This is a genomic window from Promicromonospora sp. NPDC050249 (assembly GCF_040656015.1).
GTDB lineage: Bacteria > Actinomycetota > Actinomycetes > Actinomycetales > Cellulomonadaceae > Promicromonospora.
Genome location: NZ_JBFAKY010000027.1, coordinates 1 through 53999 on the forward strand (window position 1 = coordinate 1; position 53999 = coordinate 53999).

The 53999-nt window shown below is 70.9% G+C and carries 58 protein-coding genes and 1 pseudogene (1 of these 59 running past the window's edge); 25 read left to right on the forward strand and 34 right to left on the reverse strand.

The genetic code is table 11. The features are described from left to right. The 6 genes from AB0I32_RS20260 to AB0I32_RS20285 all read right to left on the reverse strand — a co-directional run. A partial coding sequence (locus AB0I32_RS20260) for an ABC transporter permease (protein WP_357509269.1) occupies positions 1-474 on the reverse strand: 474 nt, incomplete at its 3' end. Between the two features lie 11 nt (positions 475-485). After that, positions 486-1325 (reverse strand): ATP-binding cassette domain-containing protein, encoded by an 840-nt coding sequence (locus AB0I32_RS20265; RefSeq protein WP_357509271.1) that lies wholly within the window; start codon positions 1323-1325, stop codon positions 486-488. Positions 1326-1470: 145 nt separating this feature from the next. Then, the gene (locus AB0I32_RS20270; RefSeq protein ID WP_357509273.1) at positions 1471-2313 is read right to left on the reverse strand and encodes a DUF4097 family beta strand repeat-containing protein; all 843 of its coding nucleotides are present in this window, start codon (positions 2311-2313) and stop codon (positions 1471-1473) included. 92 nt (positions 2314-2405) lie between these two features. Continuing rightward, positions 2406-2966, reverse strand: a complete 561-nt coding sequence (locus AB0I32_RS20275) for a histidine kinase (protein WP_357509275.1) — start codon at positions 2964-2966, stop codon at positions 2406-2408. Between the two features lie 119 nt (positions 2967-3085). Next, on the reverse strand, positions 3086-3760 hold the full coding sequence (locus AB0I32_RS20280; RefSeq protein WP_357509423.1) for a response regulator transcription factor: 675 nt from the start codon (positions 3758-3760) through the stop codon (positions 3086-3088). 5 nt (positions 3761-3765) lie between these two features. Beyond that, positions 3766-4932: a histidine kinase gene (locus tag AB0I32_RS20285; protein ID WP_357509277.1), complete on the reverse strand. Its 1167-nt coding sequence runs from the start codon at positions 4930-4932 to the stop codon at positions 3766-3768. Positions 4933-5141: 209 nt separating this feature from the next. On the opposite strand from AB0I32_RS20285, the gene AB0I32_RS20290 reads away from it, so the two are divergent. The 9 genes from AB0I32_RS20290 to AB0I32_RS20330 all read left to right on the forward strand — a co-directional run bounded on the left by AB0I32_RS20290 (position 5142) and on the right by AB0I32_RS20330 (position 17676). Further along, on the forward strand, positions 5142-5837 hold the full coding sequence (locus AB0I32_RS20290) for an ABC transporter ATP-binding protein (protein WP_357509279.1): 696 nt from the start codon (positions 5142-5144) through the stop codon (positions 5835-5837). Then, complete coding sequence (locus AB0I32_RS20295) at positions 5834-7117, forward strand: ABC transporter permease (protein WP_357509281.1); 1284 nt, start codon at positions 5834-5836, stop codon at positions 7115-7117. The genes AB0I32_RS20290 and AB0I32_RS20295 overlap by 4 nt, the downstream gene beginning before the upstream one ends. Before the next feature lie 208 nt (positions 7118-7325). Then, the gene (locus tag AB0I32_RS20300; protein WP_357509283.1) at positions 7326-7700 is read left to right on the forward strand and encodes an SHOCT domain-containing protein; all 375 of its coding nucleotides are present in this window, start codon (positions 7326-7328) and stop codon (positions 7698-7700) included. 350 nt (positions 7701-8050) lie between these two features. Continuing rightward, the gene (locus AB0I32_RS20305) at positions 8051-9241 is read left to right on the forward strand and encodes a zinc-dependent alcohol dehydrogenase (RefSeq protein ID WP_357509285.1); all 1191 of its coding nucleotides are present in this window, start codon (positions 8051-8053) and stop codon (positions 9239-9241) included. Between the two features lie 174 nt (positions 9242-9415). Further along, complete coding sequence (locus tag AB0I32_RS20310; RefSeq protein ID WP_357509287.1) at positions 9416-10837, forward strand: BadF/BadG/BcrA/BcrD ATPase family protein; 1422 nt, start codon at positions 9416-9418, stop codon at positions 10835-10837. 81 nt (positions 10838-10918) lie between these two features. Further along, on the forward strand, positions 10919-11971 hold the full coding sequence (locus tag AB0I32_RS20315; protein ID WP_357509289.1) for a DUF4037 domain-containing protein: 1053 nt from the start codon (positions 10919-10921) through the stop codon (positions 11969-11971). Between the two features lie 74 nt (positions 11972-12045). Continuing rightward, a complete protein-coding gene (locus tag AB0I32_RS20320; RefSeq protein ID WP_357509291.1) occupies positions 12046-13608 on the forward strand; it encodes a DUF3375 domain-containing protein in 1563 nt (520 codons plus the stop codon). Then, entirely contained in the window at positions 13601-14290 is a 690-nt protein-coding gene (locus AB0I32_RS20325; protein ID WP_357509292.1) for a DUF4194 domain-containing protein, read from the forward strand. Before AB0I32_RS20320 ends, AB0I32_RS20325 begins: the two co-directional genes overlap by 8 nt. Then, a complete protein-coding gene (locus AB0I32_RS20330) occupies positions 14287-17676 on the forward strand; it encodes an SbcC/MukB-like Walker B domain-containing protein (protein ID WP_357509294.1) in 3390 nt (1129 codons plus the stop codon). The genes AB0I32_RS20325 and AB0I32_RS20330 overlap by 4 nt, the downstream gene beginning before the upstream one ends. A gap of 23 nt (positions 17677-17699) precedes the next feature. Here AB0I32_RS20330 and AB0I32_RS20335 read toward each other — a convergent pair whose 3' ends face one another. The 5 genes from AB0I32_RS20335 to AB0I32_RS20355 all read right to left on the reverse strand — a co-directional run bounded on the left by AB0I32_RS20335 (position 17700) and on the right by AB0I32_RS20355 (position 22395). After that, entirely contained in the window at positions 17700-18350 is a 651-nt protein-coding gene (locus AB0I32_RS20335) for a M15 family metallopeptidase (protein ID WP_357509297.1), read from the reverse strand. Between the two features lie 132 nt (positions 18351-18482). Then, complete coding sequence (locus tag AB0I32_RS20340) at positions 18483-19607, reverse strand: HAMP domain-containing sensor histidine kinase (RefSeq protein ID WP_357509299.1); 1125 nt, start codon at positions 19605-19607, stop codon at positions 18483-18485. A 22-nt stretch (positions 19608-19629) separates the two neighbouring features. Beyond that, positions 19630-20310 carry a response regulator transcription factor gene (locus tag AB0I32_RS20345; RefSeq protein ID WP_357509301.1) on the reverse strand — a complete coding sequence of 227 codons (681 nt, stop codon included), beginning with the start codon at positions 20308-20310 and terminating at the stop codon, positions 19630-19632. A 103-nt stretch (positions 20311-20413) separates the two neighbouring features. Next, entirely contained in the window at positions 20414-21121 is a 708-nt protein-coding gene (locus AB0I32_RS20350; protein WP_357509303.1) for an SDR family oxidoreductase, read from the reverse strand. Beyond that, positions 21118-22395, reverse strand: a complete 1278-nt coding sequence (locus tag AB0I32_RS20355; protein WP_357509305.1) for an MFS transporter — start codon at positions 22393-22395, stop codon at positions 21118-21120. The genes AB0I32_RS20350 and AB0I32_RS20355 overlap by 4 nt, the downstream gene beginning before the upstream one ends. An 80-nt stretch (positions 22396-22475) precedes the next feature. Here AB0I32_RS20355 and AB0I32_RS20360 point away from each other — a divergent pair, with 80 nt between their 5' ends. Further along, positions 22476-22949 (forward strand): helix-turn-helix domain-containing protein, encoded by a 474-nt coding sequence (locus AB0I32_RS20360; RefSeq protein ID WP_357509307.1) that lies wholly within the window; start codon positions 22476-22478, stop codon positions 22947-22949. 35 nt (positions 22950-22984) lie between these two features. Here AB0I32_RS20360 and AB0I32_RS20365 read toward each other — a convergent pair whose 3' ends face one another. From AB0I32_RS20365 to AB0I32_RS20400, 8 genes are all read right to left on the reverse strand, one after another. After that, positions 22985-24754 carry an ABC transporter ATP-binding protein gene (locus tag AB0I32_RS20365; protein ID WP_357509309.1) on the reverse strand — a complete coding sequence of 590 codons (1770 nt, stop codon included), beginning with the start codon at positions 24752-24754 and terminating at the stop codon, positions 22985-22987. A 135-nt stretch (positions 24755-24889) separates the two neighbouring features. Continuing rightward, positions 24890-27241 carry a PQQ-dependent sugar dehydrogenase gene (locus tag AB0I32_RS20370; RefSeq protein ID WP_357509311.1) on the reverse strand — a complete coding sequence of 784 codons (2352 nt, stop codon included), beginning with the start codon at positions 27239-27241 and terminating at the stop codon, positions 24890-24892. Positions 27242-27305: 64 nt separating this feature from the next. After that, positions 27306-28310, reverse strand: coding sequence for a ThuA domain-containing protein (locus AB0I32_RS20375; protein ID WP_357509313.1), 1005 nt, complete (start codon positions 28308-28310; stop codon positions 27306-27308). Positions 28311-28359: 49 nt separating this feature from the next. Beyond that, positions 28360-29154 (reverse strand): ABC transporter ATP-binding protein, encoded by a 795-nt coding sequence (locus AB0I32_RS20380; RefSeq protein ID WP_357509315.1) that lies wholly within the window; start codon positions 29152-29154, stop codon positions 28360-28362. After that, the gene (locus AB0I32_RS20385) at positions 29144-29887 is read right to left on the reverse strand and encodes an ABC transporter ATP-binding protein (protein WP_357509317.1); all 744 of its coding nucleotides are present in this window, start codon (positions 29885-29887) and stop codon (positions 29144-29146) included. Before AB0I32_RS20385 ends, AB0I32_RS20380 begins: the two co-directional genes overlap by 11 nt. Continuing rightward, a complete protein-coding gene (locus AB0I32_RS20390) occupies positions 29884-30939 on the reverse strand; it encodes a branched-chain amino acid ABC transporter permease (RefSeq protein ID WP_357509319.1) in 1056 nt (351 codons plus the stop codon). Before AB0I32_RS20390 ends, AB0I32_RS20385 begins: the two co-directional genes overlap by 4 nt. Beyond that, positions 30923-31807 carry a branched-chain amino acid ABC transporter permease gene (locus AB0I32_RS20395; protein ID WP_357509321.1) on the reverse strand — a complete coding sequence of 295 codons (885 nt, stop codon included), beginning with the start codon at positions 31805-31807 and terminating at the stop codon, positions 30923-30925. The genes AB0I32_RS20390 and AB0I32_RS20395 overlap by 17 nt, the downstream gene beginning before the upstream one ends. Positions 31808-31811: 4 nt before the next feature. Then, positions 31812-33053 carry an amino acid ABC transporter substrate-binding protein gene (locus AB0I32_RS20400; RefSeq protein ID WP_357509323.1) on the reverse strand — a complete coding sequence of 414 codons (1242 nt, stop codon included), beginning with the start codon at positions 33051-33053 and terminating at the stop codon, positions 31812-31814. A gap of 126 nt (positions 33054-33179) precedes the next feature. On the opposite strand from AB0I32_RS20400, the gene AB0I32_RS20405 reads away from it, so the two are divergent. Then, the gene (locus AB0I32_RS20405) at positions 33180-34214 is read left to right on the forward strand and encodes a LacI family DNA-binding transcriptional regulator (protein WP_357509325.1); all 1035 of its coding nucleotides are present in this window, start codon (positions 33180-33182) and stop codon (positions 34212-34214) included. Positions 34215-34299: 85 nt separating this feature from the next. Here AB0I32_RS20405 and AB0I32_RS20410 read toward each other — a convergent pair whose 3' ends face one another. From AB0I32_RS20410 to AB0I32_RS20420, 3 genes are all read right to left on the reverse strand, one after another. After that, on the reverse strand, positions 34300-35100 hold the full coding sequence (locus AB0I32_RS20410; protein WP_357509327.1) for an alpha/beta hydrolase: 801 nt from the start codon (positions 35098-35100) through the stop codon (positions 34300-34302). Further along, a complete protein-coding gene (locus AB0I32_RS20415) occupies positions 35097-35609 on the reverse strand; it encodes a PadR family transcriptional regulator (RefSeq protein WP_357509329.1) in 513 nt (170 codons plus the stop codon). Before AB0I32_RS20415 ends, AB0I32_RS20410 begins: the two co-directional genes overlap by 4 nt. 77 nt (positions 35610-35686) lie before the next feature. Continuing rightward, the gene (locus tag AB0I32_RS20420; protein ID WP_357509331.1) at positions 35687-37063 is read right to left on the reverse strand and encodes a serine hydrolase domain-containing protein; all 1377 of its coding nucleotides are present in this window, start codon (positions 37061-37063) and stop codon (positions 35687-35689) included. 132 nt (positions 37064-37195) lie between these two features. Here AB0I32_RS20420 and AB0I32_RS20425 point away from each other — a divergent pair, with 132 nt between their 5' ends. Next, entirely contained in the window at positions 37196-37921 is a 726-nt protein-coding gene (locus tag AB0I32_RS20425; protein WP_357509333.1) for a TetR/AcrR family transcriptional regulator, read from the forward strand. 141 nt (positions 37922-38062) lie between these two features. After that, positions 38063-39334: an ATP-grasp domain-containing protein gene (locus tag AB0I32_RS20430; RefSeq protein WP_357509335.1), complete on the forward strand. Its 1272-nt coding sequence runs from the start codon at positions 38063-38065 to the stop codon at positions 39332-39334. A 65-nt stretch (positions 39335-39399) separates the two neighbouring features. Here the strand turns inward: AB0I32_RS20430 and rpmF are convergent, their stop codons facing one another. From rpmF to rpmB, 6 genes are all read right to left on the reverse strand, one after another. Beyond that, positions 39400-39570 carry a 50S ribosomal protein L32 gene (gene rpmF, locus AB0I32_RS20435; protein WP_189671493.1) on the reverse strand — a complete coding sequence of 57 codons (171 nt, stop codon included), beginning with the start codon at positions 39568-39570 and terminating at the stop codon, positions 39400-39402. Between the two features lie 16 nt (positions 39571-39586). Then, on the reverse strand, positions 39587-39754 hold the full coding sequence (rpmG, locus tag AB0I32_RS20440; protein WP_357509338.1) for a 50S ribosomal protein L33: 168 nt from the start codon (positions 39752-39754) through the stop codon (positions 39587-39589). After that, positions 39754-40071 (reverse strand): type B 50S ribosomal protein L31, encoded by a 318-nt coding sequence (locus tag AB0I32_RS20445; RefSeq protein ID WP_357509340.1) that lies wholly within the window; start codon positions 40069-40071, stop codon positions 39754-39756. Before AB0I32_RS20445 ends, rpmG begins: the two co-directional genes overlap by 1 nt. A 16-nt stretch (positions 40072-40087) precedes the next feature. Next, a complete protein-coding gene (gene ykgO / locus AB0I32_RS20450) occupies positions 40088-40210 on the reverse strand; it encodes a type B 50S ribosomal protein L36 (RefSeq protein WP_189671490.1) in 123 nt (40 codons plus the stop codon). Positions 40211-40277: 67 nt separating this feature from the next. After that, positions 40278-40583 carry a 30S ribosomal protein S14 gene (gene rpsN, locus AB0I32_RS20455; RefSeq protein ID WP_357509342.1) on the reverse strand — a complete coding sequence of 102 codons (306 nt, stop codon included), beginning with the start codon at positions 40581-40583 and terminating at the stop codon, positions 40278-40280. Beyond that, the gene (gene rpmB, locus AB0I32_RS20460) at positions 40583-40819 is read right to left on the reverse strand and encodes a 50S ribosomal protein L28 (RefSeq protein ID WP_116674872.1); all 237 of its coding nucleotides are present in this window, start codon (positions 40817-40819) and stop codon (positions 40583-40585) included. The genes rpsN and rpmB overlap by 1 nt, the downstream gene beginning before the upstream one ends. 129 nt (positions 40820-40948) lie before the next feature. Between rpmB and AB0I32_RS20465 the strand changes: the two genes are divergently transcribed. Beyond that, positions 40949-42151: a GTP-binding protein gene (locus AB0I32_RS20465; RefSeq protein WP_357509344.1), complete on the forward strand. Its 1203-nt coding sequence runs from the start codon at positions 40949-40951 to the stop codon at positions 42149-42151. Between the two features lie 14 nt (positions 42152-42165). Here AB0I32_RS20465 and AB0I32_RS20470 read toward each other — a convergent pair whose 3' ends face one another. Next, positions 42166-42681 carry a GNAT family N-acetyltransferase gene (locus AB0I32_RS20470; RefSeq protein ID WP_357509346.1) on the reverse strand — a complete coding sequence of 172 codons (516 nt, stop codon included), beginning with the start codon at positions 42679-42681 and terminating at the stop codon, positions 42166-42168. A gap of 310 nt (positions 42682-42991) precedes the next feature. On the opposite strand from AB0I32_RS20470, the gene AB0I32_RS20475 reads away from it, so the two are divergent. After that, the gene (locus AB0I32_RS20475) at positions 42992-44302 is read left to right on the forward strand and encodes a ricin-type beta-trefoil lectin domain protein (protein WP_357509348.1); all 1311 of its coding nucleotides are present in this window, start codon (positions 42992-42994) and stop codon (positions 44300-44302) included. 91 nt (positions 44303-44393) lie between these two features. On the opposite strand, the gene AB0I32_RS20480 is transcribed toward AB0I32_RS20475, so the two are convergent. Continuing rightward, a complete protein-coding gene (locus tag AB0I32_RS20480; protein ID WP_357509351.1) occupies positions 44394-44855 on the reverse strand; it encodes an NUDIX domain-containing protein in 462 nt (153 codons plus the stop codon). Positions 44856-44946: 91 nt separating this feature from the next. Here AB0I32_RS20480 and AB0I32_RS20485 point away from each other — a divergent pair, with 91 nt between their 5' ends. The 4 genes from AB0I32_RS20485 to AB0I32_RS20500 all read left to right on the forward strand — a co-directional run bounded on the left by AB0I32_RS20485 (position 44947) and on the right by AB0I32_RS20500 (position 47177). Next, positions 44947-45561, forward strand: coding sequence for a DUF4291 domain-containing protein (locus AB0I32_RS20485; RefSeq protein WP_357509353.1), 615 nt, complete (start codon positions 44947-44949; stop codon positions 45559-45561). A 28-nt stretch (positions 45562-45589) separates the two neighbouring features. Further along, positions 45590-45931, forward strand: coding sequence for a hypothetical protein (locus AB0I32_RS20490; protein WP_357509355.1), 342 nt, complete (start codon positions 45590-45592; stop codon positions 45929-45931). Between the two features lie 90 nt (positions 45932-46021). Then, complete coding sequence (locus AB0I32_RS20495) at positions 46022-46753, forward strand: ASCH domain-containing protein (protein ID WP_357509357.1); 732 nt, start codon at positions 46022-46024, stop codon at positions 46751-46753. Positions 46754-46838: 85 nt separating this feature from the next. Beyond that, entirely contained in the window at positions 46839-47177 is a 339-nt protein-coding gene (locus AB0I32_RS20500; RefSeq protein ID WP_357509359.1) for a YciI family protein, read from the forward strand. 9 nt (positions 47178-47186) lie between these two features. Here the strand turns inward: AB0I32_RS20500 and AB0I32_RS20505 are convergent. After that, positions 47187-47593: pseudogene (locus AB0I32_RS20505) on the reverse strand (VOC family protein). A 92-nt stretch (positions 47594-47685) separates the two neighbouring features. Further along, entirely contained in the window at positions 47686-48291 is a 606-nt protein-coding gene (locus AB0I32_RS20510) for a TetR family transcriptional regulator (protein ID WP_357509361.1), read from the reverse strand. Positions 48292-48383: 92 nt separating this feature from the next. On the opposite strand from AB0I32_RS20510, the gene AB0I32_RS20515 reads away from it, so the two are divergent. Beyond that, on the forward strand, positions 48384-49322 hold the full coding sequence (locus AB0I32_RS20515) for an aldo/keto reductase (protein WP_357509363.1): 939 nt from the start codon (positions 48384-48386) through the stop codon (positions 49320-49322). Between the two features lie 728 nt (positions 49323-50050). Next, positions 50051-50599, forward strand: a complete 549-nt coding sequence (locus AB0I32_RS20520; RefSeq protein WP_357509365.1) for a DUF1062 domain-containing protein — start codon at positions 50051-50053, stop codon at positions 50597-50599. A 63-nt stretch (positions 50600-50662) separates the two neighbouring features. On the opposite strand, the gene AB0I32_RS20525 is transcribed toward AB0I32_RS20520, so the two are convergent. After that, positions 50663-51253: a helix-turn-helix domain-containing protein gene (locus tag AB0I32_RS20525; RefSeq protein ID WP_357509367.1), complete on the reverse strand. Its 591-nt coding sequence runs from the start codon at positions 51251-51253 to the stop codon at positions 50663-50665. Positions 51254-51364: 111 nt separating this feature from the next. Here AB0I32_RS20525 and AB0I32_RS20530 point away from each other — a divergent pair, with 111 nt between their 5' ends. After that, complete coding sequence (locus AB0I32_RS20530; RefSeq protein WP_357509369.1) at positions 51365-51991, forward strand: NAD(P)H-dependent oxidoreductase; 627 nt, start codon at positions 51365-51367, stop codon at positions 51989-51991. Positions 51992-51998: 7 nt separating this feature from the next. Here AB0I32_RS20530 and AB0I32_RS20535 read toward each other — a convergent pair whose 3' ends face one another. Beyond that, the gene (locus AB0I32_RS20535; protein ID WP_357509371.1) at positions 51999-52403 is read right to left on the reverse strand and encodes a DUF6234 family protein; all 405 of its coding nucleotides are present in this window, start codon (positions 52401-52403) and stop codon (positions 51999-52001) included. A gap of 208 nt (positions 52404-52611) precedes the next feature. Between AB0I32_RS20535 and AB0I32_RS20540 the strand changes: the two genes are divergently transcribed. The 3 genes from AB0I32_RS20540 to AB0I32_RS20550 all read left to right on the forward strand — a co-directional run. After that, positions 52612-52845 carry a hypothetical protein gene (locus tag AB0I32_RS20540; protein ID WP_357509373.1) on the forward strand — a complete coding sequence of 78 codons (234 nt, stop codon included), beginning with the start codon at positions 52612-52614 and terminating at the stop codon, positions 52843-52845. A gap of 6 nt (positions 52846-52851) precedes the next feature. Then, positions 52852-53658 carry a hypothetical protein gene (locus AB0I32_RS20545; protein ID WP_357509375.1) on the forward strand — a complete coding sequence of 269 codons (807 nt, stop codon included), beginning with the start codon at positions 52852-52854 and terminating at the stop codon, positions 53656-53658. A gap of 212 nt (positions 53659-53870) precedes the next feature. Then, on the forward strand, positions 53871-53999 hold the 5' portion of the coding sequence (locus AB0I32_RS20550) for a DUF1330 domain-containing protein (RefSeq protein WP_357509377.1). 159 nt of this gene lie beyond the right edge of the window; 129 of the gene's 288 nt are visible here — the first part of the coding sequence; the start codon lies at positions 53871-53873; the stop codon falls past the right edge of the window.

The following is a 53999-nucleotide window of genomic DNA, read 5'->3' on the forward strand; positions in this document are numbered from 1 at the left end:
GACCGCGAGCCAGGTCAGGGCCAGGGTGAACAGGACCAGGATGCCCGCGACCCCCAGCCAGGCCAGCACACCCGCGCCGGAGCGGAAGCCCATCAGGAGGCCGACCAGGACGACGACCAGCACCGAGACGATGTTGGCGACCAGCGAGGTCAGCACGTGCGCCCACAGGACCGAGGACCGGGCGATGGGCATGGACTGGAAGCGTTCGAAGATGCCGCCCTGGAGGTCCAGGAACAGCCGGTAGGCGGTGTACGCGATGCCCGAGGCGATGGTGATGAGCAGGATGCCGGGCAGCAGGTAGTTGACGTAGTTGTCGGTACCGGTCTCGATCGCGCCCCCGAAGACGAAGACGAACAGCAGCATCATGGCGATCGGGGTGACCGCGGTGGTGATGATGGTGTTGGGGCTGCGGAGGATGTGACTCAGGGACCGGCCGGTCAGGACGGCGGTGTCGCCGAAGAAGTGCTTGCTCATGGTCTCGTTCCTCACTTGTCCGTGCTGACGGGGCTGCTGACGGGGCTGCTGGCCGGGTCGCCGGCGCTGGTGTCGCGAGTGCTGTCGCCGACGACGGCGAAGAACACGTCCTCGAGGGTCGGCTGCTTCTCGACGTACTCGACCTTGGCCGGCGGCAGCAGCGCCTTGAGCTCGGCGAGCGTTCCGTCGACGATGATGCGGCCCTGGTGCAGGATCGCGATCCGGTCGGCGAGCTGCTCCGCCTCGTCGAGGTACTGCGTGGTCAGCAGCACCGTCGTACCGTTCCGGGCGAGCTCCTTGACGGCTTCCCACACCTCGATGCGGGCCTGCGGGTCGAGCCCGGTGGTGGGCTCGTCGAGGAAGATGATCGGCGGGTTGCCGATCAGGCTCATCGAGATGTCCAGCCGGCGCCGCATCCCGCCCGAGTAGGTGGCGGCCTTGCGCCCACCGGCCTCCGTGAGCGAGAACCGGGCCAGGAGGTCGTCGGCGATCTTGCCGGGGTTGGCCAGGTGCCGCAGCTTGGCGACCAGGACCAGGTTCTCCCGCCCGGTGAGGACCTCGTCGACGGCGGCGAACTGACCGGTCAGGCTGATCGACTCGCGCACGTCGGCGGCCTGCGTGGCGACGTCGAACCCGTTCACGCTCGCGGTGCCGGAGTCGGCCTTGAGCAGGGTCGACAGGATCTTGACGACCGTGGTCTTGCCGGCGCCGTTGGAGCCGAGCAGGGCGAAGATGCTGCCGCGCTCGACCTGGAGGTCCACGCCCTTCAGGACATGCAGTTCCTTGTACGACTTCTCGACGTTCTGCACTCGGATCGCGGGCTCGCGGCTCCGCTCGGTGTGCGTGCTCATGTTCTTCCCTTTCTGGGGAACGGTTCTTGGGTAGGGGGTAGCCAGGAAGGTGGTTCGGGTTCTTTCTCGGGCCGACGACGCTGGTCCGGGCTTCAGGTCAGGCGGGGCTCACGCCTGGCCGGTTCGCAGAGAAGTTCGGGGAGCCTCAGGGCCTCCGGACGATGACGTCGCCCCAGCCCGTGCTGGCGTGGATCTCCGCCGTGGCCTCGTTCTCGACGGGGCCGTCCGTGGGGGTGAGCTGGTTGCGGACGGTGCCGTGCTCCGAGGCGATGTCGAGCCAGGCGGCGGTGCCCTCTGGCACGTCGACCTCGATCGAGCCGTAGGACGTGGTGAGCGTGACGCTGCCCGACTCGACCCGGTCGACGCGGATGCCGGCATGTGCCGACTTCACGCAGAGAGTGCCGTGGACGCGGCCCACCGTGATCTCGGCGTGCGCCCCGACGACGTCCAGCGTTCCCGTCACGGAGCCGACGGTCGTCGTCCCGTTGCTGGCGCGGACGGTGCCCTCGCCGGAGAACTCCGTGATGCGGACGCCCCCGGCGCCCACCTTCATGGAGGTGGGTCCCGTGGCGCGGCCGACGACGACGGACCCGGCGGAGACCTTGAGGTCGATGCGGGCTGCCTCGTCGATCCGGACGTCGCCGCCGTTCAGGCTGAGGTCGACGTGGCCGAGCCGGCCCTCGGAGTAGAGCGAGCCGGCCTTGCCGCTGAGGTGCGAGCCGATCGGCAGCTCGATGTTGACCTGCGCGCCGCCGGCTGCGAACGGAAGGACGTACTGCTTCCAGGAAGACGGGTAGATGATCGTGACGGCGTCGCCGTCACGCTGGACGCGGGTCTCCTCGGCGGCGCGCACCGAGCCCGACTTGGCGGGGTCGGCGGGCAGGACGGTCACGACGACGTCGTCGCGCTCGGAGGCGACCACGTGCAGGTTGCCGAAGGGCACGTCCACGACGACCGGGACGGGGCTGGGGGCGGGGAAAGTGGGCATGACGGCTCCAGGTGAGGACAAGGGCGGCAAGGTGAGGGGGCAGCGGGCGGGCTGCGAGAGAAGTGGTGTCGGAGTGGTGTCGCGAGGGTGGGTCAGCGCACCCAGCCGGTGAGGCGGTTCCCGCTCGGCAGCCCGGGGCCGGGCTGCGGGGCAGGGCGCCCGGTGGGCTGGTCGAGCGCGGCGGCGACCGCGCGCACCAGCCAGGTGTTGACCGAGACGCCGTCACGGGCGGCGGCCGCCTCGGCCTGCGTCTTGAGGTGGTCGGGCAGGCGCAGGGTGGTGCGCGTGGTGGCGCCCGCGTCGGCGTCGGCAGCAGCAGTGCCCGCCAGACTGGCGGAGGCGGGTGACGTCGCAGCGTGCTCGGCGACGGCCGGGGTGACGGAGGTGGGCACGGAGGAGGGCACGGTCGCCGCGGGTGCTGCCACGACGAACTCGGGCTCGCCGCCGCGCAACCGGACGTCGACCGAGCCGGGTGCAAGCTCCGCGGAGATCTCGCCGGCCGCGGCGGACAGGGCCTCGAGCAGGACGAGCCGTGCGGCGGCGTCGAGCGGGGCGGTCAGCCGGCCGGCGATCTCGCGCACCTCTTCCCCGCCCGCGGCGGCCGCGGTGGAGAGCTGGCGCTGCAGCTCGTCGACATATCTCGTGAGGTCCATGACCCCACTATGACACCACTGGTGGTGTCAGTGCAAGAGCTATGGCGTCATCCGCGACACCAAAGCGGTGTCACATGGTGTCACGGGGGTAAAGCCGCAGGCCAGGACGGTGTGACGCCTCAGCGACCGCCCGGCTGGACCAGCCCGTTCTCATACGCTGCGATGACGAGCTGCGCGCGGTCGTGCGCATTCAGCTTCGTCATGACCCGGTTCACGTGGGTCTTGGCGGTGTGCGGCGAGATCGCCAGCAGCTCCGCGATGTCGGCGTTGGAGCGGCCGGTGCCGACGAGCGCCAGGACCTCCGACTCGCGTTCGGTCAGGTCGTGCAACGCTCGCGACGGCTCGCTGGTGTGCAGCCGTTCGGACCGCACGTACCTGTCGATCAGCGTCCGGGTGGCGACGGGGGACAGCAGGGCATCACCCCGGTGGACCGCCCGGATCGCGGCAGCGATGTCGTCCCGCTCCGCTCCCTTGCCGATGAAGCCGCTCGCACCGGCGCGCAGTGCGCCGACGATGTACTCGTCCTCCTCGAACGTGGTCAGCACGAGCACCCGGACCGCCACGAGGTCCGGGTCCGCGCAGATCTCGCGCGTCGCGGCGATACCGTCCAGGCCGGGCATCCGGATGTCCATCAGCACGAGGTCCGGACGGCGCTCACGGGCCAGCGCGATCGCCTCGTACCCGTCTGCTGCCTCCCCGGCGGTGGTCAGGCCGTCGCTGTGCGTGATCAGGTCGGCGATCGCCGAGCGGATCAACGCCTGGTCGTCGGCGATGAGCACGGAGATCTCAGGCATGGAGATCACGGGTGGCTCCCTGGTACGGGGGTGGGCAGGTCCGCGTCCAGCGCCCACGAGCCGACGCCGGCCCTGCCGTGCGTGAGCGTGCCGCGGACGGCCTCGACGCGCTCGCGCGCACCGACGAGGCCGTGCCCTGCGGCGGCGCCCGTGACCCGCGCGGGGACGGGGTTGACCACCGTGACGTGCAGCCGGTCCGGCAGGTACTCGAGCACGACGTGCGCGCGGTGCTCGACGCCGTGCTTGTGGGCGTTGGTGAGCGCCTCCTGGATGACCCGCAGCGCGACGACGTCGACCGCGGCGGGCAGCTCGCGCGCCTCGCCGAGCCTGCGCACCGTGACGTCGAGACCGTGCCCGCGGAACTGCCGCAGGATGTCGTCGAGCTGGGCCAGGCCGACCGGTACAGCGCCTGGCCCAGCGCCCGGCGAGCCGGGGTCACGCAGCGTGGCGAGCAGGTCGCCGATCTGGGTGAGCACGGTCCGCGAGGCCTGGCGGATGACGGCGAGCGAGTGCTCGGCGTCGTCGGGCCGCTCGCGCAGGGCGGAGCCCGCGACGCCCGCGTGCAGGTTGATGACCGCGATCTGGTGCGCGACGGCGTCGTGCAGGTCGCGGGCGATCGCGAGCCGGTCCTCGGCGACGCGCTGGTTAGCGAGGGCCTCCCGTGTCGCCTCCGCGCGCTCCGCGCGTTCCGTGATCGCCATGAACTGCTCGTGCTGCACGCGGACCAGGTCGCCCAGCGCGCCGAACAGCAGGATGAACAGCAGGTACTGCATGCCGCCGCGGCCGACGGCCACGGCGCCCGCGATCGCGACGACGACGGCGGTGGGAAGGGTCAGCCACAGGGCCTGCCGCCGGGTCAGCGCGCGGCTCGCGGTGAACGTCGCGATCGCGGCGGCGAGGACGACGCCGGGGTTGAACAGACCGCTCGGCACGCTGAGCCACACGAGGGCCACCGTCGTCGCGACGGTCAGGACCGGCCGCCGTCGGCGCAGCAGGAGCAGCACGGCCGCCACCAGTGCGATGGCGAACAGGCCGGCCTGCCACTCCGGCATCCGGTCCTCCTCGACCGGGAGCGGGCTCGCCAGCAGTACCGCGAAGGACGCCGCGACGTGACCGGCCCACGCGGGGATCCGGTGGGTGTGGCCGAGCTGCACGTCGTCGTCTCGCAGCATCCCGTCCCCCTGTCCGCCGTCCGCCGCTCGCCGGCGGCGCTCCGCCAAGCATCCCGTACCCGGCGGGTGCGCGCGTCCCGCCCAGGGGGTACGGGGGAGTACTACCAGCGCGGTACTCAAGAGTCATCGTCAGGGCGATTCGCACGGGGGCGCCGTCGCCGAGAGTTGGTCCCGTCAACAACTCCGGCACCACGAGAGAGGCGGCCGACGTGGTCTCCCCACTGCTCTCCGTCAGCAACCTGCACAAGACCTACGGCTCCGGCCCCAGCGCCTTCGAGGCGCTCAGGGGCCTGGACCTGGACATCGCCGAGGGTGAGTCCCTGGCGATCATCGGCAAGAGCGGCTCGGGTAAGTCGACGCTCATGCATCTGCTGGCGCTGCTCGACCGGCCGACGTCGGGCAGCATCACGCTCGACGGGACGGACACGTCGAAGCTCTCCGCCAAGCAGCTCAACCAGACCCGCAACAGCGCCTTCGGGTTCGTGTTCCAGCAGTTCTTCCTCAACGCCCAGGCGAGCGTGCTCGACAACGTGACCCTGCCGCTGAAGATCGCCGGCGTGGCCCGCCGCGAGCGCCTCGCCCGCGGGATGGCGGCACTGGCGCAGCTCGAGCTCGACGACAAGGCCGACAACAAGGCGAACGACCTGTCCGGCGGTCAGAAGCAGCGCGTGGTCATCGCGCGGGCGCTGATCAACGAGCCGCGCGTGATCTTCGCCGACGAGCCGACCGGGAACCTGGACACCGCGACGGGCGCCGTCGTCGAGGACATCCTCTTCGACCTCAACCGCAGGCGGGGCATCAACCTGGTGGTCGTCACGCACGACGAGGACCTGGCCTCCCGCTGCGACCGCAGCATCTTCATCCGTGACGGCCTGATCGCCGCGCGCGAGGCGGTGGCGGCATGAGGGGCGTCGACATAGTCTCCACCGCGTTCCGGAACGCTTTCCGATCCAGGCTGCGCACCAGCCTCACCGTCCTGGCGATCTTCATCGGGGCGTTCACGCTGTCCCTGACCAACGGCCTGGGCACCGGCATCAACCAGTACATCGACGACACGGTCGCCTCGGTCGGCGTCGACGACGTCATGACGGTGACCAAGGCAAGCGACGAGGAGCCCGCAGAGGGCCCCGCCGAGTACGACCCGAACCAGATCGAGGTGGAGAACGGCCCGCCAGGCCAGACGGCCAGCGCCCTGACCGACGCCGACATCGACACGATCGCCGGCATCGACGGGGTGGAGAGCGTCGAGCCGAGCAAGAGTGTGTTCGTGGACTACGTCCAGCACGACGACGGGACGAAGTACCAGCTGTCCGTCGCCGAGTTCGTGCCGGGCATGCGCCTCGAGCTCGCGGCCGGCGACCAGGTCGACCTCGACGCCGCCGAACCCGAGCTCGTGCTGCCCGAGAGCTATCTGGAGCCGCTGGACCTGGGCTCCGCGGCCGACGCCGTCGGGCAGACCGTCGTCCTTGCCGTCACGGATGCCACGGGCGCACAGGTGACCACCGAGACGACGGTCGTCGGCATCGCCGAGCCGGGCGTGATCACCATGGGCGGCGCGATCCCGAACGACGTCCTCACGCAGGAGCTCTACGACCTGCAGACGACCGGGGCGCCCGAGGCGGAGACCACCCGCTACGCGCAGGCCTCGGTCTCGTTCGACACCTCCGGGGGCGCGACGGAGACGGAGGCCCTCCAGGACCGCCTGGCCGACGCCGGCTTCACGGGCAGCACGCTGGAGGACCAGCTCGGCACGATCACCGCCGTCATCGACGGCATCGTGCTCGTGCTCAACGGGTTCGCGGTGATCGCGCTGGTCGCAGCCGGTATCGGCATCATCAACACGCTGTTCATGGCGGTGCAGGAGCGGACCCGCGAGGTCGGGCTCATGAAGGCCATGGGGCTCTCCAGCGGCCGCGTCTTCTCCCTCTTCAGCATCGAGGCGGTCGTGATCGGGCTGGTGGGCAGCGCGCTGGGGGTCCTCGGCGCGGTCGGCGCCGGGCAACTCGTGAACGGTGTGGCGGGAGACCTCCTGGCGGACCTGCCGGGGCTGACCCTCATCGCCTTCGATCCGGTGAGCATCGCGACGGTGGTGCTGGGGGTCATGGCCATCGCGTTCCTGGCGGGCACCCTGCCGGCCCTGCGCGCGGCACGCCAGGACCCGATCTCGTCCCTCCGCTACGAGTAGCCGCTCACGCTGTGTGCCGGCTGTTTGTCGATCCCAGCTCCTCGGATCGACAGACAGCCGGCACTTGGCGGCGGGAATGGGGCCGGGTCACCCGATTTGTGCGAGGCGGGTGCATTGGACAACTGCTTACTTTCGGGATCTCGGTCCGTGCTCATGAGCACAGTCAAGGACCGGGCCTCTTCGAGGAACATCGAGAGTAGGGCGGATCATGGACTTCTGGGATTTCTTCTGGTTGATGATCTACAGCTTCTTCTTCCTGGCATACCTCATGGTGCTCTTCCAGATCGTCGGGGACCTGTTCCGCGACCGGGAGCTCTCCGGGTGGTGGAAGGCACTGTGGATGCTCTTCCTCATCTTCCTGCCCGTGCTGACCGCCCTCGTCTACCTGATCGCGCGTGGCCGCGGCATGGCCCGCCGACAGGGCGAAGCGGTCACCGAGGCACGTCGCGACACCGAGAACTACATCCGCGATGTGGCCTCCGCCGCGCCCGCCGACCAGATCGCGAGCGCCAAGACCCTCCTCGACGCCGGCACCATCACGCCGGCGGAGTTCGAGCGGCTCAAGACGAAGGCGCTGGCCTGACCGGCCCGGCTCACCACGCTGCGCACCGTCGGGGTGCTCGGCCGAAGAGGAACGCGGCGATCGCGCGAGAAGCGCCGGCATTCCCCGAAGCCTCCGCTGCCCATGTCACCCGATCACGATGATTCGGTGCTGGTTGCCGCAGTGGGGATCTGGCACATCATCCGTTCCGGGTGATGTGCCTCGGGTATGGCCGCAACAGCTTCAGACCGACGTGCACCGGCGCAGCATCCGGTGTGGCGGTTGCCGCAGGCCCGCCCGCCGGCACGGGCAGGGATGCGGGTGGGGCCGGGCGGTGCCAGCGTGGACGGACTGACGACACGGACCCACGACACAGACCTGAGGAGCGGACGATGAGAGCACTCACGTGGCAAGGCCGGGAGCACGTCAGCGTCGAGACGGTCCCGGACCCGCGGATCGAGGAGCCGAACGATGCGATCGTCCGCGTGACGTCGACCGCCATCTGCGGCTCCGACCTGCACCTGTACAGCGTGCTGGGCGTCTTCCTCGACTCCGGTGACGTGCTCGGGCACGAGGCCATGGGCGTCGTCGAGGAGGTCGGCCCGCTGGCGGGGAACCTCCGTGTCGGCGACCGCGTGGTGGTCCCGTTCGGGATCGCCTGCGGGCAGTGCTGGATGTGCGCGCACGGTCTGCAGTCGCAGTGCGAGACCACGCAGGTCACCACCGAGGACAGCGGGGCAGCGCTGTTCGGCTACACCAAGCTCTACGGGCAGGTACCGGGCGGCCAGGCGGAGTACCTGCGGGTGCCGCAGGCGCAGTACGGTCCCGTCGTCGTGCCGGACGACGGCGCGCCCGACGAGCGGTACCTGTACCTCTCGGACGTGCTGCCCACCGCGTGGCAGGCGGTCGAGTACGCACAGGTGCCCGACGGCGGGTCGGTGGTCGTGCTTGGCCTCGGGCCGATCGGCCAGATGGCGGCCCGCGTGGCCGCCCACCGCGGTGCCGGGCTCGTCGTCGGTGTTGACCTGGTACCGGAGCGGCTGGCGATGGCGGCCAGGCACGGCGTCAGGGTCCTCGACTCCGAGCGCGACGACGTCCTGGCCGCCGTCCGCGACCTCACCGAGGGACGCGGGCCGGACGCGGTGATCGACGCCGTCGGTATGGAGGCGCACGGCTCGCCGGTCGCCGAGACGATGCAGAAGGCCGCGAGCTTCCTGCCGGACGCCGTCGGCAAGCCGCTGATGGAGCGCGCGGGCACGGACCGGCTCGCCGCGCTGTACGCGGCGATCGACCTGGTGCGCAGGGGCGGCGTCATCTCCCTCTCCGGCGTGTACGGCGGCGTGCGGGACCCGCTGCCGATGCTGCGGCTGTTCGACAAGCAGGTGACGATCCGGCAGGGACAGGCGAACGTCCGGCGCTGGACCGACGAGCTGCTGCGGCTCGTGGCCGACCCCGCCGACCCCCTCGGTGCGCTCGACCTGCGGACCCACCGCTGGCCGCTCGAACGCGCCGCCGAGGCCTACGCCATGTTCCAGCGCAAGGACGACGGCTGCGTGAAGGTGGTGCTCGACCCGGTGGCCTGAGCGGCCCGGGCGAGGGGACCGTCAGGCATGTCCTTACCCTGGTCCGCTCGCTCTGCGTATGACACTCCACGCATAGCGGACCGGGTGATATCGAGGCACTATGACCCGGTGCCGATGGTCACTGGACAACAACATAGAGCTGAGATCCCCGGAGCAGACGCCGGGGTAGCTGGTGTGGACATCGGCGGGACGGGGTCGCGCCTGCGGGTCGACAACGGACGGCCCGGCGGGGTCTACGAGCTCACGGGCCCGCCCGCGACCATCGTGAACGGGCGCTCGACGGTGCCTGACGTGGTGCGAGGCCTCTGCCGCGACTTCGCGGCCGAGTTCGGCGGGCGGCCCCGGGTCGCTGCCGCCGCCGTCGGGATGCGGGGGTTCCGGTCGCAGACGCAGTCGGGGAGCCTTGACCCGAACCGCGTGCACGACATCCTGGCCGAGGAGCTGCGCACCGACTCGACAGCGGTGTCGAGCGATGCGGTGACGGCCCACCTGGGCGCCCTCGGTCCCGGACCGGGTGCCACGCTCGCCGTCGGGACCGGCGCCGTGGCCGTGGCCTGCGACGACGTCGGCAGGTGGCACCTCGCGGACGGCATGGGGCCGCACGTGGGCGACAACGGCGGCGGCGCCTGGATCGGCCGGCGCGGGCTCGACGCCGCGGCGCGGTCGATGGACGGTCGCAAGATGGGCGCGTCGCCCGGCCTGGTCCAGTCCGCCGAGCGGCACTTCGGCCGGCGCGAGCAGTGGACGACGGTCACTGACGTCTCCCTGTTCGCCGGGTTCGCGCCGCAGGTCATCCAGGCGGCCAGCCGCGGCGACGTGGCGTGCCGCGAGATCCTCGACGAGGCGGCCCGGTCCCTGGCGGACGGGCTGTGCGCGGTGCTGAGCCACCCCGGCGTCGAGCCGGTCGCGGTCACCACGGGGAAGCTCCTGATGCATGCGCCGTCGTTCCGGTCGATGGTGCTCCAGCAGCTCCTGGAGAAGCGCGACGACGTCCGCGTGCAGCCGAGCGCCGGGCTGCCGCTCGACGGCGCGCTGAGCCTGGCAAGGATGCTGGCCGCCCACCCAGCCGTCGTCCGGGAGCACGTGCCCCTGCTGGCGGTCCGGATCGGTGCCTCGGACTGGCTGGAAGACTCCATCACCATGCCGCGCGTGGCGCTCCCGGTCGTCCGGCCGCCGCGCGCGGAGAGCGAGCCCGCCGCCTGGGCCGTCGAGATCCGGTCCGACTTCGAATGGTCCGCCGACCAGCTGCTGGAAGACGTCGTGGGACCGGCGACACCCACCGCCGCCGTCGTGCCGCTGACCGGAGCGCGCCTCGTGGTCGGCCGGGCGTCGCGCAGCCGCGGCGTCGTGCCGGACATCGTGTGCGAGGACACCGGCGTGTCCCGCAGGCACTGCGAGATCAGCTGGGTCGACGGCGGCTGGAGCGTGATCGACCTCGGCTCGGCCAACGGAACCTACGTCGCTCCGCGCGGCGAACCCGTCCCGGCGGAACCGCTGCGGTCGGGGGAGCGGCGCTGGCTGTCCGACGGCGACCGCATCTACGTCGGCGGCTGGACCTGCCTGACGGCGCGGATGGTCACGGCGAACGTGCACTGAGCCGGAACGCTGACGGTAGATCCGGCCCTTCGTCGGCGGATTCACCTGGACCGCTCCTGGCACCGCTCCTAGGTTGGCGGCATGTCCGGAACCGAGCTCGCCCGCGCCTACTGGGCCGACGTCGTCCGCCCGATCCTCGACCGCAAGCTGCCCGACGTGCCGCGCGCGGCCGGGCGGCTCGGCACCGGCTCGGACGTGCTGGGGCTCGACGACGAGACGTCCCGCGACCACGACTGGGGGTTGCGGCTGACCCTGCTGGTCCCGGCGGACCGGATCGACGAGGTCGACCAGGTGCTGACCGCGTCGCTCCCGGCATCCTTTCGGGGATTGCCGACGGCCTTCCCGCTCACCTGGGACATGACCGTCCGGCACCGGGTCGAGACCGCTGCGCCGGCGCAGTTCGTGCGGTCGCGTACCGGCCTCGACCTTGTCGGCGGCGAGAACAGAGACGAAGGCAGCGGCGAGATCAGCGCGCTGCGCATCGCCGACTGGCTGTCGCTCACCGGCCAGTCGGTGCTGGAGGTCACTGCCGGGCCGGTGTTCGAGGACACGTCCGGCGAGATCACCGCGCTGCGCGAGCGGCTCACCTGGTACCCCCACGACGTGTGGCTGCACGTCCTCGCGGCGGACTGGACGCGGATCGCGCAGGAGCTGCCGTTCGTGGGCCGCACCGGGCAGCGCGGGGACGACCTCGGCTCACGGTTGATCGCGGCGCGGCTGGTCACGGCGCTCGTCCGGCTCGGCTTCCTGCTGGAGCGGCGCTGGCCGCCCTACCCCAAGTGGGCGGGGACGCTGTTCGCGCGGCTGCCCGTCGCGCCGTCCGCGGGCGGACCCCTGGCGGGGGCGCTCGCGGCGGCGACCTGGCAGGAGCGGGAAGCGGCCCTGCACGCGGCGTGCGAGGTGCTGCACGAGCGGCAGCGCGCCGTCGGCCTGCCCGCGCTGGACGGGGCGGCCTGCGAGCCTTTCTACGACAGGCCCTTCACCGGCCTGCGGGACGTCGCGGGGGTGCTGCGCGCGGCGGTCACGGACCCGGAGGTGCGGGCGCTGGCGCAGCGCGGGGGAGTCGAGCAGTGGGTGGACGACGTCGGGACGCTCACCGACCCCGGCGCGCGGCGGCGGCTCGCCTCGTCCTGAGCAGCCGACCGCGGACGACGGCCTGTGGATGGCGGGACGGTAAATGTCACCGGTCCGACGTACTCTGACCGGCGATGATTACTCGTGCAGAGAGTGCGTACCTTGGCGCGCTCCGGGCCTTCCAGGAGCCGATGCTCGACCTGCTCCACCGCAGGTACGCGCCGCTCGTCGTGTCGCTGCTGTCCCTGGTGTTCACGCCCGAGCGTCCGACGGTCCCGGTCGCGGAGGCGCACACCGAGATCGGCGACGCGCTCGATCAGCTGCGGGCGCAGGGCTATGAGCTCAATGCCGACGGCACGCGCGCCATCCCGCTCGGCAGCGCGCGGGAGCTGTGCAGGCAGTGGTCCGACGTCGGCTGGCTGAAGCGCCAGATCGTCGACGGGGACGTCGAGGTCTACCAGCTCTCGGCACATGCGGTCGGCGCGCTCGAGGTGGCCGGCCGGGCCGGTGGCGCCCGGGCGCGGGTCTCGGAGTCGCGGGTCCGGACCCTCCTGGACGCCGTGGAGCGGCTGGCGCAGGACGCCGACCCCGACGTGGCGGTCCGGATGGCCCGCCTCCAGACGCAGATAGACCGGCTGCAGGCGGAGCTGCTGCGGCTCGACCGGGGCGGGGAGGTCGACGAGGTCGGTGACGAGGAGCTGCTGGAGGAGGCGGAGAACGTCCTGCACCTGGTGCGCGAGCTGCCGGCGGACTTCGCGCGCGTGGCGGAGTCGATCAAGGCGATGCAGCGGGACGTGGTGACCGCGCTGCGCCAGGACGAGCGGCCCTCCGGCGACGTGCTGCGCGAGTACCTGGAGCGCGGCGAGCAGGTGATGACGACCACGCCGGAGGGCAGGGCCTTCGCCGGGGCGCTGCGGCTGATCGGCGACCCGCAGCGGATCGACGAGCTGTCGCTGCAGCTCGACACGGTGCTGCGCCACCGCTTCACGGGGCGGCTGCCGGGACAGCAGCGCACCGAGCTGCGCGACGTCGGGCGGCGGATCGAGCAGGGCGTCGCCGAGGTGATCAAGGCCCAGCGTCAGGCCTCCCACGTCATCACCACGCAGGTGCGCAACCACGACCCGCTGCGCGACCGGCAGGTCGACGAGCTGCTGCGCGAGGTCATGATCAGCTTCCAGGCGTGGATGCCGACGACGCGTCGCGGCCAGGAGGTCGACCCGTTGCGCAGGCTGCCGGTGGCGGACGTCGCGCACCTGCGCCAGTCGACGAGCGACCTGAGCCCGCCGCAACCCCCGGTCCCGCTGCAGGCACCGGACGACGGCGCGGACACCGACCTGGAGGACGGCGCCCGCGAGTGGGGCGGGCCCCACTACGCCGAGCTGCGCGAGCACCTCGCCTCGTTCGCGGGCGGGGCCGGTGCCGACGGCGACACCGAACACCGCGCCGACCTCGCCGAGGTGTTCAGCGCCGCACCCGCGGCGATCCGGCGGCCGGTGGACCTGCTGGGGCTGCTGGAGCTCGCGGACCACCAGGGCATGACCGAGACCGACCAGGTGGCGGTCGTCGAGGCGATCCGGCCCGACGGCACACGGCGGCGGTTCGCCTTCGGCGGCGTCACGGTGCGGACGGGGCCGGACGCGAAGTCAGACATCCAGCAGGACACCGAACGACGCACGAAGGAATATGAAGATGAGTGAGACCGCCGTCGAGGAGCACGTTGCAGAGACCGACGGCGGGTTCATCGAGCCGGTGCCGATGGAGGAGGACCCGGAAGGGCTGTTCGCCGGCGACTCCGGCACGCTGGACGCCGCGGTGCGCCGGGTGCTGGTGCGGCTGCTGCGGGGCAGGTTCCTCGTCGCGGACCGGAACCGGGCCCAGTGGAAGGTCCTCCTGGAGAACCAGCAGCTGATCGAGTCCCGGCTGCACGACCTGTTCATCCACCTCGTCGTGGACCACGACCGGGGGATCGCGTACAAGAAGCAGGTCCGCCCCGCCGAGCTGGACGTCCCGATCCTGCTGAAGGACGACCCGTACACGCGCGCCGAGACGCTGGTCCTGGTCCACCTGCGCACGGTCTTCCAGCGAGAGCAGGGTGCGGGGGAGTCCTCGGCCCGGGTGGACGTCGAGGAGGTCGAGCAGACGGTGCTGACGTTCTTCGACCCCGACGACAAGAACCTGGCCGCGCGGCAGACGGAGATCCGCACCGCCGTCCGGCGGCTGGAGAAGGAAGGGCTCATCGAGGAGGAGTCAGAGGGTCGGTTCCGCGTCACGCCGCTGGTCGAGATCGTGCTCAGCAACGAGCGGCTCGGCGAGCTCCGGGAGTGGCTGCGTACGCAGAACCAGCAGAACCAGCAGCAGAACCAGGAGAACCAGCGATGACGATGATCGACACCCTGTTCGGGATGATCCCCGCGGCGTCGACCGGGCAGCAGTGGGTCGCACGTGATCTCCAGCTGGTCAACTGGGGTGGCTACGACGGTTACCACCAGGTGCGCCTGGCCACGACGGCGACCCTGCTCTCCGGCGGCTCCGGCTCCGGCAAGTCGACGCTGATGGACGCCTACATCGCGCTCCTCATGCCGCACACCACGCCGTTCAACGGCGCGTCCAACGGCAGCGTCGTCGGGCGGCCGCGCGGCAAGGACCAGCGCAACATCCTGTCCTACGCGCGCGGCAAGATCGACGAGTCCCGGACCGACGACGGCACCCGTCAGCGGGTGCTGCGGGGCGACGGCCGGGACACCTGGTCAGCGATCGCGATGACGTGGGTGGACCAGTCCGGCACGAGCTTCACCGCCGTCCGCGCCTGGTACGTCCCGTCCGCCGCGCGCACCCTCGAAGAGGTGGTCCCGCTGCGCGCCACGTGCGACGGCGCCTTCGACCTGCGCGGCCTGGAGCGGGCGGCCGCCCAGCGGCTCGCCCGTACGGAGGTCACCGAGGCGGGGCTGACCTGCTTCGACACCGACCGGGAGTTCACGGCTCGCCTGCACTCGACGCTCGGCATCGGTGCGTCCGGCGACGGCAACAAGGCGGTGGCGCTGCTCGGCCGCATCCAGGCAGGCCAGCAGATCACCACCGTTGACGCCCTCTACAAGGCGATGGTCCTCGAGGAGCCCGAGACCCTGGCCAAGGCGGACGAGGTGGTCGAGCACTTCGACAAGCTCGCCGGCACCCGTGAGCAGATGATCACGGCCCGCCAGCAGGTCAACGCGCTCTCTCCGATCCGCGGCTACCACGCGGCCATCGAGGGTGCGGTCGAGCGGCTGCGGGTCATCGACGAGATCGGTTCCTTCGCCGACGCCGCGTCACCCGCGGCGCTGTGGCGCAACGGACGGCGGCTCGGGCTGCTGCGCGCCGTCGAGCACGACCTGCAGGCCGAGCACCGCGCGGCGCTGGGGCGCGCCGAGGAGACCAAGGTCCGGATCACCGCGGCGAAGTCCGAGCTGGACGGCGTGCTGGAGACCCTCCGCGCGTCGGGCGGCGACCGGCTGGCCACCGCGCAGCGCGAGCTGAAGGGCGTCGACTCACGGCTGGCCGAGGTCGAGCGCGCCCGCGGACGGCTGGACGACGCCCTGGGCGTGCTGGAAGCGGAGGCGGGTTCGGAGGCCGAGTTCTCGGCGGTGGCGGCGCGCGCCGGTGCGGCCCTGGCCGACGTCGGCACGAAGAAGGCCGCGCGCGACACGTTCGGTGAGGCGATGTCGGCGCGGAACGCCGCGCGGGCCGAGCTGGCGGAGCTCGAGGCCGAACGGTCGGCGACCGCCGAACGGCGCGGCAACATCCCCGACCACCTGCACCGGGCGCGCGCCACGCTGGCCGAGGCCGCTGGGCTCACCCCCGAGGACCTGCCCTTCGTGGGCGAGCTGCTGGAGGTCCGCACCGAGTTCGAGCCCTGGCGCGGGGCGTTCAACCTCGCGCTGGGCGGCTTCGCGACCAAGATGCTCATCGACTCGGCGCGCATCCAGGCCTTCCGCAAGGCGATCGACGCCGTCCCGACGTCCACCCGGATCCGGTTCGAGGGCGTGCCGACCGGCATGCGCGACGAGCTGGGCCTCGACAAGCGGACCCTCCCCGGCCGGCTCGACGTCCGTGGCGGACCTTTCGCCGGCTGGCTCAAGCACGAGCTGGCGCAGCGCTTCGCCTACGTCTGCGTGGACACCCCCGGGCAGCTGGGGCAGCACAAGATGGCGCTCACCCGGTCGGGCCAGCAGTCCGAGGGCCACCGCGGTGCGCACGGCGGCAACCTCAGGTCCAACGTGCTGGGCTTCACCAACGGCCGCGCGCTGGCCGACCTCGACGAACGCATCGGCAAGGCCCGCGAACGGCTCGCCGAGGCCGAACGCCGCGTGGCGGACGCCGACGCGCGTCTCAACCGGCACGACGACGAGCTCGCCGCGTACCGGACGGTCAGCGGCCTGACCTGGGACCAGGTGGACGTCGCCGCGGTCCAGGACGAACGGTCCCGCTGGACGCAGGTCATCCACGAGGTCACCGCGGGGAACCCCGAGATCACGCGCCTGCGGGACCAGTCAGGCACGCTCGAGAAGCAGATCGATGTCCTCAACCAGGACCTCGGCAGGACGACGGCCCGCGCCGACGCGTTGGAGGCGCGCTGGACGGCCGTCACCGACGACGTCGACGCCGCCCAGCAGGCGCTCGACGACGCCGAGGCGGCCGAGGTCGCCGTCGGCCCGGAGCAGGGTGAGTACCTCGACGCGCTGTTCCGGGCCGCCGACCTCGACGCCACGAGCGGTGGTGCGGCCGCCGCCGCGGCGCTCGAGGCGTTCGACGGCGCGCTGCGGCAGGCCACCGAACGGCTCAAGGCGGACCGGGAGGCCGCGCAGACCGCGCTCGGCACCGCCCGGGACGCGCTGCGCCGGACCTTCGAGAACTTCCACGAGCGCTGGCACGACCCGAACCTGGGGACCGACCCTGAGGAGTCCTTCGGCGACTACGACCGGATCCTGACGGACCTGGAGACCAGCGGGCTCCACGAGCTCGAGACGGACTGGCGCAACAGCCTCCTGCGCCTGTCCGGGAACGACCTCACCGACCTGTACCGGGCGCTGGCCGGCTCGGTCCGCGAGATCAAGGAGCGGATCGGCCCGGTCAACGACATCCTCGCGAACCTCCCGTTCGCCGACGACGAGCACCGCCTGCGGATCGACGCGCGCGACAACCAGTCCACGGTCGTCGGCGCGTTCCGCAAGGAGCTGCGCAACCTGCGCGAGTCGCTGACCCGCGAGGCGACGGACGCCGAACGTGAGCGGCGGTACCTGCGGATGGCCAAGGTGATCGACCGGATCCGGCGGAACGCGCCCGACTTCGCCGACCTTGTCGACGTCCGGCGGCACGTGCGGCTCAGCGCCGAGAAGGTCGACCTGGACGGCAACCACGTGGCGCACTACGACGGCATCGGTGAGAAGTCGGGCGGTGAGTCCCAGGAGCTCGTCGCGTTCATCGTCGGCGCGGCCCTGCGCTACCAGCTCGGCGACGCCGGGGCGGAGCGGCCGCGGTACGCGCCGGTCTTCCTCGACGAGGCGCTCATCAAGGCCGACGCACGGTTCACGGGGCGGGCCGTCGGCGCCTGGCGCGGGCTCGGCTTCCAGCTCATCATCGGTGCGCCCAACGACAAGTACAGCGCACTGGAACCGCACGTCGACATGAAGTATGTGGTCCTCAAGGACGCCTCGGGCCGGTCCAGGACGAAGGCGGTGGCGGGCGTGGCCGAGCCGGCTGGTCAGGTGATGACCGCCGGCGCCGACTGACCGGGTTCAGCAGGGGGCAGCGGTCAGCCTGCCGCATCCTTCAGCATCGGCGGGCAGGTGCCGCCCGGTTCGGTCAGCAGCTCGTAGTGCCAGATCTCGTTCTCGTACACCTGGCACAGCCCGTAGTCGGTGCTGTGCTGGATCATCCAGTAGTCGGCCTCGGTCGGCCCGATGTCGACGGCCTTGCCGCCGATGTGCCTGGACTCCTCGGGCGTGGCGACCTCGCGGCGGGCGGCCTCCAGGCTGCCGTGCTTCCGGACCGCCGCGTCCAGCAGCTCCTGCTGGTAGGCGGGGCTGCGCCAGCCGCTCGTGATCCAGAAGTCGATGTCGTCGGCCGCCGCGTCGGCAGCGGCCTGGCGGACGGCGTCGGCGAGCGCCGGGTCGAGGCCCGTGATCGCGGGAAGGTCATCGTCGAGCGTCGCCGCGCCGTCGGGGATCTCGCCCCCGTCCACGCCGGTGGGGCCGGACGCCGACGTGCCCTGGTCCAGCGCGTCGTCGACCGCCTGGATGACCGGCGAGTCGACGCGGTCGAGCAGGGGATAGACGCCGAAGAGGGCGGCCAGCAGCACTGCCGCGACCATGAGCACTGCCGGCGTCCGGCGGACGCCGGAGCGGCTGCGGGCGGGGGCGCCCGCGTGCGCCGGAGGGAGCTGGGTGAGGTCCTGTCGAGTCATGTCCCCAGCCCATCGCGGACGGCGTTGCCAGGGTGTCTCCGTTTTTCGATATGCGCGCGATACACCGGGCGAGGACACGCACAGGAAAGGGCCCGGGACCGGGCACAGGAGCGGGCACAGAAACGGGCGCCGTCACACCCGAAGGGCGGCTCCGGGTGTCTGCATGACGGGCAGCTGGACCGTGACCCGGAGCCCGCCGTCCGCCCGGGCGGCGAGGGCTAGCGTGCCGCCGTGCGCGGTGGCGATGCTCCGGACGATCGCCAGCCCCAGGCCGACCCCGGCATGGTCGCCGCGCACTCGTCCGGTGCCGCGCTGGAACGGTTCGGTGAGGGTCGAGACCAGCTGCGGTGGGAGCTGCTCCCCGGTGTTCTCGACGGTGAGCGCCACCGTTCCGGCACGGACGCTCGTGGTGACCCATATGCTGCCGTGCTCGGGAAGGTTGTGGACTATCGCGTTGTGCACGAGGTTGGTGGTCAGCTGCAGCAGGAGCGCGTACGAGCCGAGGGTGGGGGCGACGTCGCCGGAGGTCTCGATGGTGAGGCCGTGCTTCTCCGCCAGGGGCAGAAGGGTCTCCGTGGCTTCCTCCGCGACGAGGGACAGGTCCACGGGCTCGCGGGTGAAGGACCCCTGGTCGGCGCGGCTGAGCACGAGCAGCGCCTCCGTGAGGTCGATCGCCCGCGTGTTGACGTACCGGAGGCGGTCGATCAGCTCGTCGGCGTCGTGCGCCGGATCGTTGCGGGCGACCTCGAGGAGGGTCTGGGTGATCGCGAGCGGGGTGCGCAGCTCGTGGGAGGCGTTGGCGGCGAATCTCTGCTGTTCGGCGATGTGCGCCTCGAGCCGCGCCAGCATGGCGTCGAACGTGTCGGCCAGCTCGCGGAACTCGTCCCGGCGGCCCTCGAGCCGGATCGGGTGGGGCAGCGAACCGGTCGTGCGGCGGGCGGCGTGGGTGATGCGCCGCAGCGGGCTGAGCATGCGGCCGGCGAGGACCCACCCGCCCAGGAGCCCGAGCACCAGCAGCAACGCGAGCGCCACGATCGCCCGGGGGAAGAAGGCGCGCGCCAGGTCGCCCTGGTTGGGGATGAACACCGATCCGAGTCCGCCAGGTGCCGAGCTCCCGGGGGCGTAGGTCTGCTCGGGCACGTAGCGCAGCAGGAACACCCACACGACCGCGAGCAGCAGGACGCCGGTGACCATGAGGAACCCGGCGTAGCTGAGGGTGAGCTTGAGGCGGACGCTCATCCCGGGCGCCCTGTTCATGGGCTGCGCATCCACGGGCCGCTCATCCATGGTCAGCGCCAGGTCCGGTGTCGATGCGGTAGCCGACCCCGGGCACCGTGGCGATGATCCAGGGTTCGCCGAGCCGCTTGCGCAGCGCCGAGACGGTGATGCGCACCGCGTTGGTGAACGGGTCGGCGTTCTCGTCCCAGGCCCGCTCCAACAGCTCCTCGGCGCTGACGACGCCGCCCTCCGCGGCGACGAGCACCTCGAGGACGGCGAACTGCTTCCTGGTCAGTGCGACGTAGCGGCCGTCCCGGTAGACCTCCCGGCGGAACGGGTCCAGCCGGAGCCCCGCGAGCTCGCTGACCGGGGGCCTGGTGTGCCCGCGCCTGCGGTCGAGCGCCCGCAGCCGCAGCACGAGCTCGCGGAGCTCGAACGGCTTGGTGAGGTAGTCGTCGGCGCCGAGCTCGAACCCCGAGGCCTTGTCGTCGATCCGGTCGGCGGCGGTCAGCATCAGGATCGGGATGCCGCTGCCGGAGGCGACGATGTGCCTGGCGACCTCGTCACCGGACGGGCCGGGGATGTCGCGGTCGAGGACCGCGAGGTCGTAGGAGTTGACGCCGAGCAGCTCCAGTGCGGAGTCCCCGTCTCCGGCGATGTCGGCGGCGATGGCCTCCAGCCGCAGTCCGTCCCGGACGGCCTCGGCGAGGTAGGGCTCGTCCTCCACGATCAGCACGCGCATACCGGCACCTTAGGCCGTGGGCGCCGGACGCGGCCGGACGCCCGACGCCGTCGCACCGAGGGCGCGGCGACGGCGTCGGGCGAGAGCCTCCCCGCCGTGCGCGTCAGCCGGCGGCCTGCAGCTGCGGGTACAGCGCCGACAGCGGGCCGGACAGCGCCTGCTTGACCTGGCGGCTCGTGTCGTCCGCCAGGACCTCGGGCTCACCGGCCTCCAGCCCGTCGTAGATCGCCGCGACGATGTCGCGCGGGTCCTCCTTCGGCACGTCGAGGGCGGCGATCATCGGCGTGTCCGTGTAGCCGAGGTGGGCGCCCAGCAGGTGGGTCTTCTGGTCCAGCAGCTCCACGCGCAGCGCGTTGCTGAAGGACCAGAAGGCGGCCTTCGTCGCCGAGTAGGTGCCGACGCCGAGCCAGCTGAGCGCGGAGTGCACGTTGATGACGCCGCCGCCGTCGTTCCGGGCCAGGACCGGCGCGAACGCCTGGGTGACCGCGAGCTGCGCGAACACGTTGGTCTCGAACACCGAGCGGACGGCGTCCAGCGGCGTGCTCAGGACCGGCTGCCCGGAGTCGGAGATCCCCGCGTTGTTGATCAGGACGGTCGTGTCGGCGGCCTGCTCGGCCACGGCGGCCACCGACTCGGGGGAGTTGATGTCGAGGGCCAGCGCTACCACGCGGGGGTCGGTCCACTCCTGCGGCGTGCGGGCGGTGGCGTAGACCTTGGTGGCACCGCGCTGAAGAGCCTCGGCGACGAACGCGCGGCCGAGGCCGCCGTTCGCACCGGTGACCAGGACCACTGCGTTCTTGAGGGTAGTCATCGTGACGAGCTCGCTTTCATGAGGTTGTCGTGCGAGGTGATGGCTTGCGAGGGGATGGGCAGGGCAGGGACCGCACCGGGCGCGGACGCCCGGGAGCGGACAGCGAGGAGGGCGGCGAGCGTGAGCGCGACGACGGTCGCGCTGCCCGCGACCAGCGCGGTCTGCAGGTCGACGGCGGTGCCAAGGGCCCCCACCCCGAGCGCGACCACGGCCTGGACGAGGTAGGCGACCAGGTAGGCCGACGACGTCGTCGCGGCCCGGTGCTCGGGCAGCGCGCTCTGGGTGACGAGCGTGACGCCGCCGGAGAAGAGGAGGCTGTAGCCGGCGCCGCCGACCAGTGAGTACAGGACGAGGAACGGCATCGAGTGGGTGGCTCCCGCGGCGATCATCAGCGCCTGCCCGACGACCGCGGCGAGCGCGCCGAGGCGGAGGGCCGTCGCGGCCCTGAGCCGCCCCGCGAGGAGTGCGACGACGCCGATCGCCGCGGCGGAGATCGCCAGCACCACGCCGTTGACGAAGGCGTCGTCGGAGCGCACGGTGTCGCGCGCGAACTGGGCGCCGACGCCGAGGAAGATCGCGCCGAGCGCATAGGCGGCAGAGACACCGAACGTTCCCGCCAGGAACGGCATCCGGCGCTGGGGCACGGCCAGCCGGCGCGGGCGCCACCGGCCCGCGGCGGTACGTGCGGGGCCGGGGGAGCGAAGCAGGGCGGCGCGGGGCAGGAACCAGACGGCGAGCACCGCGACGACGACGCCCGCGAGCAGGACGCCGTAGGCGGAGTGCAGCGGGCTGGGCCCGAACTGCACCGTCGCACCGCCGACGAGCAGGGCCGTGATGATGCCTACCGAGCTCGCCCCGGCGGTGACGGCGCCGGTGCGGTCGCGGACGCCGTCGCGCCCCGCGGACGCGATGACGCTCGTCGCCGGGCCCAGGCTGAGCCCCACCCCGACGCCCATGAGCGCGCGGCCGGTGAGCAGGAGCGCCAGGTTGGGCGCGAGCAGGAAGGTGACGGCGCCCAGCCCCAGGAACCCGAGGCCGGCGAGGATCGCGTTCCGGCTGCCCACCGTCTCCGCGAACCCACCGAGCAGGAGCAGCGTGCCGATCAGCGCGACGGGGTAGGCGGCGAACACGGTGGTCGTGACGGCGGTCGTCAGGTGCCACTCGGCCGCGTACGCCGGGTAGACGAGCGTCGGCGCGGCCGAGGCCCAGAGTGCGAGTGCCACGGCAGAGGCCGCGGCCCAGCGGCTGCCCCGCGGCGCCCAGGTGAAGGCCATCAGAACTCCGATCTGAGTTGGAAATGCCAACCTAGCAACCCTAAGTTTGAATTGACAACTCAGATTGGTAGGATGTGGGCATGAGCACAACGCCCCGCGAACGAAATGCCCGCTGCTCTATCGCCAGGAGTCTGGACGTGCTGGGGGAGAAGTGGACGCTGCTCGTCGTCCGGGAGGCCTTCTTCGGGGTGACGCGGTTCGCGGACTTCCGCGCGCGCCTGGGCATCGCCCCCGACGTGCTGACCGCCCGGCTGGAGACCCTCGTCGAGGGCGGGGTGCTGGCGCGCCGGCCGTACCGGGACGAGGGGCAGCGGCAGCGCGAGGAGTACGTGCTCACCGAGGCGGGGGCGGAGCTCAAGACGATCCTGGCGGCGTTCGTCGCGTGGGGCGACGTGCACCGGCCCTCGGGTTTCGGGCCCTCGACGGTCTACGTCGACCGCGACACGGAGGAGCCGGTGCGCGTCGTCTTCCTGACCGACGACGGGCGGGAGCTGGCACCCGAGGACGTGACCGTGGTGAAGGGCCCGGGGGCGCTCACCGCCGCCGCTGGTTGAGCCCGCCTTCGCTGGTTGAGCTTGTCGAAACCCAGTCAGCCCGCCTGGGTGGCGTGCAGGGTCGCGTAGCGGCCGCCACATGCGACGAGCTGGTCGTGCGTGCCCTGCTCCACGATCCGGCCGTGCTCCAGCACGACTATCCGGTCGGCCTGGCGGATGGTCGACAGGCGGTGGGCGACCACCAGCGTCGTCCGACCGCGCATGAGGCGGCCGAGCGCCTCCTTGACCAGCAGCTCCGACTCGGTGTCCAGGGCGCTGGTCGCCTCGTCGAGCAGGAGGATGCGCGGGTCGCGCACCAGCGCGCGGGCGATCGCTATGCGCTGCCGCTGCCCGCCCGAGAGCCGGGCGCCGCGCTCGCCGACGACGGTGTCCCACCCCTGCGGCTGGGCCTGCACGAAGTCGAGCGCGTTGGCGTCCCGCAGCGCGGCGCGGACGACGTCGTCGGACGCGTCTGGGAGGCCGTAGGTGACGTTCTCGCGGATCGTGCCCTCGAACAGCACCGACTCCTGCGGCACCACCGAGACGTGGCGGCGCACCGTGCGCAGGTCCAGCTCCTGCGCGTCGGCGCCGTCGACCAGCACCCGGCCCGATGTCGGGCGGATGAAGCCCAGCACCAGGTTGAGCAGCGTGGACTTGCCCGACCCGGACGAGCCGACGAACGCGACGGTCTCGCCCGCCGGGACCGTGAGCGTGACGTCGTGCAGGGCGTCGTCGTCGGAGCCGGGGTAGCGGTGGTGCACGTGGTCCAGCGCCAGCTCGCCGGCGACGGTGTCGACGGTCCGGCGGCCGGCGTTCTCCTCGAGGTCGGGCTCCTCCAGCACCTCGGCGATCGAGCGCACGGACTCCATGCCGCGCGCCGTGACCGGGATCAGCATGAGCAGCTGGGTGAGCCCTTGCGTCAGCAGCGTGAAGTAGCTCGACAGCAGCACCACCTCGCCGGGCGTGACCGGCAGGAAGCCCGTGAGCGAGAAGATCGCGGCCAGGGCGAGGCACGTCACGCCGAGCAGCTGCATGGTGACCCACGAGAGCGACGCGACGCGGCCGTTGAGCATGTCGAGGTGCAGGCCGGCCCTGCGGACGCCGTCGGCGCCGTCGGCCAGGCGGTTGACCGCCGTCTGCTCCAGGCCGTGGGCGCGGGTGATCGGGATGAGCGAGGCCATCTCGCCCACGCGTGAGGCGAAGCCCTCGACCTCGCGGCGGAAGTGCTCGTTGCGGTCCCGGGACCGGCGCGCCGTCGCCCAGCGCATGCCGAGCGCGAGCGGCACGGCCAGCAGGTAGACGGGCAGGAACTCGGGGACCTTGACGGCGGTCATGGTCAGGGCGCCCGCGAGCACCATGAGCGACGAGAGGAGCGGGTGCGTGACCTGCTGGAGCATCACCTCGATGTTCTCGACGTCGCGCACCACCTTGGACTGCACCACCGACGAGCTGGCGCGCGTGTGATACCCGATCGACAGGCTCTGCAAACGGGCGGCGAGCGCGTTGCGCAGGCCCGCGCCGGTGTCCCTGACCACCGTCATGAAGTTACGGGTGTAGACGAGGTGGTTCGGGAAGTTCTGCAGGAGCAGCGCTGCGGCGATCGTGAACCAGACGAGCACGTCGCGCACCGGTCCGCCCGTGGCCACGATGTCGATGACGGACGCCGTGACGACCGGCAGGAACCACATCGGGACCTCTTTGAGCGTGAACGCCCCGATGGCCACCGACATGCGCCCCGGACGCCGGGCGAGCAGCCGGAGGACCGACCGGGCGGGCCGTGAGCTGTCGATGCGGATCGGAGAGGTAAGCGCTTTCTCGGCTGCCATGCACCACATGCTATGGCTCCCCGGCACCCGGCCGTAGGTGGGAGCAGCGAGAAGTCCGCCTCGACCAAGCGGTTGCGCATGCTCCGGGGCGGAAACCATGGGCAACCGCTTGGTCGAGGCGGACCTTCACTGCGGTCAGCGGGTCATCAGGTTGTACTGGGCCGCCACCTCGCGAGGGGTGATCGCGCGGTCCAGCAGCTGGATCGTGTCCATGCTGCAGTTGCAGGGGTTTCGCTCCTGCGTGTCCTGCGGGAAGCTGCCGCCGATCTTGATCCCGCGGGGCGTCGTCGCCGAGGCGCCGGAACCGTCCACCTGCCACGGGTCGCCGTCGACCACGTAGAAGCCCGGGACGCGCTCGCCGTCGCGGTACAGGGCCATCCGCCCGGTCGTGTAGTCGAACGTCGCGGCCAGGTGCACCCACTCGTCCTGCGGCAGCAGGGTGCGCCAGTCCTCGTGCGCGGCGAAGATCTGCGACTCGCCGCCGTCGATCCGCCGGCCGAGCGCGACGAGCCGCAGCTCGCCGTCCACCTCGATGATCTCCAGGAGGGCGCGCACGGCGTGCCCGTCGGAGTCCCCGCTGAGCACGCCCGCCAGGCCGACCGCGCCGTAGCGGTCGTCAGGGTCGGCCGTCGTCGTGTCGAGGCTCGGGTTCTGGCCGGTCATCCGGACCCAGCCCATGACCGTCATCCCGTCCACGCCGCTCAGGGCGGACAGGGTGTCCACCCCGTCGGGGTCGTACACGCCCGCCTTCCAGTCGTCGTTGCCCGCCGCCAGCGGGTCCACCTGCCCGAGCTGTATCGAGTTGTTGCTGCCGGGGTAGGCGCCGTCGGCGACGCGCATGTCCTCGCCGCCGTTGATCAGGTTCAGGTAGGTGCGGGACGCGCCCCGGTCGATCTCTACCGCGCCGTCCTGCTGGAACGGGTGCTCGAAGTCGTAGAAGCTCACCACGTTCTGCCGCATCGAGCGGGGGACCTCCTGCGGCACCGGCGTGCGCACCGTGTCGATGACCTTCCAGATCTTCCCGTTCGCCTTGGCGATCAGGTACAGGTCGCCCGCCCGGTCGCGGCCCATCCGCAGGTCGGCCCGCTCGTCGCCCGTGAAGTCGGGCATTCGCTTGCGGGTGCCGTCGGTGTCGTAGAGCGCGAGCTCGTACATCTGCGCCTCCGGACCGCCGCGCCGCATGCGCGACTCCTCGGCGTAGAACACCCGCCCCTCGACCAGGTCCGTGAACAGGTACTTGCCGCTCAGCGCGGGCAGGTCGCGCCCGCGATAGACGAACCCGCCGCTGATCGCGTAGCCGCTGTCCGACGTGCACGGCCAGCCGGGCGGCGGGTCGTGGTCGTACGCCACCACGGGATACGTGAAGCCGAGGTCGGCGTCGTTCTCCGGCAGCGGGTAGAGGTTGCAGCGGTCGGCCGGGTCGAAGACGTATCTGCCCTCCCGGTCACCCCAGCCGAAGTTGTCGCCGGCCCGGACGTCGTAGACCGCCTCGATCGCGTGCTCGCCGATGTGGCCGAGGAACATGCGGACGTCGCCGCGTCGGCCCTGCTGGTCCCAGCTGAACCGGTGCGGGTCGCGCATGCCGACGGCGTAGATCTCGCCCAGAGCGCCGGCCGTCCCGACGAACGGGTTCGACGGCGGGATGCCGTACGTCCCGCCCGGCCCGTCGGTGCCCGCCGGGTCGATGCGGAGGATCTTGCCCGCGGGGGTCCCCATGTCCTGCGGGATGCCCGTGCCCACGCCCCGGCCGCCGTCGCCCACGGCGAGGTAGAGCAGGCCGTAGTCCTCGCTACCGGGTCGCGCGGTCGGGTTGAAGTCGATCTGCTGGATCGCGTGGACCTGCCCCGCGAAGCCGAGGCGCAGCACCTCGCGGCTCGTCCCCGAGAACGTGTCGGACGCCGGGTCGTCTGCCACCCACTCGGTGACCACCGAGTGCAGGAACGTAGGAAGCTGCGGCGGGTAGGTGGTGGGGTCGGACGGCGGCCCCGCGTTGCCCGGGCGCTCGGTGTGCACCGTGTAGAAGGTGCCGTTGTCCTCGAAGTCCGGGTGGAACGTCGCGAACCCGAAACCGCTGCCCATGCCGCGTCCCGAGAAGAACTCCGGCGCGAACGCGGCCGCCACGTCCAGGTAGACCTGCGGCTCGCCGTCCTCCACGAAGTACAGCGGGCCGTTGAGGTCAGGGACGTAGGTGCGGCCCGAACCGTCGGGCAGCTCGCCCAGGCCGTTGATCCGGGCGTGCCGCATCAGCCGGCGGTCGATCGGTGCCGGGATCGGCTCGGTCTTGGGGAACTGGGCGTACTCCTGAAGGACCAGGCCCAGCGTGGACTGGATCTCCTCGGGCGCCGGGTCGGTGATCGGGCCGGGCTCGGCGGCCGCGGTCGCCGTCGTCATGGACGCCGTGGTCAGCCCGGTCAGTGCGGTAGCGGTGATCGCCATCGCGGCCACCGCCGACCGCCATCGTCTCCTGCTCAAGGTGCCACTGCTCATGGTGCCTCCTGAATGTCGTCGTCGTCATTGCGGAGTGCGTCTCGCCGGTCGAGCGTGTCGAGACCTACCGGCAGAACGGCCGTGCCCCGGCCGCGCTGAGGATCCCGCCCACCACGTGCGTCTCGAACGACTCGGCGCCCGCGAGCGCCGAGTCCTCCGTCCAGGCGGCGGGGTCGTGGCCGAGCGTGGTGACCCACGCGCGACCGCCGTCGTAGTACTGGCACCACGAGACGGGGTGGTCGCCCGCGTGGCCGGGGTGCCCGTTGAACCCGGTGTGGTCACCGATGGTCGCGGTGTCCACCTCGGCGAGGAACCGTACGCCCGTGGGGAACGGTTCGAGGTGGTACCACTCGTCGCGGAAGTCCCACCGGCGCGGCAGGTCGCGCGTCGAGGCGTCGCGCCGGTCGACGGTCACCACCTGCCCGTCGCGGTGCGGCCCGTGGTCGTAGAAGTTGGCCCCGCCGAGCAGCCCCTGGAACCACGGCCAGTGGTACATCGCGCCGAGCGTGTTGTGGATCGCGACGAAGCCGCCGCCCGACCGGACGTACTGCAGCAGCGCGGTCTGGGACGCGTCGTCGAGCATGGTGCGGGAGTTGCTGAGGAACACGACGGCGTCGTAGGGCGCGAGCTTGGCGGGGGCGTCGAGCTGGCGCACGTCCTCGGTCCAGTTGACCTCGAACCCGTGCTCCTGCCCCCAGCGGACGACGGCGTTCTGCGCGACGTGCGCCGACGTGAGCGGCGGGTTCATGCCGGGCGGCAGCAGCGGCCCGAGATGGGCGTGCCGGGAGCTGCCGGTCGCGGTGAGGACGAGCACGCGCACGACGCCGTCGTCGTCGCGCGGCAGGTCCCAGTCGTTGTAGCAGTCCGGGTTGATGCCCCGGCAGACGCCGTAGTCGGCGAGCTTGTCCTGGTAGGTGTTCTGCTGCGGCGGTGTGCCCGCCGGTGTCAGCGCTGTCGGTACGGGCGCCGCGAGGTGCAGGCCGGCCAGCAGCGCCGCGAGGATGGCGAGGCCGAGCACCACCTGCCCCGCGCCGCCGAGTGACTTTCCGAGCGTGTTTCTGAGCGACATGACGGTTCTCCTTTGAACGGTCATCCGGGACGGGCGGGCGGGGGTGGGGCTACGGCACCTCCTTCGGGCGGCCGCCCAGGTAGAGCTGGGCCAGGCGCGGGTCGGCCAGGAGGTCCGGGGCCGGGCCGGTGATGTGGACGCGGCCCAGGTCGAGCACGCAGCCGACGTCGGCCGCCTCCAGCGCCCGCCGCGCGTTCTGCTCGACCAGGAGCACCGCCGTGCCGGCGTCGCGCATGCGCTGGACCTGCTCGAACACGATGGCCGTCGCCTTGGGGTCGAGCCCCATCGACGGCTCGTCGAGCAGCACGACCTTGGGCCGCACCATGAGCGAGCGGGCGAACTCGACCTGCTTCTGCTGCCCGCCAGAGAGCGCACCCGCCAGTGCCGACCACCGCTCGCCGACCAGCGGGAACAGCTCAGTGACGAACTCCGTGCGCTCGGCGACCAGCGCCTTGTCGCGCACCGTGTAGGCGCCCAGCAGCACGTTCTCCGCGACCGTCATCTCGGGGAACACGCTGTGCCCCTGCGGCACGTGGGACAGCCCGGCGGCCAACAGCTGCTGCGGGGTACGGCCGGTGACGTCGACGCCGTCGACCACCACGGACCCGGACCGCGGCCTGAGCATGCCGCTGGCGACCTTGAGCACCGTGGACTTGCCGGCGCCGTTCGGCCCCACGAGGCAGACCACGCTGCCCGGCGCGACCGTCACGGACAGCCCGCGCAGCACCAGCGCGGCGCGGCCGTAGCCGGCCTGCACATCGGTCAGGCGCAGGAGGTGTTCTCCGGCGGTCGGGCCGGTCGGTTCGACGGCGGACCCGGGGCCGGGTGCTGGTTCAGACGCCAAGGTATGCCTCCAGGACCAGGGGGTCGTCCTGCACGACGGCGGGGGGACCCTGCGCGATCGGCCGCCCCCTGTCGAACACGACCACATGGTCGCTCAGGCCCATGACGAGCTCCATGTTGTGCTCCACGATGATGAAGGTGCGGCCCTCGGCGTTGAGCTCCCGCACCAGGTCGGCGATCCGGTCAACGAGCGCGGGGTTCACCCCGCCGGCGGGCTCGTCGAGCATGATCGTGCGCGGGTCGCCCATGAGCACCCCGGCGAGCTCGAGCAGCTTCTGCTGGCCGTAGGAGATGTCGCGCGCCTCGGCGTGCTCCAGGTGGTCGATGCCGACACGCGCCAGCAGCTCGCGCGCCCGCCCGACGTCGGCGGGGTTGCGCGACCCGCGCAGCCGCTGCAGCAGCCCGTGCGGCTGCACCGCGACCAGCATGTTCTCCAGCACGGTGAGCCGGGGGAAGATCCGGCAGAGCTGGAAGCTCCGGCCGATCCCGGACCGCGCGATCCGGTGCGGAGGCAGCCCCGTCACGTCCCGGCCCTGATAGGTGACGGTGCCGGAGTCGGGTTTGATCATGCCGGTCACGCAGTTGAAGAACGTCGTCTTGCCCGAGCCGTTGGGGCCGATCAGGGCGTTGATCCGGCCCTCGTGGAAGGTGACGGACGCGCCGTCGACCGCCCGGACCCCGCCGAACGACTTGGTCAGGTCCTGCGTGCTCACGGAACCCACGGTCGTGCTCATCGGGCCGCCTCCTCGCGCTGTTTCGCCAGCTCCTCGGCGCTCTCCTCGCGGATCGACGCCGCCCCGCGCCGCCGGTTCAGGGCCGAGGTCAGGGCCGGGATGACGCCGTCGGGCATGAACAGGACGACCAGGCCGAGCAGGACGCCGGTGGCGACCAGGTGGAACTGCGTGTCGCCGTACTGGGACTTGAACACCTCGACCGCGTACCCCACGACGACGGCGCCCAGCAGCGGGCCGAAGAGGCTGCGCACCCCGCCGAGCAGCGACATGAGCACCATGTACGTGCCCACCAGGATCGAGAACTGGAAGATCGGGTCGAGGTAGCCGAACCACAGCGCGTACAGGCCGCCGCCCAGCGCGGTGAAGAAGGCGCTCACCACGAGCGCCGTCAGCTTGTACGCGAACGTGGGCACGCCCAGCGCCTGGGCCTTGTCCTCGTCCTCGCGGATGGCCTTGAGCCCGGCGCCGAGCCGGGACCGCTCGATCGCCCACCAGGTCAGGAGCGCGAGCGCGAGCAGCACGGCGTGCAGGTAGAAGAAGCGCTCGTGCTGCTCCGGCCGCAGCACCTCTGTGCCGAACGGACGTGGCACCCGCAGCCCGTTCGAGCCGCCGGTGAACGTGTGCCAGCTCTGGAAGGTGAGCTGCAGGATCAGCACCAGCGCGATCGAGGCGATGACGAACGACGCGCCGCGCACGCGCAGCGACGCGATGCCCACGGGGATCGCGATGACGGCGACGATCAGACCGCCCGCGAGCAGCGCGAGCCACGGGTCCATCCCGGTACGGAGGATGAGCAGCGCCGTCGCGTAACCGCCGAGGCCCGAGTAGGCGGCGTGGCCCAGCGAGATGTACCCGGTGAACCCGCCCACGAGGTTCCAGGACGTCGCGAGCACCGCGTAGCTGAGGATCACCACGCCGACGGACAGGATGAACGGGTCGGGAGCGAGGGAGGGGAACAGGAGCACCACCGCCACGAGGGCGAGCAGGGCGGCGATGCGGGCCCACCGGGCGAGGCCGCGCGGCCCTGCCTTGAGATCAGAAGCGTTGGGCAAGGCGACCTCCGAAGAATCCCTGCGGACGGATCATGAGGGTCACGAACAGGGCCAGGTAGAAGACGGTCTGCGCCCAGGTGGTGCCGAGCGGCACCTGCAGCAGGCTCGCCGCGACGCCCAGCAGGAGGGCCGCTATCGCCGCCCCGGGGATGCTGCCCAGCCCGCCGACGACGATGATCGCCATCAGCGGACCGATCCAGTGCCAGTGCAGCGACGGGTAGATCGTGTAGTCGAGCGCGAGCGCCGTCCCGCCGATCGCCGCCGTCGCGAGCCCCAGCCCGAAGCCGAGCCCGGCCACGCGGTCGGTGTCGATGCCGACCAGCCGCGCGGCCTCGGGGTGCTGGGTGGTCGCGCGCAGCGCGCGCCCGAAGGAGGTCTTGCGCAGGATCACGAACAGCGCGCCGAGCGAGAGTGCCGCCAGGGCGAACGCGATCAGCTTCACGACGGCGATGCTCACGCCGAACACCTCGATGCTCGTGCCCGAGTACGCGAGCTGGACGCGCCGCTGCGTGCCGGTCCAGACGAACCCGAGGAGGCCCTCGATGGTCAGGGCCACGGCGAACGTCAGCAGCACCGACATCGTGGTGAGGCTGATGGGCCGCAGCCGGGACACGAGGAACCGCTGCATGCCGTACCCGACGACGAAGAAGAGCGGCACCGTGATGACCAGCGACAGCAGCGGGTCGAGGCCAGAGGTCTCGTGGAAGAACCAGGCGAGGTAGGCGCTAAGGATCAGGAACGCCGAGTGGGCGATCATGACCACCCGCATGACGCCGAAGTACAGCGTCAGGCCCGCCGCCAGGAGGGCGTACAGCCCGCCCAGCAGGATGCCCAGCACCAGGCTCTGCGCGAACAGGGCACCGGTCATGCGATCACCACTCGGGCTTCGGGTGGACGAGGTCGGCTTCCTTGACGTCGTCGGGCAGCACGATCTTGATCTCGCCGTCGACGTACTGCTGGATGAGGTGGGCGCTCTGCGGGCGGCCCTGGGCGTCCCAGCTCAGCGGGCCGACGACGGTCTCCACCTCGTTCCCGTGCAGCCAGTCGATGAGCTGCTGCTGGCACTCGGGCGACGGGTCGGCGCAGCCCACGGCCTCGACCGCCGCGGCGACGACCTGCCCGGTGGTCCAGGCGTTCGCCTCGTCCTCGGCGGGCGGGGCGTCGTGCTCGGCCGTGTAGGCCTCGACGAACTCCTCGTTCGAGGGGTAGGGCGCCGTCGTCGTGTAACCGGTGGGCGCGAGGATGCCCTCGGTCTTGTCGCCGATCGCGGCGGGGAACTCGGCGTTCGTCGGCGCACCGGAGATCGCCGCCATGTCGGGCTGATAGCCCTGCTGCTGCAGCGCGACGACGAGGTTGACGCCGTCCTGGTACTGCGACCCGACGATGAGCAGGTCCGCCTCGGAGTCCGCGATCTTTGCCGCGATGCCGCTGAAGTCCGTGGTGTTCGGCGGGTAGACCTCGTCCTCGACCACCTCGATGCCCTCGGCGGCGAGCTTGTCCCGCAGGCCGTACGCGGTGCCCTGGGCGAACGGGTCGTCCATGGAGGCGACGGCTATCGTCCTGGGCCGCTCGTCCTCGGGCAGGGCCAGGATGTGGTCGGCGAGGTGGTCGTAGTGGTCGTCGGCGATGGCGGGCGCCGCATAGAAGAGGTTGTCGAACCCCTGCTCGAACACCTCGGCGGCGGCTCCGGCGGGCTCCACGAAGAGGAACCCGTAGTCCTGTGCCACCTGCGCGGCGGGAATCACGAGCCGGGTCGAGAACGGCCCGAAGACGAGGTCGACGCCGTCCTGGTTGATCAGCCGCTCGTAGTCCGAGGCGACCCGGTCCGCGTTGGACTGGTCGTCGACGATGATCAGCTCCACCTGGCGGCCCAGCAGCCCGCCGTTCTCGTTCACGTGCGCCGCCCAGGCCTCGTAGCCGCGCTGCACGCCCTTGCCGGGTTCCGCGAAGTCTCCGGTCAGCGGCAGCGAGACACCGATGACTATCGGGTCGTCGGGGCCGGCGGACTCTCCGCCCTGACCGCCGCCCCCGCTGGGGCTCGCCAGACAGGCGGACAGGGTCATGGTCGTGGTCGCGGCGATAGCCGCTACCGTCAGGCGTCGGGTTGCTCTCATGGTCCACTCCCTTGTGGCAAGCGCTTCCGTAACCGCTTACGGCACTCTAGGAACTGGGACGCTGGGTGACAAGGGGTTTGGCACCGTCCATTACGTATCCGTGCTCATGTCTGGCGAGGAGATCTGATGCGGAAGCACACCGCCGGGCTGCGCCTGGTCGACGTCGCCGAGCAGGCCGGCGTGTCCATCGCCACCGCGTCGCGCGCGCTGTCCGGCGCGGCGGGCGTGTCCGAGGCGCTGGCCGAACGGGTGCGGGCCGTGGCGCGCGACCTGGGCTACGTTGCGAACGTGCACGCCCGGTCGCTCGCGAGCGGTGCGAGCCCCGGGGTCGGGCTCGTGGTGCACGAGATCGGCGACCCGTACTTCGCCGAGATCGCCAGCGGCGTGCTGGAGGTCGCGGGCACGCACGGCCGCATGGTGCAGATCTGCCACACGGGCCGCAACCCGTTCACCGAGGTGGCGCAGCTGCGGGCGCTCGTGAACGCCCGCGTCGGGATTATCGTCGTCGCGGGATCCGGGCATCTCGACCGTGACGTGCAGTCGCGGATGAAGGCCGAGGTGCAGGCCTTCGAGTCGGCCGGCGGCCGGGTCGCCGTGATCGGCAGGCATCCCCACCTGGGCGTCGACGCCGTGGCGCCGGCCAACGTCGAGGGCGGCCGGGCGATCGCCGAGCACCTGCTCGGGCTCGGGCACCGGCGCATCGGCATCGCGGCCGGCTCACGCAGGCTCGCCACCATGGCCGACCGCCTCGACGGCGTCTCGCGTGCGCTGGGCGAGCACGGGCTGACGCTCGACGACCTGCCGGTGGTCGAGGCGGAGTTCACGCTGGACGGCGGCAAGGAGGCCGCCCGTCGCATCCTCGACGAGCACCCGGACGTCACCGCGATCCTCGCGCTCAACGACGACATGGCGGTCGGCGTGCTGTCGGTGCTGGGGGAGCGCGGCGTGGCGGTCCCCGGCGACGTGTCCGTGACGGGGTTCGACGACGTCACCGTGGCCGGGCACCTGTCGCCCGCCCTGACGACGGTGCGCCTGCCGATGAAGGACATGGGACGGCAGGCGCTCGAGCTCGCCCTCCTGCCGCGGGCCGCGCGCCCCCGGCGTCGGGCCGCGGGGCAGGAGCTCATGGTGCGGGCCTCGACGGCGCGGGTGCGGGGGTGAGGGCCAGGTAGACAGCACGAATTCGGGGTCGGTTGCTGAGAGTCGACATTGTCTACCGAGAGCAACCGACCCCGAATTCGTGGTGTCACCCCCGGACGGGTCGGGGTGGTCCGACGGGGAGCAGCGCGGGGGAGGGTTCGCTCGTCGTCAGCCAGTGGGCGAGGGTGTCGTGGAACAGGTCGGGGTCCTCGACGTCCCAGACGTGATGCATCCCCGGCGCGAGCCGCGCGACCGCGTGGGGCACGCGGGAGGTCACCTCGTCCAGCGCGTCCCGGATGACGCGAGGCTCCTTCTCGCCGACGATCGCGAGGACCGGGCCGGTGAACCGGCGGAGGCCGTCGAGGTCGACGGCAGGGACACCGTCGTAGATCTCCGGGACCATCCGGCGGATCGAGTCGCGGTCGATCCCGACTCCTGTCGTGACGAACTGGTCGATCGAGTCCGGTGGGAGGCGGTACACCCTGGCCATCGTCTTCCAGTACCCGGGGAGCCCGAAGAGGCGCATCTGCGCCAGCCCGGCCTGGCGGGCGAACCCGCGCACACCCTGCAGGATCGCTCCGGTCACGAAGACGCTTTGGATCACGTCCGGGTGGCGGGCCGCGAGGGCGGTCCCGACGACGCCGCCGAGCGACAGCCCGACCACGTGGGCCCGACCCCCGTGGCCGCGCTCGCGAACCAGGTCGGCGAGCTCGTCGGCCGTCGTCGAGAGGTCGGTCCAGGGATGTCGTGCCGAAGCGCCGAACCCGGGCAGGTCCGGCAGGAGGGAATGGTGGTCGGGGAGCGCCTTGGCCTGCTCGGTCCAGGACCAGCCGGCGACGCTGCCGCCGTGCAGGAACAGCACCGACTCGTCGGCGTCGGGGTGGTGCTCGGCGACGTGGAGGCTCACAGGGCGGCCTCCAGCTCGTCGAGCCATGTGAGCTCGGCCTGGACCTCGAGGATCCCCTTGCGCAGCGTCGCCGACCGGAGCCGGGCGGACAGGTCGCCGTCCACCACCGGGAGGTTCTCCAGCGTGGCGAGCAGACGACGCGCCGCGTCCCGGCGCTCCGCGAGGAGCGCCCGGACCAGCTCTGGATCGTCCTCCCGCCCGACGAAGAAGAGCCTGCCGAGGAACGGCTCGCGGGGCTTCTCGTCGGGCAGGGGGGACCGCAGCCACTCGGTGAGTCTGGCCCGGCCGCCGTCGGTGAGCCGGTGCTCGCGGCGGTCGGGCTTGCCGGCCTGCGGCACGACGAGGACGTCGACGAGGCCGTCCTGCTCGAGCCGGGCGAGCGTGCGATAGATCTGCGACTGGTCGGCGGACCAGAAGTGGGCGACGGTGCCGTCGAAGGCCTTCTTGAGGTCGTAGCCGGTCATCGGGCGCAGGTCGAGGAGACCGAGGATCAGGGCGTCGAGTGCCATGCCGCATACTCTACATCACACATATGGGACTGTGCATATATGGAACGCCTCGACTGCGCTGCGGGACCGGCGAGCGGTCACGCGACCTTGGGGCCGCAGCGCATGCCGATGTAGACGCAGGCCGTGCCGTCCGGCAGGGTGGCGAAGACGACGGGGATGTAGTCCTCGCTGAACGCCGCGCCGACCCCCGTGCCGGCGAACACGGTCTCCGTCACTGGCACGAGATCGCACTCCAGGGGCTCCGACAAGTCCTTCATGCCGTCGACGAACTCGTACACCAGGTGCCCCGCGCCGTCCCGCTCGGTCACGGTGATGACCACGCCCTCGCGCTGGTAGGTGCCGACGAGGGGCGCGTAGTCCACGGCCGGCGGCTCGGCCGGTGGCCCGAAGGGTTCGGGCATGGTCACCCCGGCCAGCTCGGCGAGGAGCTCCCGGTAGAGCGCCGCGTACAGCTCGCGCGCACCGCCGCCGTTGGTCAGTAGTGCTGCCGCCACCCCCGCCGACGGCACGACGCGCAGATAGGCGTACTGCCCGATGGAGGCGCCGTCATGCCCGTAGCCCTGGACGCCGTTCCAGTCGTACAGGGTCCAGCCCAGGCCCCAGCCGTCCGCGCTGACCGTCCACTTGTCGGGGGAGTCCACGACCCTGCGCTGCATCAGCGCGACCGTCTCCGCGGAGAGCACCCGTGTGCCGTCCTGCGCCACACCGCCGTCGAGGTGCAGGCGCGCGAGCCGGGCGAGGTCCCCGGCGCTCGCGATGACCCGGCCGTACGGGCCTGCCGAACGCGGCATCAGGTCCCAGGACGGCGCCGGGTCCGGGTCCTGGCCGGCCTCGCCCAGGTGGCCCATCGCCGCACGGAACCGGAGCGCCTCCTCGGGCAGCGTCATGGTGTGCGTGAGGCCGAGCGGTGTCAGGAGCAGATCCTTGAGCGCCTCGTCCCAGACCTTGCCGGTCACCACCTCGATGATGCGGCCGAGCACGTTGTAGCCGACGCTGCTGTACGAGATCGCCGTGCCCGGCGGGCAGTCCAGCGCTATGTCCTTCGCTGCCTCGACGTACTTGGCCAGGCAGTCGTCGCCGCGTCCGCTGTCGTGGTTGAAGTCGCAGGTGAGGCCGCTCGTGTGGCTGAGCAGCTGGCGCGTGGTGATCGCCTTGGTCGCCTCGGCGTCGGCCACCGAGAACTCCGGGAGCACCTCGACGACGGGGGCGTCCAGGTCCAGCTCGCCGGACTCGGCGAGCCGCATGATCGCGGTGGCCGTGTAGACCTTGGCGATCGAGCCCATCTGGAAGACGGAGTCGGTCGTGGCCTCGACGCCGGTCCCGCGGTGCAGCACGCCGCTGGCCAGCTCGTGGACCGTCCCGTCCACGAGCAGTGCCAGGGATGCGCCGGGGACGTGGTGCTCGGCGCGCAGTGCGTCGAGGCGGGCCTGCCAGTGGGCGAGGTTCACGGTCATGTCGTTTCTCCTTGGCTGCGTACGGCGTTCTCTTGGTGCGAACACTGTACGCACAACGGAACACTGTACGCAAGGCGCGTACGGTGTGCGCTAACCTGAGGTCGACGAGGCGCGACGAGAGGAAGTGGGCGCATGCCGGTCGACCCGAAGGTGCCCGGATCGGTATGGACCCGTCCGGGCCGCCCGCAGCGCGAACAGCTGACGCGCGAGCAGATAGTGGCCGCCGCGATCGAGCTGCTGGACGCCGAGGGCGTCGAGGCGCTCAGCATGCGCAAGCTCGGCACGCGCCTGGATGCTGCCGCGACGTCGCTCTACCGGCACGTGGCGAACAAGGACGAGCTGATGGAGCTCGTCGTGGACGACATCTACGGCGAGCTCGAGATCCCGGTGGCCGACGGCCCTGCGGACTGGCGTGCGGCCGCAACGCGCGCCGCGACCGACCTGCGCGCGATGGCCCTGCGCCATCCCTGGATCGCCCCCGAGCTCGGGCAGGCCGGCCTGACCCACGTCGGCCCCAACACCATGCGGGTCTCCTCGGAGCTGCTCGCGCTGTTCGAGGCGGCCGGCTTCCCGGCGCAGGAGAAGGACCGGGCGATGGGGACCCTGATGGCCTACGTCATCGGCATCGCGACCTCGGAGGCGGCGTACCTCTCCCTGATCGCCCGCAGCGGCAGGACGGAACGCGAGTGGGTGGCGGACCAGCGCCCTCGCTTCGACGCGGCGTCCGAGGAGCACCCGCGGCTGCGCGAGGGTGGCTCTGCCCAGCAGGACGTGGACCCTGAGAAGATCCGCGACGACGACTTCGCGTACGGGCTCGACCGGATCCTGGACGGGCTGGCGGCCCGGCTCGACGCCTGAACGACTCCCGGCCTGAACCGGGGGTCGTGCTTTTCCACAGGCATCTCCGGATGGACGAGAACGACCCGCGGATCCGTGGCAGGCTGTGCGGCATGTTGAGAACGACTCTCGTTCGCGCCCGTCTCGACGGAGGGTGCTGACGTGGCGAACCTGCTCATGATCGAGAGCTGGCTGCAGTCCACCGGCCTCATGCTCCCGCCCCTGCTGCGCGACGGCGGCCACCGCTACGTCCTGGTGACCCGCGACCCCGAGCTCTATCGCCTGCCCGACGGCGAACCCCATCCCGTCCTGGCGCTCGCCTCCGAGGTGGTCGTCGCGGAGACGAACGACGACGCCGCGCTCGTCGCCGCGGCCCGGGCGGTGGCGGCTCGGCGGGGGATCGACGGCGTGCTGACCACCTGCGACTACTACCTGCCCGCCGTCGCGCTCGTCGCCGAGGAGCTGGGCCTGCCCGGCGCGCCGGCCGACGTCCTGCACACCGCCACGCGCAAGCATTTGGTGCGCCAGGTGCTGGCGGCCAAGGGTGTGCCGGACGTGCCGTACGCGGTGGCGTCCACCTGGGCTCAGGCGCACAAGGCGGCCGCCGATCTCGGCTACCCGCTGGTGGTCAAACCCGTCGACATGAACTCCGGGACCGGCGTGCGCAAGGTGCACGACGAGGCTGGGCTGGCCGTCGCCTTCGCCGAGGCGACGGCGCCCGAGCGCAACACCCGCGACCAGCCGCTGGAGCGGCTCGCGCTGCTCGAGCGCGTGCTGGAGGGTCCTGAGTACAGCGTCGAGTCCGTGACCAGGGACGGCGTCACCCGGGTGCTGGGCATCACCGCGAAGTCCGTCGCGGAGCCGGGCGTCGAGGCCGGGTCCGGGTTCGTCGAGTCGGGGCACCTGTTCCCGGCGCCGCTCCCGCCCGACGAGCGCGCCGCCATCGAGCGGCACGTCGTGGCGGTGCTCGACGCCGTCGGGCTCACGCACGGGATCAGCCACACGGAGGTGCGGGTCACCGCCGCTGGTCCGCGCCTGATCGAGCTGAACCCGCGGCAGGGCGGCGGCTACATCTTCGAGCTCGTGCGCCTGGTGACGGGGTTCAACCCGTTGCAGGTGCTGGTGGACCTGGCGCTCGGCCGGGAGCCGGTGCCCGGACCCTCGACCGCGGCCAGCGCGGCGGTGACGTTCCTGCTGCCGCCGTCGGACGGCGTCGTGCGCGAGGTGCTGGGCGCGGAGCGCCTGGCCGCGGACGACCGCGTGGTGGGCTACGAGACGCCGACGGCGGGCCGTGAGGTGCGGCCCGGCGACAACAACGAGCGGATCGGGCACGTGCTGGTCGCGGACCCGCGGGGCCAGGACGCGAAGACCTGGGCGGACGAGCTGGCGGCAAGCCTTGACGTCCGGATCGACACGATGGTCACCACCTCCTGACCGAGCGCCTGGTCACGCCCACAACAAACGCCCCGGCGCTGAGCGCCGGGGCGTCGTGCGTGATGTCAGTCCGGGACGACCAGGCCGCGCCGGACGGCGGGGACCAGCCGGGCCGGCACCTTCACCTGGCGTCCGTCCACGGTGGTCACCGGGACGAGCTCTGGCACCTGGGCCTTCCACTGCGACCGACGGGATCGCGTGTTCGACCGGGACATCTTTCTCTTGGGGACCGCCATGGCGGCCTCCTTTCTGTCAGCGCTCCTCGCGGAAGTCCACGTGCTTGCGGACCACGGGGTCGAACTTGCGCAGGATGAGCCGGTCGGGGGTGTTGCGCCGGTTCTTGCGGGTCACGTAGGTGAAGCCGGTGCCCGCCGTCGAGCGCAGCTTGATGACCGGTCGGAGGTCAACGCGTGAGGCCATCAGTGACCGCCCTTGCTGTCGTCGGTGCTGCTGTCGGTGGTGCCGTTGCCGTGCTTGGCGTAGCGCTGGCGGAACTTCTCGATGCGGCCGGCGGTGTCGACCACGCGGGCCGAGCCGGTCCAGAACGGGTGGCTCTCGCTGCTGATCTCGATGTCGACCACGGGGTACGTGTTCCCGTCGGTCCACTCGATGGTGGCCGTCGGGCGGCCCGGCCCGCCGGCGGTGTCACCGGCGAGCGTCGAGCGGGTAAGGAACGTGAAGCCCGCGCTCGTGTCCCGGAACACCACAGGGCCGTAGGTGGGGTGGATGTTCTTCATGACTGGCTCCTTCTGCTCAGCCCTGGCGCGCCTTCCAGCGCGGGTTGAGCTTGTTGATCACGAACGTCTTGCCGTGCCGGCGCACTACCTTCGCGCCGGGCTTGTTCTTCAGGGACCGCAGGGACGCGCGAACCTTCATGTGTCACTCCTTCGATGAGGGGGCCTGAGACCTGGGCCGGCACTCCGGTGCGGTCGCCGGCCGGTTGTCACCAGCTGGACTTCGTCACGCCGGGCAGCTCGCCCCGGTGCGCCATGTCGCGCAGCCGGATGCGGGACAGGCCGAACTTTCGCGAGTACGCACGCGGCCGGCCGTCGACGATGTCGCGGTTGCGCAGCCTCGTCGGGCTGGCGTCGCGCGGCTGCTTGGCCAGCTCGCTGACGGCGGCGGCGCGCACCACGGCGTCGAGCTTCAGGTCCCGGATGATGCCGCGCAGCTCGGTGCGTCGCTCGGCGTACCGGGCGACCACCTCGCGACGTCGGGCGTCGGCGGCGATCTTCGACTTCTTGGCCATCAGACCTTCTCCCCTCGGGCAAGGATCTGGGCCACGACCACGTCGATGCCCAAACGATCGATGGTCTTGATGCCCTTGGCACTCACGCGGAGCGTGACGTTGCGGCCGAGCGACGGAACCCAGTAGCGCTTCTTCTGGATGTTCGGGTTGAACCGGCGCTTGGTACGCACGTGGGAGTGCGAGACCGAGTGGCCGAAACCTGGCACGGTGCCCAGCACCTGGCATCTGGCTGACACATGACCTCCTGCTGTTGCGACGGCGATTTGGCCGCCGCGTGTGAGAACGGTTCTCATAACGCGCTACAGTGAACCAGAACTGAGAACGGTTATCAATAATTCCCGGCTCGACCGGGGCGAGGAGGCAGCATGTACCGAACCGGCAAGAACCGCGGAACCATCCCGGTGAGCGTCCTGGCCACCACGGATCCGGTGCTGCGTGACTCCGCGCTGTTCGGCCTCCTCATGGACGCGCCGGGGGTCGTCGCCGTACGGCACGACATCCACGCCGACCACCTGCGCCGCGTCGTCCTGGACGCCACCGGCGTGATCGAGGACGTGATCGTGCCGCTCGAGCACGCCTGCCTCTCGTGCGCCGTCCGCGAGGACGCCGTCCCCACCATCGCGCGCCTCGCCCGTGACGGCCGCCGGGCCCAGGTGCTGCTCGCCCTGCCCGTCAGCGCCGAACCACTTCCCGCCGCCCGCGCCCTCGCGATCGCCGCGGAACCCGGGGGAGCGCTGGACCACACGCACGTCGCGACGTCTTTCGCCGTCGTCGACCTCGACGCGCTCCAGCAGGACCTCTTCGGCGACGACACCCTCGTCGAACGCGGCCTCGAGCTCACCGCCGACGACGAACGCTCGGTCGGGGAGGCGCTCGCGGCCCAGATCGAACAGGCGGACCTGGTCGTGGCGAGCTCATCGTCGATCGCGCCCACCTCGCCCGCCGATGAGACCCCGATCGCTGAGACGGAGTCTGCCGGGACCTGGTCGGCGACGTCGTCCGGCCTCCTCGACCGCCTCCGCGGCGCCGGGACGCGGCGCGTCGACGGCCTGCACGCGCTCTCGGCGTCGACCCTCGCCGCCGCCACGCACTCAGCGGCCCGCGCCGAACGGCGGGCCCACCCCCTGGGCGCGGTGGTGTTCACCGGTCCCGGCGGTCTGCCCGGCGACCGGAGCTGGACGCTCGAGCTGCGCTCGGCGCTGCCCTTCCACCCGGAGCGGGTGCTCGACCACATCGAGGAGCTGAGCGCGGGCGGCCTCCGGGCGCGCGGCGTGTTCCACGTCGCCGACCGACCGGGGCTCGCGTGCCTGTGGGACGGCGCCGGCGGGCAGCTGGCCTTCGCGGACCTGGGGCCGTGGTCGGAGGTGTGCGCGGGGACGACGCCGCACACGCGGATCGTGGTGGTCGGCGTGGCGGACGACCGCGGCCTCGGCCTGGACGGCGAGCGGCAGCGGCTGCGTGATGCCTTCCACGCCGCGCTGTGCACGCCCGAGGAGCTGGCCGCCGGTGTCGAGTGGTTGTGGCGCGACGACCACCTCGCCCCCTGGCTGGGCGCGCGGTCCGTCTAACGCTCAGCGGGGCGTCAGCGGGGGGAGAGGTAGGCGGCGGACTGCGGACGGGCGCCGGACGGGTCGGTCCAGCTTGCCGGGCCGGAGGTCACGCGGGTCCAGCCGAGGCGTTCGTAGAGGCGGACGGCTGGGCCGCCGTCGTCCACGACGTCGAGCACGAGCCGGCGTCCGCGGCGGGGTGGCAGGTCCTCGACCCGCTCCAGGAGGGTGGTGGCCACGCCCGTGCCGCGGGCCGCAGGGGTCACGAACAGGCGGCTGACGCCGGCGAGGCCCGTGACCGGGACGTTGGCGGCCTCCGCGAGCTCGGCGGCGTGCTCCACCTTGCCGCCCTCGACGATCATCACGTGGCCGACGATCTCGCCGTCGGCCAGGGCGACCCACGCGCCGAGCGTGCCGTCGGGCGTGAGCCAGGCGATCGGGTCGTCCGGCCAGACCATCGGGTAGCGGTCGCTCTCATGGACCAGCCGCAATGCGTCCGCCACCCGGTCGAGGTGGGCGGCGTGGCGCGGGGCGATCATGAGGGCGGGCACGTGGCTCAAGGTATATGACGCCGATTGCGCCGGTGTTGCGTTCGTGGCTGTAGACGGGTGCGGCACCGCCGTCGCGCGTGGTCAGGAGAGGTCTGATGTCTGACGTGTTACTGCAAGGACACCTTAATCGTTTAGCCCCCTCCGGGGCATCGAGACTGTCCTTGATTTCCAAGGCATCGCACGACAGGATTCCCCAGTGGCTGGAAGCGCTTCCAGCGACGCCCAGTCGTGCCCTCCGCGGCAACGGACCTCTCATGCGATGCCGCCCCACAAGGTCTCCAACGATGCTGACCACAAGGAGTTTCGTCCTATGTCGAGATTCAGATCCGCTCTTGTATGCCTCGCAACCGCGATCGTCGTGGCGACGTCCGGGGGTGTGACTGCCCAGGCCGCCGAGACGTCCCAGGCGAGCGCCTCCGACGTCACCGCGGCCGCCAGCTCCGGCTGCGGGAAGGCCCCGACCCTCACCAGCGGCAAGTACAACATCCAGAGCAGCGGTCAGAGCCGCAGCTACATCATCAAGGTCCCCGCGAACTACGACCGCAACAAGCCGCACAAGCTGATCTTCGGCAACCACTGGTTGGGCGGCACCGCCGAGCAGGTCGCCGGCGGCGGCTCCGACGGCGCCGTCTACGCGCACTACGGGCTCGACGCCCTGTCCAACGGCTCGGCGATCTTCGTCGCGCCGCAGGGCCTGAGCGGTGGCTGGGCCAACTCGAACGGCCGGGACGTCGTGTTCTTCGACGACATGATCCGGACCGTCGAAGCCGCCCTCTGCGTCGACGAGTCGCAGCGGTTCTCCCTGGGCTTCAGCTATGGCGGCGCGATGAGCTACGCGCTGGCGTGTGCCCGCCCGAACGTGTTCCGCGGGGTCATCGCGATCGCCGCGCCCGGCGGGATCAGCGGCTGCAGCGGGGGCACGGGGGCCGTTGCCTACATGGGTATCCACGGTGTCTCGGACAACATCGGCGCCGGGCGCGGCATGCGCGACCGGTTCCTGGCCAACAACGGCTGCGCGGCGCAGAACGCGCCCGAGCCGGCGGCGGGCAGTCTGACGCACACCCTCACCACCTACTCCTGCCGCGCCGGCTTCCCGGTCGTGTGGGCGCCGTTCGACGGCGGCCACCAGCAGGGACCGGTCGACGGTTGCCGCGGTTGCGAGAGCGGCGCCCGCAGCTGGGTGAAGGGCGAGATGTGGCGCTTCATCAGCCAGTTCTCCTCCACCCCGCCCGCCGACAGCGGCCAGGTGCGCAACGCCGGCGCCGGTCGCTGCCTGGACGTCTCGGCGCAGTCGCAGTCGAACGGTGCGGTCGTGCAGCTGTGGGACTGCCATGACGGGGCGAACCAGCAGTGGTCCGTCACCGCTTCGAAGCAGCTCTCCGTCTACGGCGGCAAGTGCCTCGACGCTGAAGGCGCCGGGACCTCGCCGGGCACCAGGGCCATCATCTGGGACTGCCACGGCGGCGCGAACCAGCAGTGGAACGTGAACGCCAACGGCACGATCACCAGCGTCCAGTCGGGTCTGTGCCTTGGCACGACCAACAACGGGACGGCCAACGGGACCGGGGCGGTCCTGTCGACCTGCAACGGCTCGACGAGCCAGAACTGGGCCTTGAGCTAGTCGGCCGACCGGCGCACCCGCCGCGCCGCGCACCAGCGAACGGGCCCTCAGCGAGAGGGCCCGTTCTGCTGCGCGCGCCGGCCGTCGTGAGCTATCGGAAATGACCCCGCTCAAGTGCCTGGCGGATCGCTACCGCGTAGTTCTCGGGCATGTTCAGTGCGACGGCTTCGTCCGGCGTCACCAGGACGAGCTCTTTGTGTTCGTGGCTGAAGACAGGCGCGGCGTCGCCGTCGTACGTGGCAAGGAACGTCAGGACGAACACGTGGCGGTCCGGGAAGACTCGGTACACCCAGCTGTGGAACGGCTCGCCAACCGTCGCGTCCCAGGCGAGCTCCTCCTGGATCTCGCGCGCGAGGCACTCCGCCGGTTCCTCGCCCAGGTCGAGCTTGCCGCCCGGCAGCTCCCACTCGTCGCGCTCGTTGCGCAGGAGCGGCAGCCTGCCCTTCCAGCTGATGACTGCCTTGAGCGAGACCGGCAGCTGGTACTCGAAGTAGCCGGGGTTGCGTTCGATGAGGTAGGGCTCGCCGGGGGAGCGGGTGTTAAGAATTGGCACCGTTCGACGTTAGCTGCGGTCGAACGGCGGCGACGGGTCCGAAGGTAATTCCTTCGGCCGCTGTCGGGCCCGGCGCGTACGGTCAGCGCCGATGAACCCTCCGAAACGACAGGTCCGTGCCGTGCACGACGCCGACACGATCACCGTCTACCAGGCCTACCCGCCCGCGATCGCCGACGCCGCCGTGCGTGCCGGCCGGTTCGTCCCGCCGTTCAAGCGCGAGCGGATGACCTGGGTCAAGCCGTCGTTCTGCTGGATGATGTACCGCTGCGGCTGGGCGACCAAGCCCGGCCAGGAACGCGTGCTGGCCGTCCGGATGTCGCGCACCGGCTTCGAGCAGGCGCTCGGCATGGCGTCCCTGAGCCATTTCGACCGCACGCTGCACGACGACGCCGCGGCGTGGGCCGCGCAGAAGGCGACCAGCCCCGTGCGGGTCCAGTGGGATCCGGAGCGCACTGCGACCGGCGTCGCGCTGGAGCACCGGTCGCTGCAGGTCGGGATCGGCGGCGTAGCGGTGGCCGCGTACGTGGACGAGTGGGTGGTCGGGCTGGAGGACATCACCGGTCAGGTCCGGGCCTGGCGGGTCGAGCTGTCCGACGGCGGGGCGCCTGCGTTGCCGGACGAGACGTCGTACCCGCTACCGGCGTCGGTCGCGGCACGGATCGGCGCGGACGCCGCCGCGCCGTCGTTATTGCCCTCGATCTGAGCAGCGCGACCGTGCCAGGATCCGTCCCATGGAGACGGTGACACTGTGGCGGCCGACCGGGCCCACCGAGCTGGCCTTGGTCGAGGAGGCGAACTGGCGCGCCTGGCCGGCGCGTCTGCCGGACCAGCCGATCTTCTACCCGGTGCTGAACGAGGACTACGCGACCCAGATCGCACGTGACTGGAACGTCAGGGCGAGCGGTGTCGGGTACGTGACGCGGTTCGACGTCGCCAAGGAGTTTCTCGACCGGTACGAGGTCCAGCAGGCCGGTGGGCAGACGATCCTCGAGTACTGGATCCCCGCGGAGGACCTCGACGAGCTCAACGAGAACATCGTTGGCCGGATCGAGGTCGTGGCGGAGTTCCGGTGATCCGGCGCTCGCGTGACGGTGGTTCGGAGGAATGGGCGCACTGAGGAAAAGACCTCGATGTGCCCCGACCCCGCATGCCAGGGTCGGCGCATGCTGATCGCTCCCGAGCAGCGCCTCCTCGACGCGGCGCTCGACACCGCCTCTCGCCTTCCGGCGGACGGTACCTACCTGAACACCGTCGCCTCTGCGGTGATGGACATCCACGGCGGCATCTACACCGGCGTGAATGTCGGCCACTTCACGGGAGGCCCGTGTGCGGAGCTCGTCGCGCTCGGGGTGGCGGCGGCCGCAGGGGCCGGCCCGATCGCGCTCATCGTCGCGGCAGGCGATGAGGATCGCGGCGTCATGCCCCCGTGCGGACGATGCCGCCAGGTTCTGCTGGACCAGCAGCCGGACTGTCGCGTCATCGTGCCCGACGGCGACGGCGACGGCGACGGCGCGAGCTCGGTCCCGGCTCGCGAGCTGCTTCCGTACCCTTCCCCGCACCCGGATGCGAACCCGCCGCGCCTGCTGCGGTTCAACGCGCGGCACTGGGACAACGTGGTCGACGGCGTCAAGACGGCCACGACCCGCTTTAACGACCCCACCCTGCCAGGGTCGGCCACGTTCCTGTTCGAGTTCGACGACCGGTATCGGTCCCTGCCCGGGGTGGTCGAGTCCGTCGAGCACGTCCGGTTCGCCGACATCACCGACGCCCAGGCCGCACTGGAGGGCTGCACGGCCGATGAGTTGCGCACGGCGCTGCGGACCTACTACTACCCGGAGATCGTCGACGACGACATCGTCGACTTCGTGCGATTCCGCGTTGTCGAAAGGGGCTGACCGGCGAGGCGTTCGCGGCAGGCCGTGCGGGTCCTAGGCTGGTGCTGAGCAGCCGAAGGATGCCTCAGGACAAGGGAGTCGTGAGATGACGCGATACCTGATCTCGTTCGAAGACGGCGCGATGACGTTCCCGGAGGAGGACCTCCCCGACGTCGCCAGGGCCTCGCACTACGTGGTCCAGCAGGCCAAGGACGAAGGTGTGTGGATCTTCGGTGCGGGACTGAACGTCCACGAGGTGAGCGTCGTGGCCACTGACGGTTCGGTGACCGACGGCGTCCCCCCGCGCAGCACCGAACGCCTCGGCGGGTTCTCGATCATCGACGTGCCCAGCCGCGAGGAGGCCAACGCGTGGGCCGCCCGGTTCGCCGTCGCCTGCCGGTGTGCCCAGGAGGTCCGGGAGCTGATGTTCGACCCGGAGTCCTGAGCGCTCCGGTCACGCGCGGGTCGAGATCTGCTGGACGGCCCAGGCGTTGCCGTCGGGGTCGCTGAAGAAGCAGAACCCCACGTTGTCGAGCGGTTCCGGCGTGGGTGTGGGGCTCTCTCCGAGCACCTGGACGGCGCTCACGTCCACGCCTCGTCCGGCCAGCTCCGCCTGCGCCGCGGTGACGTCGCTGACGACGAGCTGCAGTCCCTTGAGCGACCGGCAGGCATCTCCGCGACAACTCCTTCACCGATGACGATCGAGCATCCCGATCCGGGCGGCGTCAGCTGGACGATCCGCTTGCCCTCTCCGATCTTGACGTCGTGGTCGACATGGAAGCCGACCTTGTCGCTGTAGAAAGCCTTGGCGCGGTCGACGTCGGATACCGGGACGACGACGACTTCGAGGGTCCACTTCATCGTTGCTCCTCCTGCGGGTGAGTGACTTCCGGGCCCTCCTGATGTTCGACCAGGAATCCTGATCGACGGTGCGACGCGCCGGGCCGGGGGCCTCAGCCCGTGGGCCGGAGCATGGCGAAGCTGCGTTCGAGGAGCTCGGAGATCGTGGTGTCGTCGTCGACGTTCGCCCAGGTGGTGAACGCGACGTCGAGGCAGGCGAGCGCCGCCTGGACGATGATCTCGGCGCGTAGTGCGGTGTCGTCGTCGGGCAGCCGGGCTGCGACGAGGGGGACGAGCATGCGGCCCCACAACTGGTGCTTCTCGAGGTTGCGGGCGCGCAGGGACGCGGTGCTGACGAGCACCCGCATGCCCACCTTGCCGCGCTGGACGCGGCCGTTCTGTGCCAGGAGGTCGACGAACGCCTCGAAGGAGGCCAGGAGTGAGTCCCAGACGGGCTCGTCGGCGGGGCGGGCCGCGAAGGCGTCGCGCACGAACTCGCCCCACTGCTCGGGCTCGCCGACGACGACGTCCTCCTTGGCGGGGAAGTAGCGGTGGAACGTGCGCCCCGACATGCCGGCGGCGGCGGCGATCTGATCGACCGTCACCTTCTCGAACCCGTGCTCGGCGAACAGGTCGAGCGCGATCTCGGTGATGCGTGCGCGCACAGCGTCGCGGCCTATCTCGCGCAGGCTCGGCCCGCTGCTCGTCGTGCTCGACATGGCTCCAGCCTACCGTCGATGCCACCTGTGTCAGTGGCTGACAGCTATGGCGTATGCTGACAGGTATCGCCTCACAGCTAAGGAGTCTCACCATGGAGACGCGCACACTGGGCCGCCAGGGCCTTACCGTTTCGGCGCTGGGCTACGGCGCGATGGGGACGGCGGCGTTCTACGGGCCCACCGACGACACCGAGTCGATCGCCGCCATCCGCCGCGCCCACGACGAGGGGGTCACCTTCTTCGACACGGCCGAGCTGTACGGCTGGGGAGAGGGGGAGAAGCTGCTCGGTCACGCGCTCGCACCGATCCGCGACGAGGTGGTGATCGCGACGAAGTTCGGCTTCACCGAGACGTATGGTTCCGACTCGCGGCCGAGCCACGTCCGCGAGGTCGTGGACAACAGCCTGCGAAACCTGAACGTCGACACCATCGACGTGCTCTACCAGCACATCCCGGACCCGAACGTCCCGATCGAGGACGTCGTGGGCGTGATGAAGGAGTACGTGGACGCCGGCAAGGTCAAGTACCTCGGCCTCTCGAACGCCGACGAGGACACGATCCGGCGGGCGCACGCGGTGCACCCGATCTCGGTCGTGCAGGAGGAGTACTCGATCTTCGACCGGGAGTCCGAGGCTCTGCGGCCGGTGCTCGAGGAGCTCGGGATCGGGCTCGTTGCCTACTCGCCGCTGGCGCGCGGCTTCCTGAGCGGCGCGACCAAGCCGCGTGACCAGTACGAGGCCGACGACGTGCGCCAGATGATCGGCTGGTGGGCTCCCGAGAACTTCGACGCCAACGTCGAGATCGCGAGCCGGCTCGGCGAGCTCGCGGCGAGCAAGGGCATCACGCTCGCGCAGCTCTCGCTCGCCTGGCTGCTGGCTCAGAAGGACTACGTCGTGCCGATTCCCGGGTCGCGTAACCCTGGGCGCGTGGCGCAGAACGTGGCGGCGGTCGGTGTGAACCTGACGGACGACGACCTGGCGCGCATCGCGGAGATCGCGCCGGACGGGGCGGTGGGGAGCCGGGGCGTCTGATCTGACGCTTCCGAGGGCTCGCCGCGACGAGATGACCATGCAGTTGCTGCCAAGATGCTGCGCGTCCTGGCAGCAACTGCATGGTCATCTCGCTTGAGGCGGGGAAGGCTGGATGGGTGCCCGGGCCTGGACGGCTGTCAGGCGAGGAGTGTTTCGATGAAGGGGCCGGGGTAGAGCGACCGCCATAGGAAGAACGCTCCTGCGCCGACGGCGCAGCCCACGAGCCAGAACCAATCCGACGGTGTTGTGCCCTGGCGGGTGTGGTCCTGGCACCGCTCCATCGGGCCCTTTCGGCCGCGGATGCATCGTGTGCCGTTCCTGTTCTTGGCACCGCACGGGTAGGTCGCTGCGAAGCCAGCGGCGACGGGAGTCACGACCAGGAGCAGGAACAGTGCGAGGGCGGACACGGTCCAGATCCTCACTTCTGTGCTCGTGCTCCGCCAATCACGAGCGGTGATTCATCGGCGTGGGGGAGTCCCTGCGTTGCGTCGGGGGTGCTGCACGCGCCCCGTGCCCAGGCGTGAGTGCGGAACGCCGGAAGCCTCAACTGAAAAGCAGTGGATCGGCGCCGCTGTGCGCCATTAGCGTGCTGCCGAACCCAGTCGTCGAGCCAAGGTCGTGCCGTTGTACACCCTGTGAGATTTCCCGAGTGCCGATGTGTCGCGCGTCGCGAATGTGCGCCGCGCACCTTTTTGCTGCGGACCTCTCACTGAGACCGGTGTACTTCTATGCTCAAAACCTGGGCAGTCGTGCCCACCTGCCTGCCGCTCGTCCGCCGTCGTTGTCACGCGTGCGATTCCGAGCGCTTCCGGGCAAGCGGAAAATTCCGCGTCAACGCACACCACAAACTCATCGACGCCTGGCTTCTCGCGCTCTGTACCGTCTGCGAGGAGACCGTCAAGCTCACGGTTCTGGAACGGGTCAAGGTGCGTTCCATCCGGCCGGAGCTACTGGACCGGCTGCACAACAACGATCCTGGCCTGGTACCTGAGGTGCTCCAGGATTCGGCGGTGCAGCGCCGCAATCGCGTCACCCTCGACTGGGACGGCGCCTGGCGTCTCGACACGGGCGGACCGGGCAACCTCGACCACGAGGTGCTCGACGTCTCGGTCCGTTTCGCGGCGCGGATCCCGGTCCGGCCAGTGCGACTGATCGCAGAAGGTTGCGGTCTTTCGCGGGGCGAGGTCGAAAGGCTGATCGTGGCGGGGAAACTCGTCTCGGCAGTCCGGTTGAGCGGCAAGCTCTCCAGCGACTTCACCTTCACGCTCAAGCGCTGAACTCTGCTTGGGACTGCGGCCTGTCCGGCATGATCTGCCGGGCGGGCCGCACTGGGCCCGGGTTTACTCGGAGATGAACGCCCGAGCCAACTCCACCATCGCCGCCGTGACCTCCGCGAGGTCTCTCCCCTCCTCAGTCAGCCAGTACGCGATCATCTCGCCCGACAACGCCGCCAGGAGCGCATCCGCGCGCAGCGCGGGGGAGGGCGTGCCGGCGAGACTCAGCAGGTGGCGGCAGTGCGTGCGCCAGAGGGCGTGCGCCCCGCTGCGGAACCGGGCGCCCGGAGCCGCCGTCTGCGACAGGAGGACCAGCTCCAGCTGCTCGGCGACGAGCTCGGTGTACCCGGCGACGAACGCCGTCAGCCGCTCGACCGGCTCCGCGCCGGGGCCGAGCGGGGGCGGTCCGGAGATCATCAGCTCCTGGAACTGACGCTCACGCTCGCCGAGCAGGGCCATCGCCAGCCCGGCCTTGTCGCCGAAGCCGCGGTAGAGCGTCCCGACGCCGACGCCGGCCTCCTTGGCCACGGCCTGCATGGTCACGCGCTCCACGCCGTCGCGCGCGAAGAGCCGCTCGGCCGCGTCGAGGACCTTGCCCTGGTTGCGGGCGGCATCGACGCGCCGGGATCGGGGCGCGCCTTCGGGCTGCCTGTGCACAGGCAGGGGAAGGCTCGTTGACAAAGCGGAATCGGTTCCGCTAACTTCCTTCATGAAGCGGAACCTATTCCGTTTTCGCGTTGCCGTCGATCCGACACACCGGAGCTGACCATGACCCGACTGTTGCACATCAGCGCTTCCCCACGTGGCGAGGCGTCCGAGTCCCTGGGCCTCGCCACCGCGTTCCTGGACACCTATCGCCAGGCCAACCCCGGCGTCGACGTCGAGCACTTCGACCTGTGGGACGGCACGCTGCCGGAGTTCGGCCCCGCCGCGGCGAAGGCGAAGATGGACGTCTTCGCCGGCGTCGAGCCGAGCGGGGAGGGCGTCGCTGCGTGGGCGGCGGCCAAGGCGACCTTCGCCCGGTTCGACGCCGCCGACCGGTACCTGTTCAGCGTTCCGATGTGGAACTCGGGCGTGCCCTACGTCCTCAAGCAGTTCATCGACGTCGTCTCGCAGCCGGGCATGGTGTTCGGCTTCGACCCGTTGACTGGCTACGAGGGGCTGCTGACGGGCAAGAAAGCCGCGGTGATCTACACCGGTGCGGTCTGGGGCGAGGGCCGCGGGCCGGAGTTCGGCAGCGACTTCCAGAAGCCGTTCTTCGAGGGGTGGCTGCGCTGGGCTGGGATCGACGACATCACGAGTGTGCGGTTCCAGCCGAACCTTGCCGCGGCGGACGTCGATCTGGCGCGCAAGAAGGCGCATGCTGCGGTGCTTGACGTGGCGGGGTCGTTCTGAATCTCGGTCAGCCGCAGGGATCCCCGCCCGAGTAGCACGGGTCGTAGTCGACGTTTTGCTCCACGGGCGGGGGATCGTTGAGGGAGTCCCAGTCCACCTGGGGAACGATCAGCAACGCAATCGCCGTGACCGCCCAGATGCCCACCAGCAGGTGCCACACGTACGCGATGGTGCGCGCGTTCCGCCGTCGGGCAGAGATGAAAGTCCAGGTGACACCGGCCAGCATGATCGCGGCGACGATCGCGTAGAAGGTCGTGTGCCGTGGCTCGGGTGTGGACGGCGCCAGGAATCCGTAGGCGTCCACCGTGTTCATCAGCAGCGCCATTGGGCCGGCGAGGGCGATGAGCGATCCGGCGGCTTCGCCGGCTACTCCGGGACCTGCCTTGGCGGGTTCCGCACCTGGGCCGCTCATCGCGACCGCTCCTGGTCTCCGCGTTGTGTGGGTTCGCGTCTGCCCGTTATAGCCTGGATGGTACGGCCCAGCATTGATGCGCCTGAGCCCGGACTGCTACACATCTCGCCGAGTTTAAGCACGCGCGGCCCATCAGCGTCAGGCAGGCGCCGCGGCTCGGAAGAACGACGTGCGACAGCTGCCGCTCGCCGCCTGCCATGATCCGGACATGAACTCAGACTTGCCGCTTGTGCGGGTGGACCTGTGGCGTGCTGACGCGGTCGTATTGTTCGACTGGCTCATGTCTGTTGACCTGGACGATGTTCCTATCTCGCACCCTGCGCAGAAGCAGGCACTGATGGATCTGCTGACAAGATTCGAGACGGAGACAGCACTTCCGGGCGTGACGCAGGCGGAGATCGACGAAGCTCAGTCGGCCGTCGCGCAGGACATGGGCTGGTAGGCGCCGGTGACCACTCCACTCTCACGCACGAGCGTTCTCCTCTCGCTGCAGAGCGCGCTCTGGGACGCGGTCACACCCGGGCTGCGCGGCGTGGCGGTTCGCTTCGGTGAGGCCCGTATCGAGGGCCGGATGATCTATGACCACGTTCCCGGCCCTACGGACCATGAAGACTGCTCGCTGGTGGAGACCTACGTCATCGCCGACTTCCCTCAGGATGTTGCAGTCAGCCTGGACGCCGTGGCTGTCGTCCCGCCCGAGCCGCGGTTACTGCTCGCGGAAGGGGTGTGGGTATATCTGCGCAAGGAACCAGCCAGACCCGACCTGTGGCATCCGCACCGCAGATCGGCTGCGGAAATCGCGCAGAGGTTAATCGACACGACCGAGTGGTCGCGGTACGAGCTGATGGATGGACCGGCGTCGGATTTCGGCAACGCGCTCAGTGCCTTCATCGCGGACGCGTCGGTTGACCAGTGGCCTGCGCTCTGGGCGACCATGGAGAACCGTGTCTTCTCACAGGACGACATCTTCAGCGCCGCCGAGCCGGCCCTCAGGGTTCTCCTCGCGGCGCTGGTCGACGGAGCCGACGCGTCGGCTCGACTCGGCATCCTGGACCTGATCTTCCACATCGTTCATGCAGCGAGCTACCGCGACGACGACCTTGGAGTGCGGTGCGTGAGTGAGGCGGCGGCCGCCAGCTGGTTGCTCGTGCGGGAAGCTGTAAAGGGCGACCAAAAGGTTGCAGTGTCCTGTATCGAGATACTCGACATAACCAGCCCCGAATACGCCGAACTTGTGCGTGCAACCCGCGGGTAGTCGGTTCTGATCTCGGAATCGTCCAACGACCGGCTGGGCTGACTCGACAGGGTCAAGGGAACGGTTGGGAGCGCCGGTTGCGCCCCGGTGGTTTCGGCGGGGTGCAGCCGTGACCTGGCGCTAGGCTCGTGGCTCGATGGAATGACGTGGTCCATCGGCCAGTCGTTCCCGCCCGCACGCTGCCCTAGAAATCATTTCGAAGGAGCCTCGTCATGAGTGCCTACATCGTGTTCCTCAAAGAGAGCACGCATGACCAGTCCGAGGTCGACAACTATCTGGAGAACGTCGGAAAGACGTTCGAGGGGCATTCAGCGAAGATCCTCGCCGCGTACGGTCCGCAG

What these genes read in the sequence shown, in the direction of transcription:
- AB0I32_RS20265 (WP_357509271.1), bottom strand. Translation starts at nt 1,325, where the DNA reads ATGAGCACGCACACCGAGCGGAGCCGCGAGCCCGCGATCCGAGTGCAG.
- AB0I32_RS20300 (WP_357509283.1), top strand. Translation starts at nt 7,326, where the DNA reads ATGGACTTCTGGGATTTCTTCTGGTTGATGATCTACAGCTTCTTCTTC.
- rpsN (WP_357509342.1), bottom strand. Translation starts at nt 40,583, where the DNA reads ATGGCCAAGAAGTCGAAGATCGCCGCCGACGCCCGACGTCGCGAGGTG.
- AB0I32_RS20530 (WP_357509369.1), top strand. Translation starts at nt 51,365, where the DNA reads ATGACCCGACTGTTGCACATCAGCGCTTCCCCACGTGGCGAGGCGTCC.
- AB0I32_RS20540 (WP_357509373.1), top strand. Translation starts at nt 52,612, where the DNA reads ATGAACTCAGACTTGCCGCTTGTGCGGGTGGACCTGTGGCGTGCTGAC.
- AB0I32_RS20295 (WP_357509281.1), top strand. Translation starts at nt 5,834, where the DNA reads ATGAGGGGCGTCGACATAGTCTCCACCGCGTTCCGGAACGCTTTCCGA.
- AB0I32_RS20365 (WP_357509309.1), bottom strand. Translation starts at nt 24,754, where the DNA reads ATGGCAGCCGAGAAAGCGCTTACCTCTCCGATCCGCATCGACAGCTCA.
- AB0I32_RS20305 (WP_357509285.1), top strand. Translation starts at nt 8,051, where the DNA reads ATGAGAGCACTCACGTGGCAAGGCCGGGAGCACGTCAGCGTCGAGACG.
- AB0I32_RS20335 (WP_357509297.1), bottom strand. Translation starts at nt 18,350, where the DNA reads ATGACTCGACAGGACCTCACCCAGCTCCCTCCGGCGCACGCGGGCGCC.
- AB0I32_RS20510 (WP_357509361.1), bottom strand. Translation starts at nt 48,291, where the DNA reads ATGTCGAGCACGACGAGCAGCGGGCCGAGCCTGCGCGAGATAGGCCGC.
- AB0I32_RS20500 (WP_357509359.1), top strand. Translation starts at nt 46,839, where the DNA reads ATGACGCGATACCTGATCTCGTTCGAAGACGGCGCGATGACGTTCCCG.
- AB0I32_RS20485 (WP_357509353.1), top strand. Translation starts at nt 44,947, where the DNA reads ATGAACCCTCCGAAACGACAGGTCCGTGCCGTGCACGACGCCGACACG.
- AB0I32_RS20270 (WP_357509273.1), bottom strand. Translation starts at nt 2,313, where the DNA reads ATGCCCACTTTCCCCGCCCCCAGCCCCGTCCCGGTCGTCGTGGACGTG.
- AB0I32_RS20420 (WP_357509331.1), bottom strand. Translation starts at nt 37,063, where the DNA reads ATGACCGTGAACCTCGCCCACTGGCAGGCCCGCCTCGACGCACTGCGC.
- AB0I32_RS20515 (WP_357509363.1), top strand. Translation starts at nt 48,384, where the DNA reads ATGGAGACGCGCACACTGGGCCGCCAGGGCCTTACCGTTTCGGCGCTG.
- AB0I32_RS20415 (WP_357509329.1), bottom strand. Translation starts at nt 35,609, where the DNA reads ATGGCACTCGACGCCCTGATCCTCGGTCTCCTCGACCTGCGCCCGATG.
- AB0I32_RS20535 (WP_357509371.1), bottom strand. Translation starts at nt 52,403, where the DNA reads ATGAGCGGCCCAGGTGCGGAACCCGCCAAGGCAGGTCCCGGAGTAGCC.
- AB0I32_RS20385 (WP_357509317.1), bottom strand. Translation starts at nt 29,887, where the DNA reads ATGAGCACGACCGTGGGTTCCGTGAGCACGCAGGACCTGACCAAGTCG.
- AB0I32_RS20360 (WP_357509307.1), top strand. Translation starts at nt 22,476, where the DNA reads ATGAGCACAACGCCCCGCGAACGAAATGCCCGCTGCTCTATCGCCAGG.
- AB0I32_RS20400 (WP_357509323.1), bottom strand. Translation starts at nt 33,053, where the DNA reads ATGAGAGCAACCCGACGCCTGACGGTAGCGGCTATCGCCGCGACCACG.
- rpmG (WP_357509338.1), bottom strand. Translation starts at nt 39,754, where the DNA reads ATGGCCTCACGCGTTGACCTCCGACCGGTCATCAAGCTGCGCTCGACG.
- AB0I32_RS20465 (WP_357509344.1), top strand. Translation starts at nt 40,949, where the DNA reads ATGTACCGAACCGGCAAGAACCGCGGAACCATCCCGGTGAGCGTCCTG.
- AB0I32_RS20395 (WP_357509321.1), bottom strand. Translation starts at nt 31,807, where the DNA reads ATGACCGGTGCCCTGTTCGCGCAGAGCCTGGTGCTGGGCATCCTGCTG.
- AB0I32_RS20315 (WP_357509289.1), top strand. Translation starts at nt 10,919, where the DNA reads ATGTCCGGAACCGAGCTCGCCCGCGCCTACTGGGCCGACGTCGTCCGC.
- AB0I32_RS20495 (WP_357509357.1), top strand. Translation starts at nt 46,022, where the DNA reads ATGCTGATCGCTCCCGAGCAGCGCCTCCTCGACGCGGCGCTCGACACC.
- AB0I32_RS20355 (WP_357509305.1), bottom strand. Translation starts at nt 22,395, where the DNA reads ATGGCCTTCACCTGGGCGCCGCGGGGCAGCCGCTGGGCCGCGGCCTCT.
- AB0I32_RS20350 (WP_357509303.1), bottom strand. Translation starts at nt 21,121, where the DNA reads ATGACTACCCTCAAGAACGCAGTGGTCCTGGTCACCGGTGCGAACGGC.
- AB0I32_RS20425 (WP_357509333.1), top strand. Translation starts at nt 37,196, where the DNA reads ATGCCGGTCGACCCGAAGGTGCCCGGATCGGTATGGACCCGTCCGGGC.
- AB0I32_RS20330 (WP_357509294.1), top strand. Translation starts at nt 14,287, where the DNA reads ATGACGATGATCGACACCCTGTTCGGGATGATCCCCGCGGCGTCGACC.
- AB0I32_RS20405 (WP_357509325.1), top strand. Translation starts at nt 33,180, where the DNA reads ATGCGGAAGCACACCGCCGGGCTGCGCCTGGTCGACGTCGCCGAGCAG.
- AB0I32_RS20340 (WP_357509299.1), bottom strand. Translation starts at nt 19,607, where the DNA reads ATGAACAGGGCGCCCGGGATGAGCGTCCGCCTCAAGCTCACCCTCAGC.
- AB0I32_RS20370 (WP_357509311.1), bottom strand. Translation starts at nt 27,241, where the DNA reads ATGAGCAGTGGCACCTTGAGCAGGAGACGATGGCGGTCGGCGGTGGCC.
- ykgO (WP_189671490.1), bottom strand. Translation starts at nt 40,210, where the DNA reads ATGAAGGTTCGCGCGTCCCTGCGGTCCCTGAAGAACAAGCCCGGCGCG.
- AB0I32_RS20275 (WP_357509275.1), bottom strand. Translation starts at nt 2,966, where the DNA reads ATGGACCTCACGAGATATGTCGACGAGCTGCAGCGCCAGCTCTCCACC.
- AB0I32_RS20475 (WP_357509348.1), top strand. Translation starts at nt 42,992, where the DNA reads ATGTCGAGATTCAGATCCGCTCTTGTATGCCTCGCAACCGCGATCGTC.
- AB0I32_RS20325 (WP_357509292.1), top strand. Translation starts at nt 13,601, where the DNA reads ATGAGTGAGACCGCCGTCGAGGAGCACGTTGCAGAGACCGACGGCGGG.
- AB0I32_RS20490 (WP_357509355.1), top strand. Translation starts at nt 45,590, where the DNA reads ATGGAGACGGTGACACTGTGGCGGCCGACCGGGCCCACCGAGCTGGCC.
- AB0I32_RS20280 (WP_357509423.1), bottom strand. Translation starts at nt 3,760, where the DNA reads ATGCCTGAGATCTCCGTGCTCATCGCCGACGACCAGGCGTTGATCCGC.
- AB0I32_RS20520 (WP_357509365.1), top strand. Translation starts at nt 50,051, where the DNA reads ATGCTCAAAACCTGGGCAGTCGTGCCCACCTGCCTGCCGCTCGTCCGC.
- AB0I32_RS20345 (WP_357509301.1), bottom strand. Translation starts at nt 20,310, where the DNA reads ATGCGCGTGCTGATCGTGGAGGACGAGCCCTACCTCGCCGAGGCCGTC.
- AB0I32_RS20445 (WP_357509340.1), bottom strand. Translation starts at nt 40,071, where the DNA reads ATGAAGAACATCCACCCCACCTACGGCCCTGTGGTGTTCCGGGACACG.
- rpmF (WP_189671493.1), bottom strand. Translation starts at nt 39,570, where the DNA reads ATGGCGGTCCCCAAGAGAAAGATGTCCCGGTCGAACACGCGATCCCGT.
- AB0I32_RS20375 (WP_357509313.1), bottom strand. Translation starts at nt 28,310, where the DNA reads ATGTCGCTCAGAAACACGCTCGGAAAGTCACTCGGCGGCGCGGGGCAG.
- AB0I32_RS20320 (WP_357509291.1), top strand. Translation starts at nt 12,046, where the DNA reads ATGATTACTCGTGCAGAGAGTGCGTACCTTGGCGCGCTCCGGGCCTTC.
- AB0I32_RS20285 (WP_357509277.1), bottom strand. Translation starts at nt 4,932, where the DNA reads ATGCTGCGAGACGACGACGTGCAGCTCGGCCACACCCACCGGATCCCC.